We start from the raw sequence: 56,459 nt of genomic DNA on the forward strand, positions 1-56,459 counted from the left end.
CCGCCAAGCCGGCCCGCAAGCGTCCGGCGCCCGCGCGGTCGCGCGAGTACGACGCCCAGATCGAGGAGCGCAACCGCGCCCGGCACGACAAGCCGGCGCCGAAGCTCCCCAAGACCCACGGAGAGCCGGAGGGTGAGCGCCTGCAGAAGGTGCTGGCGCGTGCCGGGCTCGGTTCCCGCCGGGCCTGCGAAGAGCTGATCGACCAGGCCAGGGTGGAGGTCAACGGCAAGATCGTCACCGAGCAGGGCCGCCGGGTCGACCCGGACAAGGACGAGATCAAGGTCGACGGGCTGACCATCGCCTCCCAGTCGTACCTGTTCTTCGCCCTCAACAAGCCGGCCGGCGTCGTGGCCTCCATGGAGGACCCCGAGGGCCGCCAGTGCCTGGGCGACTACGTACAGAACCGGGAGACCCGGCTCTTCCACGTCGGGCGTCTGGACACCGAGACCGAGGGCCTGATCCTGCTCACCAACCACGGCGAGCTGGCGCACCGCCTGACCCACCCCCGCTACGGCGTCAAGAAGAGCTACCTCGCCGCCATCCGCGGGCCCATCCCGCGTGACCTGGGCAAGCGGCTCAAGGACGGCATCAAGCTGGAGGACGGCTACGCCCGCGCCGACCACTTCAAGGTCGTGGAGAACACCGGCAACAACTACCTCGTCGAGGTGAGCCTGCACGAGGGCCGCAAGCACATCGTGCGGCGGATGCTCGCGGAGGCCGGGTTCCCGGTCGACAAGCTGGTCCGCACCCACTTCGGCCCGCTGGCCCTGGGCTCGCAGAAGTCGGGCTGGCTGCGCCGTCTCACCAACACCGAGGTGGGCCAGCTGATGCGGGAGGTCGGTCTGTGACCGTCCGCTGACCCCATTACGCTGGTCGGATGCGCACCGCCCTGGTCATCGGCACCGGTCTGATCGGTACCTCCATCGCTCTCGCGCTCAGCGCGCGCGGCGTACGGGTGCACCTGGAGGACCGGGATCCGGACCAGGTCCGTACCGCCGCCGCACTGGGGGCGGGTACCGAGGAACCGGTGACGGGGCGGGTGGAGCTCGCCGTCGTCGCCGTTCCCCCGGCGTACATCGCCGCCGCGGTGGCGGACGTGCAGCGGCGCGCGGTGGCGGACGGCTGCATCGACGTGGGCAGCGTCAAGGGCGGTCCGCGCCGCGAGCTGGCCGCGCTCGGCGGCGATCCGGCCGGCTACCTGGGCACCCACCCGATGTCCGGCAAGGAGCGGTCGGGGCCGCTGGCGGCCACCGCCGATCTCTTCGAGGGCCGGCCCTGGGTGCTCACCCCCACCCCCGAGACCCGCACCGAGGTGCTCAACCTGGTGCTGGAGCTGGTCGCGCTGTGCCGCGCGGTTCCGGTGGTGATGGAGGCCGACGCCCACGACCGGGCCGTCGCGCTCGTCTCGCACACTCCGCAGCTGATCTCCAGCCTGGTGGCGGCCCGGCTGGAGCACGCCGAGGAGTCCGCGGTACGGCTGTCGGGGCAGGGCATCCGTGATGTGACCCGGATCGCGGCCTCCACGCCTCAGATGTGGCTGGACATCCTGTCCGCCAACCCCGGCCCGGTCGCCGATGTGCTGGCGGCGCTTGCGGGCGATCTGGAGGAGACCGTGCGCTCGCTGCGCGCGATGGAGTCCGGGGACCCGGAACGGCGCGCGGGCGGGGCGGCCCGGATCGAGACGGTGCTGCGGCGCGGCAACGCGGGCCGCGAGCGGGTGCCGGGCAAGCACGGCGCGGCGCCCGCCGTGTACGAGACGGTCGGGGTGCCGATCACCGACCGGCCGGGGGAGTTGGCCCGGATCTTCGCGGACGCGGGCGCGGCGGGCGTCAACATCGAGGACGTCCGCATCGAACACGCCACCGGCCAGCAGGCAGGTCTGGTGCAGCTGATGGTGGACCCGATGGCGGCGCCGCGGCTGATCGCCTCGCTGCGCGAGCGCGGCTGGGCGATACGGCAGTGACCCCGGCTCGTACATCTGTGCGGGAAGTGTGGGCGGGGGCCGGGCGCGGGCCCGGGGGCCGGTACCCTTGGCCGGGGCCGATCGCTGCCTGATCCAGGGAGCGCGCCCCCTCCCGCCCGCCGCTGAGAAAGGTGCGCAGCCACGTGTCCGCACATCCCGTCATCGTCGCCATCGACGGCCCCTCCGGAACGGGCAAGTCCAGCACCTCCAAGGCGGTGGCCGCGCGACTGGGCATGGGCTACCTCGACACCGGGGCGCAGTACCGCGCCATCACCTGGTGGATGCTCAGCAACGGCGTCGACGTGAACGACCCGGCCGCGGTCGCCGCGGTGTCCGGCAAGCCGGACATCGTCTCCGGCACCGACCCGCTGGCCCCCACCATCACGGTGGACGGGACGGACGTGGCGGGCCCGATCCGCACCCCCGAGGTCACCGGCGCGGTCAGCGCGGTCAGCGCGGTCCCCGCGGTGCGCACCCGGATCACGGAGCTGCAGCGCACCATCGCGGCGGACGCCCCCGGCGGGATCGTCGTGGAGGGCCGGGACATCGGCACCACCGTGCTCCCCGACGCCGACGTGAAGATCTTTCTGACCGCGGCCCCCGAGGCGCGCGCGGCGCGGCGCAGCGGTGAGCTGAAGGCCACCGGCCCCGGCGCCCCCGACCTGGCCGCCACCCGGGAGGCGCTGATCAAGCGGGACGCCGCCGACTCGGGGCGCAAGACCTCCCCGCTGGCCAAGGCCGGCGACGCCACCGAGATGGACACCACCGAGCTGACCCTGGAACAGGTCATCTCCTGCGTGATCACCGTCATCGAGGACGCGGAGCGGAAGCAGCGACTGCCGTGACCGTCTCCCGCGCCCCCGTCGCACCCACCGAGCGCGGCGCCGAGGTCGGCCGGCGGATCGGGGTCGGCCTGATGTACGGGCTGTTCCGGCCCCGGGTGCTGGGCGCCTGGCGGGTGCCGGCGGCCGGGCCCGCGATCATCGCCGTCAACCACACGCACAACGTGGACGGCCCGATGGTGATGGGCGTGGCCCCGCGGCCGGTGCACTTCCTCATCAAGAAGGAAGCGTTCATCGGACCGCTCGACCCGTTCCTGCGCCGCATCGGCCAGATCGAGGTGGACCGCGACACCACCGACCGCACCGCGATCACCTCCGCCCTCGGCGTGCTCAAGAACGGCGGGGTGCTGGGCATTTTTCCCGAGGGCAGCCGGGGCGAGGGCGACTTCGCCGCGCTGCGGGCCGGTCTGGCGTACTTCGCGGTGCGCTCCGGCGCCCCGGTGGTGCCGGTGGCGGTGCTGGGCAGCACGGAGCGGCGCGGCCGGCTGATACAGGGGCTGCCACCGTTGCGCGGCCGGCTCGACGTGGTCTTCGGCGACCCGTTCACGGTGGGCGAGGGCGGCCGCCGCACCAGGGCGGCGCTGGACGCCGCCACCGTGCGGCTGCGGGACGGGCTGACCGCGCACCTGGAAAAGGCACGGCGGCTCACCGGCCGCTGAGCGACACTGGAGGATGCGGCGCCGGCTCCACGGGCCGGCCGCCGCCCTCCATCCCTTTCGTTTTCGTTTCTTCGCATTGAGGACCACACCCATGAACGACCAGAACGATCCCGGCGACGCGGGCGGGCACGGTGCGCTGGGCGACGCCGAGTACGCGGAGTTCATGGAGCTGGCCGCGCAGGAGGGCTTCGACGCCGAGGAGATCGACAGCGAGCTGGCGGCGGCCAACGCCGGGCCGCTGCCCGTGCTCGCCGTCGTGGGCCGCCCCAACGTCGGCAAATCGACGTTGGTGAACCGGATCATCGGCCGCCGCGAGGCCGTGGTCGAGGACCGCCCGGGCGTCACCCGCGACCGCGTCACCTACGAGGCCGAGTGGGCGGGCCGCCGCTTCAAGGTGGTGGACACCGGCGGCTGGGAGCAGGACGTCCTCGGTATCGACGCCTCCGTAGCGGCTCAGGCCGAGTACGCCATCGAGGCCGCCGACGCCGTGGTCTTCGTGGTGGACGCCGCCGTGGGCTCCACGGACACCGACGAGGCCGTGGTCAAGCTGCTGCGCAAGGCGGGCAAGCCCGTGGTGCTGTGCGCCAACAAGGTGGACGGCCCCTCCGGCGAGGCCGACGCCGCCTACCTGTGGTCCCTGGGCCTCGGCGAGCCCTACCCCGTCTCCGCGCTGCACGGCCGGGGCACCGGCGACATGCTGGACGCGGTCCTGGAGGCCATGCCGGAGGCGCCCCCGCAGACCTTCGGCAGCGCGCCCGGCGGCCCGCGCCGGATCGCCCTCATCGGGCGCCCCAACGTCGGCAAGTCCTCGCTGCTGAACAAGGTGGCCAAGGAGGACCGGGTGGTCGTCGACGCCACCGCCGGGACCACCCGCGACCCCGTGGACGAGCTCATCGACCTGGGCGGCAAGGTCTGGCGCTTCGTGGACACCGCCGGCATCCGGCGCCGCGTCCACTTGCAGGACGGGGCCGACTACTACGCCTCGCTGCGCACCGCCGCCGCCCTGGAGAAGGCGGAGGCCGCGGTCGTCCTCATCGACGTCACCGAGCCGATCAGCGTGCAGGACACCCGCATCATCACCATGGCGGTGGAGGCCGGCCGGGCGCTGGTGATCGCGTACAACAAGTGGGACCTCATGGACGAGGAGCGCCGCTTCTACCTGGAACGGGAGATCGAGCGCGACCTGGTGCAGGTGCAGTGGGCGCCGCGCGTCAACATCTCCGCCTTCACCGGCCGGCACATGGAGAAGCTGGTGCCGGCCATCGAGACCGCGCTGGACGCCTGGCAGACCCGGGTGCCCACCGGCAAGCTGAACGCCTTCCTCGGTGAGCTGGTGGCCTCCCACCCGCACCCGGTGCGCGGCGGAAAGCAGCCCCGGATTCTGTTCGGCACCCAGGCCGGGACGAAGCCGCCGCGCTTCGTCCTGTTCGCCTCGGGCTTCCTGGAGGCCGGCTACCGGCGCTTCATCGAGCGCCGCCTGCGCGAGGAGTTCGGCTTCGAGGGCACCCCGATCAAGGTGTCGGTGCGGGTGCGCGAGAAGCGCGGCCGGGTCAAGAAGTAGCCGTACGGCCCGGCCGCCCGCTCACCCGCCCGCGTCACGCCGGGCCGGGGGCAGCGCGGCCGGGAAGGACCGGCCGGTGGTGGACACCTCCCCGTAGTACGCGGAGGGGAGGTGCCCCTGCTCCGGCCGCCCGTAGTACCGCCAGCTCGCCGCCCCGCTGCTGGTGCCGGTGCCGCGGATGGTGCCGAATCCCACGAACCGCAGGTCCTCCTCGCCCGAGCGGTCCCCCGGCAGCGCCCGGAACAGCCGCCGGTACTCGTCGTAGAGCGAGTCGAAGATCGGGGTCTCCGAAGCGGTGTGGCCGTGATCGTACGGAGCCCTCCGTGCGTGCGCACCGGATTGGCCGGGGATCGCGGCGTGGGCGGGGGCATGCTGAGGTCGGGTGGATTCGTAAGGGTGCACGCCCGGTCAACGATCATCCGGGGCGGCGGATGCGGGGCGCCGCGCCCGGATACCTGATCGCGTCAGCCGGACGGGCGGCTCAGGTGCCCGCCAGCGGCATCGCGGCGGCCACCAGCAGCCCGCCGGCCGCCGCCTTCTCCAGCGCGTCCCGCAGCAGGTCCTCCCGCGGCTGCTGGCCGATCGAACCGGCCGGGGCCGCGTACACCAGCACCGTCTGCTTCTGGTTGGCGGTCGAGCGCCAGCCGTCGGTGACCGCCAGCGGCTGGTGCGCCTGCCACCAGGCAGCCGTCTGGCCGGTGGCCGCGTCCGCCTGGAGCACCGAGTGCAGCTGTCCCATGGCCAGCAGCACCGACCAGCCGGGAACCTGGGAAGGAGCCTTGGAGACGTCGGTGACCGGCAGGAAGCCGGCCTCGATCAGCAGCGGCAGGAAATCGTCGCCGGGGCCGTCCGAGCCGGGCCGGGCCACCGGACCCGACGGCTCCACGACGAGCGCCGGGTAGAGGTCCTCACCGATCAGGATCTGGCCGCAGGTCACCCCGAGCACCACCTGGCCGGTGGCCTCCTCCAGCTCGGCGGGCAGCGGGGTGCCGGGGGCCGCCGTGGGCTCGGCGACGGTGGACTGGCCGGTGATCGAGGCCACCGCCCCGCGCAGCTGCTCCTCGGAGACCGTCACCACCTGGGAGGGGATGCAGGCGGCGTGGGCGAAGGCGAGCACCGCCGTCTCGCCGCCGACGAAGAGCACGGTGGAGGTGCGCTCCTGGCCGGTGTCGCCCGGGGTGCGGCACGAGGTGCAGTCATAGGTGCCGGGGGCGTTCTCGCCCGCGAGCAGCCGTGCCGCTTCGGCCTCGCCGATCTCGGCGCGAACCTCGTCACTGACGTCGAGCAAGGGGGACATGTGGCTCCTCGGTTGGGTATCGCGGCCCGCTGCCGTCGCGGGCCCCGTGCACAACGGCCGGGGCGGCGCGTGGGTCACGCCGAGGGCGCGTGATTCGCACACACGGGTACGGGGGCGCGCCTGGTTCGCACATCTGCGCGAGTGTCGAGCGTGTCGATGAAGTGGCCGGTTCGGCGCGGTGCCGGGAGTGCGGGAACACGGGCCGGCGGCGGAAAGGCGGACGGGTGTCCGAGGCCATTCCGGAACGCCGTATTCGGTGCCGTTGCGGTGATTTCCACGAACCGGTGGAAGAGAAATGCGGAGGAATTCTCCATTACACGAAGCGCACGAACCACCGGGCGGTGGCCGGCCGGGTCGACCGTGACACAAGCGTGACAGTCCGCTGATCGGGGCGGGACGTCCACCGGCTACTTCCGGGGGCGGCGGGCCCCGGCATACGGTGGGGACATGACCCCATCACAGCCCTGGCGCCCCTCCCGCCCCCAGACGCCGGACGACGACCCCGACGCCTACGTGGGGCTGGCCGCCGACCGGGCCGAGCGGCAGGCCACCGAGCGCGGCTGGGGAACCGTACGCCGGCTCGCACCGGACGCGATCATCACCATGGAGTACATGCCGGGCCGGCTGAACCTCGCGGTCAAGGACGGTGAGGTGGTGCGCTGCTGGCAGGGCTGAACGGGCCGCCCAGCGGCTCGACGGGCCGCACCGGAGGATGCGCTCCGGGCGGCCGGGTCTCCGGTTGGTGCGGCCGGGCCGGGGTGCGGTGGGTGGTGCCGATCCGGGCCGTGACCGCGGTGGGCCTGGCGGGCGCCGTCAGGGCGTCCGGGAGGGCCGCGACCGGAGCCCCGGGTGGCGGCGAAACGCTGTGCCGCGAGCGCACGGGTTGTCCCCGCAGCCGGTCCCGCACCACCATCACCCGGCGCTCCACCTCGCGGATCACCGGCTCGCACCACGGCAGCGCCAGCAGGATCAGCAGCCCCGCCGCCCAGCCGAGCAGGACATCGCTCACCCAGTGCGTGCCCAGGTAGACGGTGGTGGCGCCCACGCCCAGCGCGAAGACCGCGGCGATCACCGACAGGATGCGGCGGGCCTGCGGCGTGGTGGCCAGATACGCGAGAATCCCCCAGGTCACCACGGCATTGGCGGTGTGCCCCGAGGGAAATATATCGCCGTTCAACCACATCTCGTTGGAGCCGATGTCATTCGCGTAGTGCGGGCCCTCCCGGCGCATACCGAACTTCGCGCCACCGACCGTGACGTTCAGCGCCAGCAGCGCCACCGCCATGACCAGCAGCGGACGCAGCGTGCGCTGGCGCCACGAGCGCCAGCCCAGCCAGGCGGCCACCAGCACCGCGGTGGGCCCGCGCTGCCCCAGCACCACGAAGTAGTCGAGGAAGGCGTGCAACTGCGGCCACTGCTTGTAGGGCCGGAACAGCATCACCTGCCAGTCGAGCCTGACCAGCCAGGACGTGCTCAGCACCGCCGCCACGATCGCCGCGTACGAGCCCAGGGTCGCCCACAGGAGTGCGGTCCGGGTGCGGCTCATGCCGGGAGCCGCGACGGCCGGTCGCTGCGGCTCCTGCTCGAGGCGGGCAAAGAATCGGTCGGTACGCACTCCAGCAAGATTACAGCCGGTGATAGGAGAGCTTCGACTCCAGCCTGCTTTCGTGATGCCGATGTGATGTGCCGCGGGGTTTTTCCGGGGGTCATTGGCCCGGAGTTCCCCCGCTGTTCACCCGGCTTTACGGAATAGCTGAAAGCCATGATTTGCCGATCTGGGGATGATGGTACGGCCATTCGGATTGTTTTCCCTTCAGGGCTTTCCGGGTGACATGGAGACCGTGTGCGGGCCCTGCGGGAAGGGACCGCGGTCCCTGGGGGTCCGGCCGGTCCCTGACGTACGCTGTGGCTCGTCCGCCCACCCCGCCCGTCCCCAAGGTGCCCGCGCCCATGGCGAGTCCGCTCCCCGCCGAAGACCGAAACCGCTGGACGGTTCTGGTCGTGCTCTGCGTCAGCCTGCTGCTGGTCGCCATCGACGCGACCGTGCTGCACGTCGCCGTGCCCGCCGTCACCGAGGACCTGCGGCCCGGCGCGGTCGAGCTGCTGTGGATCGTGGACGTCTACCCGCTGGTGTGCGCCTCGCTGCTGATCCTCTTCGGCACCCTCGGTGACCGGATCGGCCGGCGCCGGGTGCTGCTGATCGGCTACGCCACTTTCGGCCTGGCCTCCGCGCTGGCCGCGTACGCCGGCACCCCCGCGGTGCTGGTGCTCGCCCGCGCGCTGCTGGGGGTCGGCGGGGCGATGATCATGCCGGCCACGCTGTCCATCCTGCGGCAGGTCTTCCCCGACCGCCGGGAACGCGCCCTGGCGATCGGCATCTGGAGCGCCGTCGCGGCCGTCGGCGCCGCGATCGGGCCGCTGGTGGGCGGTGTGCTGCTGGAGCACTTCTGGTGGGGCTCGGTCTTCCTCATCAACATCCCCCTGATGGTCCTGTGCCTGCCGGTGGCCCGCTGGCTGCTGCCGGAGTCCACCGGCGAGCGCGAGGGCCCGTGGGACGTGACCGGCGCCCTGCTGGCCGCCGGCGGTCTGTTCACCGTGATCATGGCGCTCAAGCGGGCCGGCGGCGGGGAGCTGTACAGCCCGCTCACCCTGCTCGCCGCGGTGACCGGCGGGCTGCTGCTCTTTCTGTTCGTCCGCCGGCAGCGCGGCCAACGGCATCCGCTGATCGACCTGCGGGCCTTCGCCCGGCCGGCCTTCGGCACCTCGGTCGGGTGCATCGTGCTGACCGTGCTGGCGCTCGTCGGGCTCGCCCTGATCGCCGCCCAGTACCTGCAGCTGGTGCTCGGCCTCTCCCCGTTGCAGACCGGGTTGCGGTTGCTGCCGCTCAGCCTGGCGGCGATCGCCGCGGGCCTGGTGGGCGCCCGGCTGCTGCACCGGCTCGGCCCGCGCCTGATGGTCTCGCTCGGGTTCGTCCTCACCGCCGTCGCCGTCCTGGTGCTGATGTCGCTGGGGGAGCAGGACCGCCCGGCGCTGATGGCCACCGGTTTCGTGCTGCTGGGCTTCGGTCTGGAGACCACCCTGTTCGCCTCCTACGAGTCGATGCTCTCCGACGCCCCGGCCGGCGAGGCCGGCGGTGCGGCGGCGATCGGCGAGACGGCCTACCAGTTCGGCGCGGGCCTGGGCATCGCGCTGCTGGGCAGCATCATGAACGCCGTCTACGGCCCCGCCGTCCGCGGCGCCCAGGGAGTGGGGACCGAGGAGTCGGCGGCGGCGGCGCACTCCCTGGGAGAGGCGTACTCGGTGGCCACCCAACTCGGCGGCGGGCCGGGACTGGCGCTGCGGCAGACCGCCCGGGACGCCTACGTCCACGGCATGCACATGACGCTGATCGCCAGTGCCGTCCTGCTGCTGCTCGGCGCGCTGGCCGCGCTGCGGCTGCCCCGCGACCTCGCGACCGCCCCGGCGGCCGAGGCCTGGCCCGCGGGCGGGGAGCGCACGGGCGCCGGAAGCGGTGCCGCGCCGGTGCCCGGTCCCCGCGCCGCGGAGCCCGGCCCGCGACGCGCCCCGGAGGAGCCGCCGCTCTTGCCCAGCGGGGTTACCCGGCCGTAACGTCGGCCGCTCCGAGCGCACCTGGAGGCCCCGCATGCCCACCGGCTCCCCACCGCCCTTCGACCCGGCCGACCCGCTGGGCCTGGATGACCTGCTGAGCCCCGAGGACCTCGCGGTGCGGCGGGCCACCCGGCAGTGGGCCACCGACCGGGTGCGGCCGCACATCGCCCGCTGGTACGAGGACGGCCGGGCACCGGTCACCGAGCTGGCCAGGGAACTCGGTGAACTGGGCGCGCTGGGCATGTCGCTGGAGGGCTACGGCTGCGCCGGCGCGTCCGCCGTGCAGTACGGGCTGACCTGCCTGGAACTGGAGGCCGCCGACTCCGGCATCCGCTCGCTGGTCTCGGTGCAGGGCTCGCTGGCCATGTACGCCATCCACCGCTACGGCTCGCCCGGGCAGCGCGAACGCTGGCTGCCGCCGATGGCGCGCGGTGAGACCATCGGCTGCTTCGCGCTCACCGAGCCCGACCACGGATCGGATCCGGCCGCGATGCGCACCCGGGCCGAACGGGACGGCGGTGACTGGGTGCTGACGGGCCGCAAGATGTGGATCACCAACGGCTCGGTGGCCGGCGTGGCGGTGGTGTGGGCCCGTACGGAGGACGGAGTCCGGGGCTTCGTGGTGCCCACGGACCGGCCCGGCTTCACGGCGCGGGAGATCCGCCACAAATGGTCACTGCGCGCATCCGTCACCAGTGAACTCGTCCTGGACGGAGTACGGTTGCCGGCCGACGCCGTACTGCCCGGCGCGCGGGGGCTGGGCGCGGCGCTGGGGGCGCTGGGCCACGCCAGGTTCGGCATCGTGTGGGGCGCTCTGGGGGCCGCCAGGGACTGTTTTGAGACAGCCCTGGCCTACGCCGGGGAACGCGAACAGTTCGGGCGGCCGATCGCGGGTTTCCAGCTCACCCAGGCGAAGCTGGCGGACATGGCGCTGGAACTGCACAAGGGGCTGCTGCTGGCACACCACCTGGGCCGCCGGCTGGACGCGGGACGGCTGCGCCCGGAGCAGGTCAGCTTCGGCAAGCTGAACAATGTCCGGGAAGCGCTGGAGATCTGCCGCACCGCGCGCACGATCCTGGGCGCGAACGGGATCTCGCTGGAGTATCCGGTGCTGCGGCACTGCGGGAATCTGGAATCGGTGCTCACCTATGAGGGCACCAGCGAGATGCATCAGCTGGTGCTGGGCAAGGCGCTCACCGGACTTGAGGCATTCCGGGGCTGACGCCCCGAACACGCGCCGCGTGGTGCGCGCCCGGGCGGGCGCGCACCGGCTGTGACGGCTCAGCTCTGGTTGAAGAAGCCGGTGGCGTGCCGGCGGCTGTCGCTGACCACCTTGTAGTCGCCGGGGGTCAGCAGGAAGACACGGTTGGCCACCCGGTCGATGGAGCCGCGCAGGCCGAAGATCAGGCCCGCCGCGAAGTCGACGACGCGTTTGGCGTCGCCGGGCTCCATGGCGGTGAGGTTGATGACCACCGGCACCCCGTCACGGAACAGTTCCCCGATGCGGCGGGCGTCGCGGAAGCTCTCCGGCGTCACCGTCGCGATCCGGCCGCTGTCGCCCTCGGGCTCCGGCTCCTCCACCACCCGCACCGCGGGGTCGGTGGCCCACGGCTCGGTGCTGTCGCCCGGCTCGGGTCCCTCGGCGTACTCGTCGTCGTAGTAGCGCATCTCGCGGTCCTCGACGAGGCCGAGCCAGGCGCTCGCCTTGCGTACCGATCCCATGGATGCCTCCTCTCTAACGCGGCTCGAAACCGCCCACACCCCTATCGTCATCCATGATGCGGATGATGCGCCAAGTGGATTGGCGCCGGAACTGGATTTCGTGACGGTTCTGGTGCAATCGATTATGGCGCCCCATCAGGAGAAGCGGCGCGCCACCCAACTGACGGAGAGTGAGTTTCGGGCACTCGGCCGATCGGGTGGGGAGGTTCCGTGGAGTGGCTGAAACTTGTTCTTGGCAATCGGGGCGCCTGTGGTGAAGATTCGGTGCAGCGCTTGTCAGGGTCATGCCGATGAACACGACGGCACGGCCCCGGCCACGCCTCACGGGCCCACACATCCAGCGGGCCCCAGATTCCCCACGGAGGAAATCGTGAGTTCCGAGCGCCCCAACCCCCACAGACGCCTCGTCAAGCGGCTGCGGCTGATCGCCGCCGCCTCCGGCGTGGCGGCGCTGACAGCCTTCGTGCTGCCCAGCACCGCCGCCGCCGAGCCGGTGCAGACCTTCAGCACCACGCAGCTGGCCACGGCGGACAGCGCCGTGCTCGCCGCCGACATCGCGGGAACCGCGTGGACGGTGGACGAGGAGACCGGCCAGGTCGTCGTCACCGTGGACTCCACCGTCACCCGGGAGGAGATCGCGGAGATCAAGGACAGCGCGGGCTCCCTGGCCGGGGCCATCAGCATCGAGCGCACTCCGGGCACGCTGGAGAACTACCTGTCCGGCGGGGACGCCATCTACGCGAGTGGCTGGCGCTGCTCCGCGGGCTTCAACGCCACCCGCGGCGGTACGACGGTCCTGCTGACCGCCGGCCACTGTACGGACGGAGCGGGCACCTGGTGGGCCAACTCCGCCCGCACCACCGTCATCGGTTCCACGATCGGCTCCAGCTTCCCCGTCAACGACTACGGGCTGATCTCGTACACGAACTCCTCGCTGGCCCGTCCCAGCAACGTCTACCTCTACAACGGCACCTACCGGACCATCACCGGTGCGGCCAACGCCACCAATGGCCTGGCCGTGCAGCGCTCCGGTTCCACCACCGGGCTGCGCTCGGGCTCGGTGACCGGCCTGAACTACACCGTGAACTACGGCGGCGGTGACATCGTCTACGGGATGATCCGTACCAATGTCTGCGCCGAGCCCGGCGACAGCGGCGGCCCGCTGTTCTCCGGCAACACCGCCATCGGTCTGACCTCCGGCGGCAGCGGCAACTGCAGCGTCGGCGGTACCACGTACTTCCAGCCGGTCACGGCGGCGCTGAGCGCCTACGGGGCCAGCATCCCGTAACGGGTCCGGGTCCCTTTGAGGAACCCTCGCCACCACTCGCCGCCCCCGTCCGGGTCACCCGGACGGGGGCGGCCGTATGGGGAGCGTGCGCACGGCGGATGTCACGAAATCCGGACTCCTGCGAACGATGAGCGAACCCCGAGCGATGATTTACAGACAGGTCTAGTCCTTACTCAGGGCGAGCTGACGGGGGCTCAACGCGCGTAGCGTGGCGAAGTGTCGAGGAATATCGGGCGAGTTCGGGACACATCGCCTGGACGTGTGTGCGAGGGACGAACGGCCGTGGCGGGCGTGAAGTCGTTCTTGTGTGGGCCGGGGCAGGATGGGAATACTCGCCATCACCGCTTGGCATGAACGTGGCTGAAGAGTCAGGTTCCTGCTCTCTCCGGAGCCAATGGGCTCCAACCCCCACAGGAGGAAACGAGCGTGACAAACCGACGCATGTCCGCGCGGCGTATCACGATGGCCGCCACCGGCGTTGCCGCACTGCTGGCCGGGACGTTCACCATGTCTCAGGCGAACGCCCAGACCCCCACCTTCACCCCGGATGTCCTGTCCTCGCAGGCGGCCGTCGAACTGGCGACCACCCTGGAGGACACGCTGTCCGCCAACACGGCCGGCACCTTCTACGACGCCCAGACCGAAACCCTCGTGGTGAACGTCACGGACACCGCCGCCGTCTCCGAGGTCCAGGCCACCGGTGCCGAAGCGCGCCTGGTGGACCACACCCTGGCCCAGCTGGAGGCCGCGGCCGACGAGGTCGAGGAACTCGCCGTGCCCGGCACGGCCTGGGGCATCGACCCCGTCTCCAACGCCGTCAAGGTGACGGTGGACTCCACCGTGACCGGCGACGCGCTGGCCGAGCTCCGCAGCGGTGTGGAGGCCCTGGGCGGCCAGGCCGTCCTGGAGCAGGTCGAGGGCGAGTTCTCGCCCTACATCGCGGGTGGTGACGCCATCTACACCTCCGGCGCCCGCTGCTCGCTCGGCTTCAACGTCACCATCGGCGGCCAGCGCGGCTTCCTGACGGCCGGTCACTGCGGCTCGACCGGCAGCAGCTGGTCGGCCACCTCCGGCGGCGCGGCCTTCGGCACCCTGAGCACCAGTGTGTTCCCGGGCTCCGACTACGCGGCCGGCAGGTACAGCTCCAGCATCGCCAGCCCCAGCTCGGTGAACCTGTACAACGGTTCCACCCGCTCGATCACCGGTGCGGCCAACCCGGTCGTCGGCCAGACGGTCGAGCGCTCCGGCTCCACCACCGGTCGGCACAGCGGCACGGTCACCGCGCTGAACGTGTCGGTCACCTACCCGCAGGGCACGGTGCGCGGCACCATCCAGACCACCGTGTGCGCCGAGCCCGGTGACAGCGGCGGCGCCCTCTTCTCGGGCAACACCGCACACGGCCTGACCTCGGGCGGCAGCGGCAACTGCTCCAGCGGCGGTACCACCTTCTTCCAGCCGGTGGTCGCGGCGCTGAACGCGGTGGGCGCCACCATCCCGTAACAGGATCCCCACAGTCCACGGCCTGCCGCCGCGCGCGGCGGGACCCGGTGACACACTGCGAAGCCCCCGGCCCGGGAACGGGCCGGGGGCTTCGGTTGTGTGTGGACCCATGGGGGGACGTGGCGTGTTCGGCATCATCAGGCCCTGTCGGCACCGGCTGCCGGCCGGACTCGGCGAGCAGTGGATGGCGCATTTGTGCGGCCTGTGCCTGGCCCTGCGCGGCACGCACGGTCAGGCGGCCCGGCTGGCGACGAACTACGACGGCCTGCTGATATCCGTGCTGTACGAGGCCCAGGCCGCGCCGGAGTCCGGGCCGGTGCGGCGTACGGCCGGTCCGTGCCCGCTGCGCGGCATGCGCACGGCCTCGGTCGCCAGGGGAGAGGGCGCGGCGCTGGCGGCCGCCGTCTCCCTGGTGCTGGCCTCGGCCAAGCTGCGCGACCACGCGCTGGACGGGGACGGGGCGTTGCGCCGCCGTTCGCTGGCGGTGGCGGCCGGGCGGGTGGCGCGTGGCTGGGAACGGGCCGGAGCCAGGGGCGGGGCGGCGGTGGGGTTCGACGCGACGGGGCTCACGGACGCCATCGGCCGGCAGCAGGAACTGGAGGCGGCGGCGGTGCCGGGCGGGCCGCTGCTGACCGTGACCGAGCCGACCGAGACGGCGACGGCCGCGGCGTTCGCGCACACGGCCACCCTGGCGGGGCGTCCCGGCAACGCCCGGGCACTGGCGGACGCCGGACGGTACTTCGGGCGGCTGGCGCATCTGCTGGACGCGGTGGAGGACCAGGATCAGGACGCGCGCGACGGTGCCTGGAACCCGCTCACCGCGACCGCCACCTCGCGGGCGGAGGCACGGCGGCTGTGCGACGACGCGGTGCTGGGGGTGCGACTGGCCCTGCGGGAGGCGGAGTTCCGCGACGAGCGGCTGGTGCATGTGCTGCTCGTGCACGAGCTGCGGCGGGCGGTGGACCGTACGTTCGCCGGTCCCGGCGGGGCGGCGTGCCGGCACGGTGCCACCGCGCAGGCGACGCCCGATCTCACGGACCCGCCCGATCTCACGGACCCGCCGGACCTCGGGCGCCGTCGGCGGGGCTGGGCGGCCGGCTGTCTGGTCTGGTCGGGCATGTTCTGCACCTGCCAGATCTGCTGCCGCGAGGACTACACGGATCCGTGGACCGGCAAGCAGCGCCACGGCTGCTGTCACTACTGTGACTGCTGCAGCGGGTGCGACTGCTGCTCGTGCTGTTCCTGCGGTGACGACGGCGGGTGCTGCGACTGCAACTGCGGCTGCGACTGCTGACTCGGGATCAGGTACGGGGCCCTGCGGGAGGGCGCCGACGAGCCGCCGGCCCGGGCCGCGGACCCACCTCATCCGGTCGCGGCGGCCGGGGAACGTCCAGAGCCGCCCGCGGGTGCCGGCCGTCGGGCCGGCACCCACGGGCGGTCGGCGCTCAGCCGCGCTCGGCCGCCACCAGCTCCGCGATCTGGACGGCGTTGAGGGCCGCGCCCTTGCGGAGGTTGTCGTTGGCGACGAACAGGGCCAGACCGTGGTCCACCGTCTCGTCACGGCGGATGCGGCCCACGTAGCTGGCGTCGCGGCCGGCCGCCTGCTGCGGGGTGGGCACGTCCGACAGAACCACACCCTCGGCGTCCGCCAGCAGCTCGCGGGCCCGGTCGGGGCTCAGCGGCTGGTCGAAGCGGGCGTTGATCTGGAGGGAGTGGCCGGAGAAGACCGGCACCCGCACACAGGTGCCGGACACCTTCAGGGCCGGGATCTCCAGGATCTTTCGGCTCTCGTTGCGGAGCTTCTGCTCCTCGTCGGTCTCGTCCAGGCCGTCGTCCACGATGGAGCCGGCCATCGGCAGCACATTGAAGGCGATGGGCCGCACATAGTTGTTCGGGGCGGGGAAGTCCACCGCGGTGCCGTCGAAGGTCAGCCGGGTGGCGTCCTGGGCGACGGCCGCCCGCGTCTGCTCGTCCAGCTCGGCGACGCCGGCCAGACCGCTGCCGGAGACCGCCTGATAGGTGGCGACGACCAGGGAGGTGAGCCCGGCGGCGGCGTGCAGCGGACGCAGCACCGGCATCGCGGCCATGGTGGTGCAGTTCGGGTTGGCGATGATGCCCTTGGGGCGGTCGGCGATCGCGTGGGGGTTGACCTCCGAGACCACCAGCGGGACCTCGGGGTCCATGCGCCAGCCGGAGGAGTTGTCGATCACCACGGCACCCGCGGCGGCGACCTTCTCGGCCAGCGCCCTGGAGGTGGTCTTGCCCGCCGAGAACAGCACGATGTCCAGGCCGGAGTAGTCGGCGGTGGCGGCATCCTCGACGGTGACCTCGCCGCCCTGCCACGGCAGCGTACGGCCCGCGGAACGGGCGGAGGCGAACAGCCGCAGCTGATCGGCCGGGAACTTCCGTTCTGCCAGAATCCCGCGCATCACACCGCCGACCTGGCCGGTGGCTCCGACGATCCCGATCTTCATGTGGCTCCTTGCGTCCATGACTGTCCAGCTCACGTCCCGTGCGCCGGGGCTTCTACCCTGCCTTGTCCATTCGACAACAGCTAATTCTTTGATGTCGGTCACGTCCGCCGAGGGAGACCGTGAAGATACTTCTGTATGGAAGTAACGCCCATGAAACGCGGCCGAACTAGCCTCCGGGTGACCGGCGCGTACCGCCCGGTGACGACGGCGAGGTGGAACGACGGATGCGACTGACCCCGCACGAGCAGGAGCGGCTGCTGATCCATGTGGCCGCCGACGTGGCCGCCCGGCGGCGCGACCGGGGACTGCGGCTCAACCACCCGGAGGCGATCGCCCTGATCACCGTCCACCTCCTGGAGGGCGCCCGCGACGGCCGCACCGTGGCCGAACTCATGGCCTCCGGGCGCGAGGTCCTCACCCGCGCCGAGGTGATGGAGGGCGTCCCGGAGATGATCCACGACGTCCAGGTCGAGGCCACCTTCCCGGACGGCACCAAGCTCGTCACCGTCCACGAGCCCATCGTCTGACCTCCGACCCGGCGGGAGTACCCCCTGTGATCCCTGGCGAGATCCGCTACGCCGACACCCCCGTCCCGCTCAACGAGGGCGCGCCGGTCACCCGGCTGACCGTACGGAACACCGCGGACCGGCCCGTGCAGGTCGGCTCGCACTACCACTTCGCCGAGGCCAACCCCGGCCTGGACTTCGACCGCGCCGCCGCGCACGGCAAGCGCCTGGGCATCGCGGCGGGCACCGCCGTCCGCTTCGAGCCCGGCATCCCGGTGGAGGTCGAGCTGGTACCGATCGCCGGCCGCCGGATCGTCCCGGGGCTGCGCGGCGAGACGAACGGACCGCTGTGAACGGCGTACGCGGGGCCGCGGCCGGACCGCCGGTACCCCGCGCGCTCGGGTGCGGGACGGCGGTGGGCGCGGGTGCGCAATCGGCTGCGGAAGCGAACGGAAGGACGGGCGATGGCTGAACTCGGCAGGGCGGCGTACGCGGATCTCTTCGGCCCCACCAGCGGGGACCGGGTGCGGCTGGCCGACACGGATCTGTTCATCGAGATCGAGGAGGACCTGTGCGGCGGCCCCGGCCGGGCCGGTGAGGAAGCCGTCTTCGGCGGCGGCAAGGTCATCCGCGAATCGATGGGCCAGTCCCGGGTCAGCCGCGCCGAGGGCGCTCCGGACACGGTGATCACCGGCGTGATCGTCCTGGACCACGACCGGACCGGCAAGGCCGACGTGGGCATCAGGGACGGCCGGATCACCGCGCTCGGCAAGGCGGGCAACCCCGACACCATGGACGGGGTGCATCCCGAGCTGATCATCGGCCCGGAGACCGAGATCATCGCGGGCAACGGCAAGATCCTCACCGCCGGCGGCGTCGACGCCCACGTCCATCTCATCTGCCCACAGATCGCCCAGGAGTCCCTCGCCTCCGGTGTCACCACCCTCGTCGGCGGCGGCACCGGCCCCGCCGAGGGCTCCAAGGCCACCACCGTCACCCCCGGCGCCTGGCACCTGGCCCGGATCTTCGAAGCCATGGACGGCTACCCCGTCAACCTCGGGCTGCTCGGCAAGGGCAACACCACCGCCCAGGACGCCATGCGCGCCCAGCTGCGGGCGGGCGCCGTCGGCTTCAAGATCCACGAGGACTGGGGCGCCACCCCGGCCGTCATCGACGCCTGTCTGCGGGTGTGCGACGAGTCCGGCGCCCAGCTCGCCCTGCACACCGACACCCTGAACGAGGCCGGGTTCGTCGCCGACACCCTCGCCGCGATCGGCGGGCGGTCCATCCACGCGTACCACACCGAGGGCGCCGGCGGCGGGCACGCGCCCGACATCATCACCGTGGTCTCCGAACCGCACGTGCTGCCGTCCTCCACCAACCCCACCCGGCCGCACACCGTCAACACCGTCGAGGAACACCTCGACATGCTGATGGTCTGCCACCACCTCAACCCGGCCGTCCCCGAGGACCTGGCCTTCGCCGAATCCCGTATCCGGCCCACCACCATCGCGGCCGAGGACATCCTGCACGACCTCGGGGCCATTTCGATCCTGTCCTCCGACTCCCAGGCCATGGGCCGCGCGGGCGAGGTCATCCTGCGCACCTGGCAGACCGCGCACGTGATGAAGCGGCGGCGCGGCGCGCTGCCCGGGGACGGCCCCGCCGACAACCACCGGGCCCGCCGCTACGTGGCCAAGTACACGATCAACCCGGCGATCGCGCAGGGCCTGGACCACGAGATCGGCTCGGTGACCCCCGGCAAGCTCGCCGATCTGGTGCTGTGGCAGCCGGCGTTCTTCGGTGTGAAGCCCGACGTGGTGCTCAAGGGCGGCCAGATCGCGTACGCCCAGATGGGCGATGCCAACGCCTCCATCCCCACACCGCAGCCGGTGCTGCCCCGGCCGATGTTCGGCGGTGTCGGCCGCGCCCCGGCGGCCAATTCCGTCAACTTCGTCACCGAGGCCGCCGTGCACGACGGGCTGCCCGAGCGCCTCGGAGTGGGGAAACGGTTCACCGCGATCCGCGACACCCGGCGGACCGGAAAGGCCGACATGCGCAACAACGACGCGCGGCCCCATGTCACCGTCGACCCCGACACCTTCACCGTCACCATCGACGGCGACCGCGTCGTACCCGAACCCGCCACGGAACTCCCCCTGGCCCAGCGATACTTCCTCTTCTGATGCCGGCCGCCGCACTGCTGCTGCTCGCCGACGGCCGCTTCCCCGCCGGATCCCACGCCCATTCCGGCGGGGCGGAGACCGCCGTACGCTCCGGAGAGCTCACCGGCCCCGAGGACCTCGCCGGCTTCTGTCACGGCCGGCTGCACACCACCGGACTGGTCGCCGCCGCCCTCGCCGCCGCCGGGACCGCCGGCCACGACCCGGGAGAACTCGACGCCGCGGCCGACGCCAGGACCCCCGCGCCCGCCCTGCGCGTCGCCGCACGCCGGCTGGGGCGGCAATTGCTGCGCGCCGCCCGTGCCACCTGGCCCGACCCCGCCCTCGACGCCGTCGCCCGCCGCCACCCCGGCGGCCTCCACCAGCCCGTCGTGCTGGGGCTGGCCGCCCGTGCCGCGGGGCTCACCCCGTACGACGCCGCCCAGGCCGCCGCGTACGAATCCGTCAGCGGCCCGGCCACCGCGGTGGTACGGCTGCTGGGGCTGGACCCCTTCGACGCCACCGCGCTGCTCGCCCGCCTCGGCCCCGGGATCGACGCCGTGGCCGCCCGCGCCGTCCAGGCGGCACTGGCCCTGCCCGCGCACGGCACCGACGCCCTGCCCGCCGCCTCCGCCCCGCTGCTGGACATCGCCGCGCAGCAGCACGCCGTGCGGACCGGCCGGCTGTTCGCCTCCTGACCGCCGCCCCACCGCCTCCCGAGGAGACCGCCCATGCACCTGAACCATCCCGAAACCTTCCCGGAGCGGCACACGCACGGCGCCGGACCTTCCCCAAGCTCTTCGGGCGGGGCACACCTCACGCGCCCGGACGGCCGGCGGCGCGCTTTGCGCATCGGGCTGGGCGGACCGGTCGGCTCCGGCAAGACCGCAACCGTCGCCGCCCTGTGCCGGGCGCTGCGCGCCGACCTGTCCATCGCCGTGGTGACCAACGACATCTACACCCGCGAGGACGCCGACCATCTGCTGCGCGAGGCCGTCCTGCCGCCCGAGCGGATCACGGCGGTGGAGACCGGCGCCTGCCCGCACACCGCGATCCGCGACGACATCTCCGCGAACCTGGAGGCCGTGGAGGAACTGGAGGACGCCAACGGCCCGCTGGATCTGATCCTGGTGGAGTCCGGCGGCGACAATCTCACCGCCACTTTCTCCCGGGGCCTGGTGGACGCCCAGATCTTCGTCATCGACGTGGCGGCGGGGGACGACATCCCGCGCAAGGGCGGTCCCGGGGTGACCGGCGCCGACCTGCTGGTCGTCAACAAGACCGACCTGGCGCCGTACGTCGGCTCCGACCTGGAGGCGATGGCGCGCGACGCGAAGGCGCAGCGCGGGGACCTGCCGGTCGCCTTCACCTCGCTGCGGGCGCCGGACGGGGTGGCGCCGGTGCGGGAGTGGGTACGGGAGCGGCTGGCCGCGTGGGCCGCACCGGACCCGGCGGCCGTATGACCGTCCGGGCGCGGGCCAGGATCACGGCGGCACCCGGTGGCCGGCTGCCGGTGCTGAGCGGTGAGGGGCCGCTGGCGGTACGGCGCACCCGGCCCCGGGAGCGGGCCGCGGGGACGTGGGCGCAGGTCACGACGGTCGGCGGGATGAGCGGGCCGCTGGGCGGCGACCGGCTGCGGATGTCCGTGACGGTGGAGCCCGGCGCGGCGCTGCGGGTGACCTCGGCGGCGTCCATGGTGGCCCTGCCCGGGCCGGGCCGGGACGGCGCTGAGGCGTCCTACGACACCGAGCTGACGGTGGGGGAGGGCGGCGTCCTGCACTGGTGGCCGGAGCCGCTGATCTGTGCGGCGGACAGCGTGCTGCGGATGACCACGCGGGTGGCGCTGGCGCCGGGCGCCCGGCTGTGGCTGCGGGAACAGCAGATCCTGGGGCGCGCGGGTGAACCGGCGGGGCGGCTCAGCACCCGCCTGATCGTGCGCGGGGGTGGGCGGCCCCTGCTGGACCAGGAATTGAGCTTCGGCCCCGGGGTTCCGGGATGGCGCGGCGGTGCGGTGCTCGGATCGCACCGGGCCGTGGGCCAACTGCTGGTGATCGATCCCGACTTCGGGAAACGGCCGGTGGAACCGGAGCTGCTCGGCCCCACCGCCGTCCTGACCCCGCTGGCGGGCCCCGGCGCCCTGGTCACGGCCCTGGCCCCGGACGGCCTGGCGCTCTCCCGCCTGCTGGCGCGCGGCGAGGACCTGATCACCGCCGGGCTGCGGTCGGGGTGAGGACGGGGTGGCCCCTCCCCCCTGGGGGCGGCGGCGCAGGGGTGCGCCGCATGGCGGGCCGCGCGGGTCGGGTCCGCGCCGCCAGGAGCGGGTAGCCGCCGCCGGCGGTCTGGCGACGGGTCCCGGCCAAGGGCGCGCCCCGGTCTCGCGGCCGGGTCAGCGCGGCCCTGTGGGGCGGGCGCCTCTCAGGAACTGTGTCACCGCTGTGTCCACGAGTCCCTCGAGCCGTCCCGGCTCGATCATGCCGCTGTTGACCATGGACGTGATCCCCAGGACGGTGGCGTAGATGATGAGCCCGATGTCCTCCGGGTCGCCCTCCTCCAACGCGCCGCGCTCCTGGCCCTCTTCGATCAGGTCGCCGATCTGCCCGAACGCGGCCGCCGCGGCCTCGGCGACCGCGGTCGCCCCCGGGCGGTGCTTGCTGGAGTTCATCAGCCCCGTCAGCGCGGCGTTCTCGGTCGCGAACCGGGCGTAGGCCCACGCGAAGGCGTGCAGGCGAGCGGGCAGATCGTCCTCGTCGCCGATCTCGTCCACCGCGGCCCGCAGCTCGGCGCCCAGGCGGACGAATCCCGACTCGGCGAGGGCGTCCAGCAGCGCGCGGCGGTCCGCGAAGTGCCGGCGGGGCGCCGCGTGACTGACTCCGATGTCCCGTGCCAGGTCCCGCAGGGAGAGCTGCTCGACCCCGTGCGCCCTCAGACTGCGCTCCGCCGCGTCGAGCAGCACCGTGCGGAGATTCCCGTGGTGATAGGGGCGCTGCTGGCTGGTGTCTGGCATGGAGCCAGCCTACTCAGCACAATGTTGCCATTGACAACAATGTTGCCACTGACTACTCTCGTGCCATGCCCAGATTCTCCCCGGCCGACCTTCCCGACCTGACCGGCCGCACCGCCGTCGTCACCGGCGCGAACAGCGGTATCGGGCTCGTCACCGCCCGCCTGCTCGCCGAGCGCGGTGCGCGGGTGGTCCTGGCCGTACGCGATCCGGACAAGGGGGAAGCGGTGGCGGCCACCATGACGGGCACGGTCCAGGTGCACACCCTCGATCTCGCCGACCTCTCCTCCGTACGGGCGTTCGCCCACAAACTCCCGGGCCCCGTCGATCTGCTGATCAACAACGCTGGTCTCTCCCTGGGGCCGCTCTCCCGGACCGCGGACGGATTCGAGTTGCAGTTCGGGACCAACCACCTGGGGCACTTCGCCCTGACGAACCTGCTCCTTCCGCGCATCAGGGGACGGGTGGTGACGGTGGCCTCACTCGGCCACCGGATCGGCTCCCTGGACTTCTCCGACCTCCAGTGGGAACGCAGGCCGTACCGGCCGAACGCCGCCTACGCGCAGTCCAAACTGGCCAACCTCCTGTTCGCCGCCGAACTCCAGCGCAGACTCACCCGCGCGGGATCACGTGTCATCTCCACAGCCGCGCATCCCGGCATCTCCTCGACGAACCTGATGCGGGCGGAGGAGAAGCCCTCCCTCGGCTTCCGCGCCGAGAAGTTCCTCGTCGGGCTCGTCGCCCACAGCGCCGAGGACGGAGCCCTGCCCACCCTGTACGCCGCCACCGCGGACCTTCCCGGCGACAGCTATGCCGGCCCCGACCGGCTGTGTGGCATGCGCGGTGCGCCGACGCTGGTCGGACGGGCCGCCCGGGCACGTGACGGCTCGGCGGCACGACGGCTGTGGGAGGTGTCGGAGGAACTGACCGGCACGCGCTTCCCCCTCGACACACCCGCGCCCCCCGCCTCGTGAAAGGAACCACCGCTGTGACCCGTCCACGGAAAGACCCGCGGAAGAAACCTCAGAAGAACGAACTCGCCGTCGTCTCCGGGGCATCGTCGGGCATCGGAGCCGCGACGGCGCAGGCCCTCGCCGCCATGGGCTACCACGTCCTCGCCGGGGTACGCACCGACAGCGAGGCCCACGCCGTCCGCGCCGACGGCGTCGAACCGGTCACCCTGGACATCACCGTCCCCGAACACATCGAGGCCCTGGCCCGACGGATCGCCGACGACCCCGAGCGGCGCGTCCTGCGTGTCCTGGTCAACAACGCGGGGATCGAGATCAACGCCCCCGTCGAAGTGCTGCCCCTTTCCCTGTGGCGCGAACAGTTCGAGGTGAACCTCTTCGGGCACATCGCCGTCATCCAGGAACTCCTGCCCTTCCTGCGGCGGAGCCGGGGCAGGATCGTCAACATCAGTTCCGTGGGCGGGGTGGCCGCGCTGCCCGTCTTCGGGGCCTACGCGGGAACCAAGTTCGCCCTGGAGGCGGCCAGCGACTCCCTGCGCCGCGAAGTCGCGGCGCACGGCGTGCAGGTGGTCGTCGTCCAGCCCGGCGGTGTCCGGACCGAGATGGCCGCCCGCAGCGGTGACATCTCCCTCGACCTCGCCGCCGGGATGACCACCGAGCACCAGCGCCTCTACGGCGACCTCATCAACGCGACGGTGTCGTCGAACACAGCCTTCCTGGAACGCGCCCTGCCGGCGGCCACAGCGGGGGCCAGGATCGCCAGGGTGGCGACCACACCCCGCCCACGCACCAGGTACACCCTCGGTACGGACGCCGCCTTCATCATCCCTCTCGCCCGTTTCCTGCCGGCCCGGCTGCTGGACGGCCTCCTCGCGGTGAGCCACCGGTCCCGGAAACCGAAACCCGTATCCACGCCCGCATCCGAGTCCGCAGGAAGTCCTTCATGACCACGCTCGCCGACCGCATCGAACTGATCGAACTGATGGGCCGCTACGCCGACATCGCCGACCTCAAGGAGTTCACCCGCCTCCCCTCCCTCGTCTACGCGGACTCGGTGACCCTCGATTTCTCCTCGGTCATCGGCCTGCCGCCGACGACCGTGCCGCTCGACGCGTACGTCCACGTGCTGGGCCAAGCCTTCGCCCCCTTCTCCGCCACCCACCACACCATCACCGGCCACGTCGTCGACATCGACGGCGATCGCGCGGCCCTCCACGCGCACGTCCGCGCCGAACACTGGGTGCCGAAGGAGCGGGCAGGCGGCGGGCCGGACCGATGGCTGGTCGTCGGCTTCTACGACAACGAAGCCGTCCGGACACCGCGCGGCTGGCGCCTCAACAGCGTCAAGCTCACCGCCACCCACCAGGAGAACAGCCATCTGGCAGGGCCTGTCCCAGGCGCCTGAGCACGCCCCGCAGCTCCTGGCACCGCTTGTACGGCGGGCCTGCCCCGGGGACGGGTGCGACGGGCTTCAGCCGAGGATGCCGCGTTCGTACGCCGTGGCGACGGCCGCCGCGCGGTCCTTGACGCCCAGTTTGGTGTAGAGGTGGGCGAGATGGGTCTTCACGGTGGCCTCGCTGATGAACAGCTCGGCGGCGATCTCCCGGTTGGAGCCGCCCTTGGCGACGAGCCCGAGCACCTGGCGTTCGCGGACGCTCAGCGCTTCGCCGACGGGCTCGCGGACCCGCGAGACCAGCCGTGTCGCCACGGCCGGGGAGAGCACCGTACGGCCCTCCGCCGCCGCCCGGACCGCCGCGAACAGGTCCTCGCGCGGGGTGTCCTTGAGCAGATAGCCGGTGGCGCCCGCCTCGATGGCCGGGAGGGTGTCGGAGTCGGTGTCGTAGGTGGTCAGGACCAGCACCTTGCTGCTCAGGCCGCGACGGCCGAGCTCGCGGATGGCCGCCACTCCGCCGCCGCCCGGCATCCGCAGATCCATCAGCACCACGTCCGGCGTCAGGCGCCGCGCCAGCTCCACGCCCGTGGGCCCGTCCGCCGCCTCGCCGAGGACCTCGAACTCGGGCGCGGTGGCGAACATGCCGCGCAGGCCGTCCCGGACGACGGGGTGGTCGTCAACGATCAGCAGGGTGATGGGGCGTTGCTCAGCCATGGCGCACCAACGGTACGCGAGCGGAGACCGCCGTGCCCTGGCCGGGCTCGGATTCGATGTCCACCGTGCCGGCCAGCCGTGCCGCCCGGGCCCGCATCCCGCCCAGCCCGAAGCCGCCGGGACTCTCCCTCGGGCGCGGCACCCGGAGGTCGAATCCCCGGCCGTCGTCGCGCACGTCCAGGGTCACCTCGTCGTCCATGTAGGACAGCGTGACCCCGACCCGGCCTGCCGCCGCGTGCCGCCCGGCGTTGGCCAGCGCCTCCTGGGCGATGCGCAGCAAGGTGGCCTCCACCTCCTCGTGCAACGGCTCCACGGTGCCGGTGATGGTGAACATCGCCTGCACCCCGAACTCCTCCGTCCACGCGTCCACGGCCTTCTTGAGGGCCTCGGCCAGACTGTGGTGCTCCAGCGCCCCCGGGCCCAGGTTCTGCACCGAGCGGCGGGCCTCGCCCAGGCTCGTCCTGGCCAGCGTCGCGGCGCGGGTCACATGGGCCCGGGATGTGGCCTCGTCGGTGGCGGCGGTGGCGGCCTGGAGCTGGGTGATGATCCCGGTGAGCCCCTGGGCGATGGTGTCGTGGATCTCGGCCGCCAGCCGCTGCCGTTCCTGGGTGGCCCCGGCCTCCCGGGCCTGGACGACCAGCATGTTCTGCAGGGCGGCGTTGTCCCGCAGCGCCTGCTCCAGACGGGTGTTGGCGCGCTCCAGCTCCTCGATGGTGGCGGCCCGGGCCCGGGCGCGCTCCTCCTCGCGGCCGCCGAGATGGCCGAACACCAGGGTGAGGGAGCCGTGCAGCACGAACAGCGCCCCGAACGCGCCCCAGGACACGCCCCCCTGCGGCGGGAAGCCTCCCATGTTGGAGCCGGCCATGATGACCGCGGTGGCCAGCAGTCCGGCCCGGACGGCCCGGCCGGGCAGCAGCCGGGCCGGGTCGAAGTAGCCGAGCACCGCGTAGACACCGAAGAACGGGTTGATCCAGTTGAGGGCGAAGGCGAGCGCGGCCCTCATCCAGTAGTACACCTGGCCGCCGACCGAGCCCGGCGGGTCGCCGAGGCGCAGCGCCCGCCCCCGCCACACCTGGAGGGCGACGGCGGCGGTCACCAGCACACCGCCGACGTACAGACCCCTGGGCGTGGTGATGATCCCGAAAGTGAGCAGGGACAGCAGCACGCTGAGCCCCAGCGCGCCGTAGGGGCCCCAGCGGTAGAACCGCTCCCAGCCCTCCTCGACCGTGATCCGGGTGTCCGTCATGCCCCCCAGCATGCCGTCCGTCTCCCCTTCGCCCGCCCGCACGGTGCTACTCCCAGCGGAACCGGCGGACGGCCACGGCGGTCAGCACCAGCGCCCACAGCGCGGTCAGCGCCAGCGGTGCCCAGCCGGGCCAGCTGCCCGTCGCGGCCTGGTCCAGGGCCTGGGAGGCGGCCCCGAACGGGGTCAGCTGGACGATCTCGCGCAGGGTGTCCGGCATCGTCTGCACCGGCAGCCACACACCGGCGGTGAACATCGCCGGGAAGAAGACGATGGTGCCCACCGTCTGCGCGATCTTGCCGGTACGGGAGACGGCCGCGATGGTGGCCCCCAGCGCCAGAGCGGCCCCCGCCGTGAGGACCACCGCCAGGACGTACCCGGCGAGCTGTCCCGGCAGCGCCACGTCGAACACCACTCTGCCCACCGTCAGGGCCAGCAGCACCGACAGGGCGATCGCCGCCCCGTGCAGCACCAGCTGTGCCGTCAGCAGACTCTGCGGCCGGGCCGGGGTGGCGGACAGCCGGCGCAGGATGCCGCGCTCGCGGTAGCCCACCAGCACCGCCGGCATCGACTGGATACCGGCCACGATCATCGACAGCAGGACGGCCACCGGCACGTACAGGTCGATGACCCGCCGGCCGTCCAGATCCTCGCCCACCTCGCGGAAGGCCGGGATCAGCCCCAGGATCGTGATCAGCGCGGTGGGGAAGACCAGAATCCAGAAGATCGCCCCCGGCTCTCTGCCGAACAGCCGGAACTCGCTCTTCAGCACCGCCCGGGAAGCATGTGTGGTCGACATGTCAGCTCTCCTTCGCGGTCAGGCCGAGATAGGCGTCGTCAAGGGTGGCGTCGGTGACCCGCAACTGCCGGACCGTGATCCGCTGCCGGGCCAGCAGGGCGATGACCGCGTTCGCCGACGCGTCGTCGCCCTCGATCACCAGCCGGTCGTCCTTGCGCCGCTCCCAGCGCACCAGCGGCAGCGCGGCCAGCTCGTCGTCGCTCAGCGGCCGGGACGGGACGAAGGAGATGACCGTGGAACCGGCCGCCCGCTCGATCAGCCCCTGGGGTGTGTCGAGCGCCGCGATCCGCCCGCTGTCGATGACCGCGACCCGGTCGCACAGCCGCTGCGCCTCCTCCATGAAGTGGGTGACCAGCAGCACCGTGACGCCCGAGTTCCGCACCTCCTCGATCAGCTCCCACGTCTCCCGCCGGCCGTGCGGATCGAGCCCCGTCGTCAGCTCGTCCAGCACGACCACCCGCGGACCGCCGATCAGGGCCAGCGCGATGAACAGCCGCTGCTGCTGACCGCCCGACAGCTTCGCGAACCGCGTCTCCAGCTGGTCACCCAGGCCCAGCCGCTCCGCCAGCGGCCGCCAGTCGGCCGGCCGCCGGTAGAACGAGGCGTACAGCTCCAGTGCCTCCCGGACCGTGAGCTTGGGCTGGAGCGCGCTCTGCTGCAGCTGCGCCCCCAGCAGTTCGGTCACCCCCGCGCGGTCCTGCAGCGGGTCGAGCCCCGCCACCCGCACATGCCCCTCGTCCGGCACCCGCAGACCCTCGACGCACTCCACCGTCGTGGTCTTGCCCGCCCCGTTCGGCCCGAGGATGCCGAAGATCTCCCCCTCGTCGACGGAGAAGGACACCCCGTCGACCACGGGCCTGCCCCCGTAACGCTTGCGCAGCCCGCTGACTTCGATGATTGCCATGCCCACCAGCGTTCCGCGGCGGGCACCCCCGCCACATCGCCCACCGGGCCAGACCTCGCATCCCCCGATCGGTGGATGCCGGCATCATCCCTGCCCGGCGCTCCGCAGCAGGTCCGGCAGCTTGCGCATGTCCTCGAACACCACCGTGTCCGCGCCCTCCAGCCACGGCGCCGGGGTCAGCCCGCCCGCGTACCCGAAGGACCGCATCCCGGCCGCCCGCGCCGCCCGCACCCCGTACTGGCTGTCCTCCACCACCGCGCAGCGCCCCGGCTCCACCCCCAGCCGCTGGGCGGCGTGCAGGAACAGGTCCGGCTCCGGCTTGCCCCGCGCCACCTCCGAGGCGCTGAAGATCCGCCCCTCGAACCGGTCCCACAGGCCGGTGCGGCCCAGCGTGCGCCGCATCTTCTCGTGCGAGCCGCTGGAGGCGATGCAGCGCGGCAGCACGATCGCCTCCAGGGCCTCGACGATCCCGGGCACCGGCAGCAGCTCCGCGTCGATCGCCGCCGCCAGCCGGGAGCGGTACAGCGCGTTCCACCGCGCCGCCGCCTCCTCGCCCAGCCGCTCGGCGACCTGCGCGCTCACCGAGCGCTCGGAGCGCCCCAGGAACCGGTCGACGATCTCCCGCTCGGTCAGCGGCCAGCCCAGCTCGGCACCCAGCTCCACACACACGCGCAGCGCCAGGGGCTCGCTGTCCACCAGCACCCCGTCGCAGTCGAAAATCACCAGTTCGATAGCGGAAGACACCCCCGCACCCTACCCCCGCCGCCGGTACGCCCCCCTGGCCCCGCCCGCGTCCGGTAGGTTACGCACCGTGGAGGAACTGGATCGCCGGATCGTGGAGTTGCTCGTCAAGGACGGGCGGATGAGCTATACCGACCTCGGAAAGGCCACCGGGCTTTCCACCTCGGCCGTGCACCAGCGGGTACGCCGCCTGGAACAGCGCGGCGTCATCCGCGGGTACAGCGCCATCGTCGACCCGCAGGCCATCAGTCTGCCGCTGACCGCCTTCATCTCCGTCAAGCCGTTCGACCCCAGCGCCCCCGACGACATCGCGGAGCGGCTCGCCGAGGTGCCCGAGATCGAGGCCTGCCACAGCGTCGCCGGCGACGAGAACTACATCCTGAAGGTCCGGGTCGGCACGCCCATCGAGCTGGAGCACCTGCTGGCCCGGGTCCGTTCGCTGGCCGGGGTCTCCACCCGCACCACCGTCGTCCTGTCCACCCCGTACGAGGCCCGCCCGCCCCGGATCTGAGCCCCGCGCCCGCACCGGGGAGACTGGGCCCATGACCGACAGCTCCACCAGCACCACCCCCGGGCGGCCCCGCACCGTACTGCTGCGCCGCGGCGAGGTGCACAGCCCCGCCGATCCCTTCGCCACCGCGATGGCCGTCGAGGGCGACCGCATCGCCTGGGTCGGCTCCGAGGGCGCCGCCGACTCGCTCGCCGCCACCGCCGACGAGGTGATCGACCTCGACGGGGCCCTCGTCACCCCCGCGTTCACCGACGCGCACGTGCACGCCACCGCGACCGGACTCGCGCTCACCGGGCTCGACCTCACCGGCTCCGCCAGCCCCGGCGAGGCGCTCACCCGGATCCGGGAGTACGTCGCGGGCCGCCCGGCCGGCGCGGCGCTGCTGGGCCACGGCTGGGACGCCTCGGGCTGGCCCGGCGGACGCCCGCCCACCCGCGCCGAACTCGACGAGGCGGCCGGCCACCGCCCGCTCTACCTGACTCGCGTCGACGCCCACTCCGCGCTGGCCACCACCGCCCTGCTCGACCTGGTGCCCGGCATCACCGGCCTGCCCGGCTACCGGGCGGACGGCGCACTCACCGGGGACGCCCACCACGCCGTACGGCACGCCGCCGACGCCGCCCTCACCGATGCCCAGCGCGCCGACGCCCAGCGCGCCACGCTGCGCCGCGCCGCCGCCCTGGGCATCGGCACCCTGCACGAGTGCGCCGGGCCCGACATCTCCAGCGAGGACGACCTCAGGGGGCTGCTCGCGCTCGCCGCCGCCGAACCCGGCCCGCGCGTCGTCGGCTACTGGGGCGAACTGGTCACCGGCCCCAAGGACGCCGCCCGGGTGCGTGACCTCGGCGCGATCGGCGCGGGCGGCGACTTCTTCGCGGACGGCTCCCTGGGCTCCCACACCGCCCACCTGCACGCCCCGTACCACGACGCGGACCACACCGGCACCGCCCACCTGGACGCGGACACCATCGCCGCCCACGTTGCCGCCTGCACCGAGGCGGGGCTCCAGGCCGGCTTCCACGCCATCGGCGACGCCGCCATCGGCTCCGTCACCCAGGGCGTGCGCGCCGCCGCCGAGCAGGTCGGGCTCACCCGGGTACGCGCCATGCGGCACCGCGTCGAACACGCCATGCTGCTCACCGCCGGGCACATCGACGCCTTTGCCGAACTCGCCCTGACCGCCTCCGTACAGCCCGCCTTCGACGCCGCGTGGGGCGGCGAGAGCGGCATGTACGCGCAGCGTCTGGGCGCGGACCGGGCCCGTACGCTCAACCCGTACGCCGCCCTGCTGCGCGCCGGGGTGCCGCTGGCCCTGGGCTCCGACGCCCCCGTCACCCCGCTCGACCCGTGGGGGACGCTGCGCGCCGCCGCCTTCCACCGCACCCCCGGACACCGGATCTCGGTGCGCGCCGCCTTCACCGCGCACACCCGCGGCGGCTGGCGCGCCATCGGCCGGGACGACGCGGGCGCCCTGGTGCCCGGCGCGCCCGCCGACTACGCGCTGTGGAGCACCGGGGAGCTGATCGTCCAGACCCCCGACGACCGCATCGCGCGCTGGTCCACCGACCCGCGGGCCGCCACGCCGGGGCTGCCCGATCTCACCCCGGGCGGTCCGACCCCCGAGTGCCTGCGCACGGTGGTGGCCGGACGGACCGTGTACGACCGGCTGAATGAGTGATCCCCGGACCCGGTGATACCGCCGAACGATGTGTGCTGGGTCTGTCGGTCCGGCGGCGTGGGCTGGCACTGACCTGGAGTTTTGATGAGAATCCCCAGGTCAGAAGAGTGTTGACAGGCGGCGGTCGGCGAGCGGTAGGTTCGGCCGGGTCCACCACAGGACGTCCGGCCGGCGCTCTTTCCGCGCAGTCGTCGAACGCTGCTGGGCCAGAGGGTGGGGCGCCGCTGATCCGGCGCCCCGTCACTGGGAGCCAGGTCCAGCGCCCGCGGCACGGGGGCGGAGGTTTCGTCCGGCCGGCTGGTGCGACCCGGGTGGGGCCCGGATGCTCAGTAGACAACGGCTTTCGGTCGACCCGCAGCCAGCGGGTCCCAGGTCGGCCCGAAGGGCACCCGGGCCCCGATCCCGCAGCGCGATGGTCTCCGCACGGGGCACCCCTGCCGTTGAAGCGGGGGAGGAACCCTGCCGGGCGGTGTATCCGAGGTACCGTCACCTCAGCACCGCTCGACCGAGGAAGGCCACGACTGTGCCATCGGGCCCTGAGACCACCGCCGTGACCGGCCCCCAGGACGGCGACGCCGGCACGCGGCCGGTCATCCCCGCCGCCTCGCTCCCCGCCGACCCGGGCGGCGACGGCCCGGCCGGCGCCGCGCGCGCCGAACGGGACGCGCCGGCCGGCCGGCGTCCGGGCCGGCTGCGCCGGATCGGCGCGGCCGCCCGGCGGCACTGGCCCGCCTCGCTGGCCGCCGCGGGCGCCGGGGTGGCCCTGGCGCTGGCCTTCCCGCCCTACGACGTGTGGCCGCTGTCGGTGCTGGCGGTGGCCGTGCTGTCGCTGGTCACCCGGGGCCGCACCGGCAAGCAGGGCGCCTGGTTCGGCCTCGCGTTCGGCTTTCCGTTCTTCCTGGTGCTGCTGAAGTGGCTGAACACCATCGGCTGGGACGTCGTCGTCGGACTCTCCCTGCTCCAGGCGCTGTTCATGATGGTGATGGGCTCCGCCCTCGCCCTCACCTCCCGGCTCCCGGCCTGGCCGCTGTGGGCCGCCTGTCTGTGGGTGGCCGAGGAACTGGTCCGCGACCGGCAGCCGCTGGGCGGCTTCCCCTGGGGGCGGCTCGCGTTCGCCAACACCCAGACCCCGTACACCCCGCTGGCCGCGCTCGGCGGCGCGCCGCTGGTGACCTTCGCCGTGGCGCTCAGCGGCGCCCTGCTGGCCTGGGCAGCCTGGGCGGGATGGCGGCTTGCCGCCGAGCACCGGGCCCGCCCCGCCGGCGCGCGCGAGGCCGGCTCCCTGGCGCGGCGCGCGCTGCCCGCCGCCGGAGCGGCCTCCCTCGCCGCCGCCGTGGGCCTGTCCGGCTACGCCGTCCCGGTCGGCACGGACGCCGCCGACACCGTGCGGATCGCCGTCGTGCAGGGCAATGTGCAGCAGCCGGGCATGGACTTCCTCGGCCGCCCCATGCTGATCCTCAACAACCACGTCGAGGCCACCGAGCAGCTCGCCGCCGATGTCGCGGCCGGCCGGGTCGAACAGCCCGATCTGGTGATCTGGCCGGAGAATGCCTCCGACCTCGACCCGTACAAGTACCCCGAGGCACGCCGGGCCATCGAGCGCGCGGTCGCCGCGGTCGGGGTGCCGGTCCTGGTGGGCGCGCTGGTCGACCACCCCACCAGGGAGGGGTACGTCGAGAACCAGGGCATCGTGTGGGACCCGGTCACCGGCCCCGGTGCCTCGTACACCAAGCAGCACCCGGTGCCGTTCGGCGAGTACGTGCCGTTCCGGGAGCAGCTGAGCACCTTCATCTCCCGGCTCGACCGGGTGCCGCGCGACTTCTGGCCCGGTGACCACACCGGGGTGCTGGATGTGGGCCCGGCCCGGCTCGGCGATGTCATCTGCTTCGAGGTGGCCTATGACGGCATCGTGCGGGACACCGTCAACGCCGGGGCCCGCGCTCTGGTCATCCAGACCAACAACGCCACCTACGGCAACACCGGGCAGCCCGAGCAGCAGCTCGCCATGTCCTCGCTGCGTGCCGTCGAGCACGGCCGGGCGATCGTCACCGCCGCGCCCAGCGGGCTGAGCGCGATCGTGGCCCCGGACGGCACGGTGGAGCAGGTGACCGAGGAGTTCACCCAGGACGTGCTGGTCGGCGAACTGCCGCTGCGGGACGCCCGGACGGTCGCCGACCGGGTCGGCGCGGCTCCGGAGTGGGCGCTGGCGGGCCTGGGGGCGCTGGCGTGGCTGGCCGTGCCGGTACGGGCGAGATGGGGGCGCCGCGAGGAGAACGCGGCGCGCGGGGACCAAGGGGACGGAGCGGCCGGCGCCGGGGCGACCCCGTGACGCCGGACCCGGCGGCCGGCCGGGTGCTGGTGATCATCCCGACGTACAACGAGGCGCAGAACCTGCCGCCGCTGCTGGAACGGCTGCGGCTGGCCGTCCCGGAGTGCGACATCCTGGTCGCGGACGACAACAGCCCGGACGGCACCGGCCGGATCGCCGAGGAGGCCGCCGCCGCTGACGCGCGGATCCGGGTGCTGCACCGCGCGGGCAAAGAGGGCCTGGGCGCCGCCTATCTGGCCGGTTTCGCGTGGGGCCTGGAGCGCGGGTACGACGTGCTGGTGGAGATGGACGGCGACGGCTCGCACCAGCCGGAGGAACTGCCCCGGCTGCTGTGGGCGGTGCGCGGCGGGGCGGACGTGGTCATCGGTTCGCGCTGGGTCCCGGGCGGCCGGATCGTGCACTGGCCCAAGTACCGGGAGCTGCTGTCCCGGGGCGGCAGCACGTATTCGCGGCTGCTGCTGGGGCTGCCGATCCGGGATGTCACCGGGGGGTTCCGGGCCTTCAGGGCCCATGTGCTGGACGCCGGGATGCTGGCCGACGTGGCCTCGCAGGGGTACTGCTTCCAGGTGGACCTGGCCCATCGGGCGGTGCGGGCCGGGCACCGGGTGGCCGAGGTGCCGATCACGTTCGTGGAGCGTTCGCACGGCGACAGCAAGATGAGCCGGGACATCGTGGTGGAGGCATTGTGGCGGGTGACGGCGTGGGGAGTGGCCTCCCGGTTCAGGAAACTGACCCGGACCGGCACACTGGAATCATGACGAGCGGCATCCCGAACCCGTACGAAGGCGCCCGCGGGCGTCCCCATGGCGCGCACTCGGTCGCGACGCGGCGCCGTTCCCGGCCGCTGCTGCCCCTGGGGGTGGCGATCTGGGCGGTCCTGGAGATCTGGTTGCTGACGCTGGTGGGGCAGGCGTGGGGCGGGCTCACCGTCTTCCTGCTGCTGGCCGGCGGGCTGCTGGTGGGCGCGCTGGTGATCAAGGTGGCGGGGCGGCGGGCCTGGCAGCAGCTGACGGCGAGCGTGCGGGCGGCTCAGCAGCCGGGCGAGCAGAAGCCGGCGGCCGCGCCGGGGCGGCGCCGCAGCAACGCGCTGACCATGCTCGGCGGCCTGATGATCATGGTGCCGGGGCTGCTGTCGGACGTCCTCGGTCTGCTGCTGGTCTTCCCGCCCACCGCCGCGCTGCTCACCCGATTGGGCGGACACTGGCTGCGGCGCAGCACCGGGCCCATCGGCTCGCTCTTCCAGGACGTGCGGAGCGCGAACCAGCAGATGCGGATGCGGCGCCCGGACGGCAAGGTCGTCCAGGGCGAGGTGCTCGACGAGGACGACGACGAGGGCGGGCACGGGGACCGGGGGCCGCGGGACGGCGGCGCCCGCCCGTAGCCGTACGGTCCCGGACAGCGCGAGGGCCCGGATCACCTTTCGGTGACCCGGGCCCTTCCGCGATCCGTGCGCCGCTCCGTCAGGCGGATTTGCGGCTGTCGCGCGGGTGCACGGCGATGTTCATGGCGCCGGAGCGCAGGACGGCCAGCCGTTCGGCCAGCACCTCCTCCAACTCCTCACGCGTGCGCCGTTCCATCAGCATGTCCCAGTGTGTACGCGCGGGCTTGCCCTTCTTCTCCTCGGGGCTCTCGCCGTCCACGAGCAGGGCCTGCGCGCCACAGACCTTGCACTCCCACTCCGGCGGGATCTCTGCCTCGACCGAGAACGGCATCTCGAATTGATGTCCGTTCTGGCATGCGTACTCCACGGCCTGGCGAGGTGCCAGGTCGATGCCGCGGTCGGTCTCGTAGCTGGTCACCACGAGCCGCGTGCCGCGAAGAGCTCGCTCACTCATGAATCGTGCCTCCCGGGCTCATCGCCCACAGGACAGGTGTCGCTGTCGTCATCGGTCAGGTCAACGTCCGGTCGGCGGTAAAGATTCCCGTGTGGGTCATGCGTCGCCCGTCGTGCCGCCTCTTCTTGTACCCACCGACGTCCGGTTTGTCACATCAGGGCTGAGATGTCACCCGGCGTCCGCACAGGATGGCTCGCGGTTACGGTCCGTCCGATGGGATCGAACGCGTAGAATACCCGTCCGCCGCCCCTGCGTCGAAATCCGGTCGGACATCCGCTCGGATGGCGACGGGACCATTGTGCCGAAAAGCCGCAGGAAGAACTGCGCCACCGGGCCGATGGTGAGCGCGAAAACGGCCGTACCGACACCCACCGTGCCCCCCAGCGCGAACCCCACCGCGAGCACCAGCACCTCGATGCCGGTCCGCACCAGCCGCACCGAACGTCCGGTGCGCCGGTGCAGCCCCGTCATCAGGCCGTCCCGCGGGCCCGATCCCATCCGCGCCGTGATGTACAGCCCGGTGGCCGCCCCCAGCAGCACGATGCCGCCCACCATCAGGCCCACCCTGGCCGCCCACGCGTCCGCCGGCACCTCGGGGAAAACGGCCAGCACGGCGTCCAGCGACAGGCCGACCAGCACCACGTTGGCCACCGTTCCCACCCCGGGGCGCTCCCGCAGCGGGATCCACAGCAGGAGCACCAGCGCGCCCACGATGATCGAGACGGTGCCCATGGTGGCGCCCGTCTGCCGGGATATCCCCTGATGGAGTACGTCCCAGGGGTTGGTGCCCAGCTCGGAGCGGACCAGCAGGGCGGCCGCGGTGCCGTAGAGCACCAGCCCGACGAGCAGTTGAAGGAGACGGCGGGCCCGGTGCATCTGGACTCCTGGAGAGTGGCACGAAAACTTTCCCGAACTGGACTGTCGCATGGCATTGTGTGACCCGGTTGGATCGCCGAACCATGGCCAATCGAGAAAGGGTGGCCCGCAAACAATGCCTCAGTGGACCTCAACCGTGGGCGCCGCCCAGCTGGCCCGGCTGCTCGGCTCCCAGCACTCCGCCCCCGCCGCGGCGCCGGGGCGCCGCGCTCCCGCCTACCGGAACCTGGCCGACGGTGTCCGCCTGCTGGTCCTGGAGGGCCGGGTACCGGTCGCCGCCCGGCTGCCCGCCGAACGGGAACTCGCCGCCGCCCTGTCGGTCAGCCGCACCACCGTGGCCGCCGCCTTCGACGCGCTGCGCGCCGACGGCTTCCTGCAGTCCCGGCGCGGCGCCGGCAGCTGGACGGCGGTTCCGCCGGGCAAGCCGCTGCCCACCCGTTCGCTCGACCCGCTGCCGCCCGAATCGGCCGCCGGGATCATCGACCTGGGCTGCGCCGCGCTGACCGCCCCCGAACCCTGGCTGACCCAGGGCTTCCACAGCGCGCTGGGCGCCCTGGGCCCCGCCGCCGGCACGCACGGCGACTTCCCGGCCGGGCTGCCCGCGCTGCGCCGGGCGCTGGCCGACCGGTACACGGCGCGCGGCGTACCCACCATGCCCGAGCAGATCATGGTGACCACCGGGGCGATGGGCGCGGTGGCCGCCATCTGCCGGATGTTCACCCCGGCTGGCGAACGGGTGGCGGTGGAGCACCCCAGCTACGCCAACGTGCTCCAGCTGATGCGGGAGGCCGGGGTGCGGCTGGTGCCGGTGCCCATGCTCGACAACGGGCTCGGCGGCTGGGACCTGGCCGGCTGGCGCCGGGTGCTGCGCGAGGCGGCACCGCGCATGGCGTACGTGGTCGCCGACTTCCACAACCCGACCGGAGCGCTGGCCGGTGACGAGCAGCGCCGCGAACTGGTCGCCGCGGCACGGGCGGCCGGCACCGTCCTGGTGGTCGACGAGACCATGGCGGACCTCGCGCTGGACCGGGCGCCCGGTGAGGCGGCGCCGCGACCGGTGAGCGGCTTCGATCCCGGCGGCTCGACCGTCATCACGGTGGGCTCGGCCAGCAAGTCGTTCTGGGCCGGTATGCGGATCGGATGGGTGCGGGCCACCCCGGACGTGATCCGCGAACTGGTGGCGCGGCGCGCCTACGCCGACCTGGGCACCCCGGTGGTGGAACAGCTGGCGGTCGCCGCGCTGATGACGGAGGGTGGCTGGGAGGCGGCCGTCGAGGAGCGCAGGGAGCGGATCCGCGAGCACCGCGCGGCGATCGTCCCGGCCCTGCGGGCCCACCTGCCCGAGTGGGAGTTCTCGGTGCCCAGCGGCGGGCTGACGCTGTGGGTGCGCACCGGAGGGCTGTCCGGTTCGCGGATCGCGGACGCCGGTGAGCGGTTCGGCGTACGGGTGCCGTCCGGGCCGAGGTTCGGGGTGGACGGGGCGTTCGAGGGCTATGTGCGGATCCCGTTCACCATCGGGGAACCCGCCGCCTCCGAGGCGGCGGCCCGGCTGGCGGCGGCGGCCCGGTTCGTGGCCGAGGGGGCGCGGTACGGAACACAGACACCGAGGGGGTACACCACATGACGGGCGAGGGCCGGATCAGGGCTGCCGACGCGGGGGAGCTGGAGCGGCTGCGGGAGATCGAACGGGCGGCGGGCGAACCCTTCCGCGCCCTGGGTATGGCGGCGATCGCCGACGACGAACCGCCCTCGCACGCGGTGCTGGACGGCTACCGGCGGCGCGGGCGGCTGTGGGTGTGGGACACGGGAGCCGGTGAGGTGGGCGGCTATCTGCTGGCGGACGAGGTGGACGGGGCCGTGCACATCGAGCAGGTGTCGGTCCACCCCGACCGGGCGCGGCGCGGCATCGGCCGGGCCCTGATCGACGCGGCGGCCGAGCCCGGTGTGCCGCAGACCCTGACCACCTTCACACAGGTGCCGTGGAACGCCCCGTACTACGCCCGGCTGGGCTTCCGGGAGGTGCCGGCACAGGAGCTGACCCCGGGGCTGCGCGCGATCCGCGCCCACGAGGCGGAAGCGGGCCTGGACCGCTGGCCCCGGATCTGCATGCGCAGGCCCGGCGGGCTGGCCGCGCCCGCCGGGGGCGGGCCGGGGGAGGAGTGAGGAGTAGCCGTACGCCGCCGACGCCGCGACGTGCGCCGGCGGGTGCGCGTCCGCGGGGGACCGGGCGGCGGTCCCGTGGCCCGGTGGATCACTTGGCGTCCGCGTAGCACTCGGCCACCGCCGTCGTGAACGGGAAGCGGACCGGGCCGGGGCCGAAGACGGTGGTCGCCGCGGTCTCCGCCGCGTGCACCAGGGCGGCGCGCACCCGGTCCGTCTCCTCCCGCGGGCAGTGCACGATCACCTCGTCGTGCTGGAAGAACACCAGCTCGGCCCGCATCCCGCGCAGTGCCGAGCGCAGCGCGGCGAGCAGCAGCAGCGCCCATTCGGCGGCGCTGCCCTGCACCACGAAGTTGCGGGTGAAGCGGCCCCGGGCGCGGGCCGCGGGAGAGGTGTCCGACCAGTCGTCGGTGTTCAGCTCCGGCGGGCAGGTGCGGCCCAGCCAGGTGCGGACCAGGGCGGCGCGCTCCCCGGCCCGCGCCGCCTCGTCCACGTAGGCCACGGCCGCCGGGAAGCGGCGGCGCAGGTCGGCCAGGTGCTTCAGGCCGTCCCCCGAGGTCTGCCCGTAGATCGCGCCGAGCAGCGCCAGCTTGGCCTGTTCCCGGTCGCCGGAGAACGCCCGGTGCGACAGCGCCGTGTACAGGTCGCCCGCCCCGCCGGCCACCTCCATCAGTCCGCTGTCGCCGGAGATCGCCGCCAGCACCCGCGGCTCCAGCTGGTCCGCGTCCGCCACCACCAGCCGCCATCCCGGGTCGGCGACCACCGCGCGCCGTACCACCCGGGGGATCTGGAGCGCTCCGCCGCCGTTGGAGGTCCAGCGGCCCGAGGGAGCGCCGCCGGGGATGTACTCGCTGCGGAAGCGGCCCTCCCGCACCCAGGTGCGCAGCCAGGACCAGCCGTGCGCGGTGTGGATGCGGTACAGCTTCTTGTACTCCAGCAGCGGTTCCACCGCCGGGTGGTCGATCTCGCGCAGCTCCCAGGCCCGGGTGGAGGTGAGCTTGATGCCTGCCTGCCCGAAGGCGCGGATGATGTCGGCGGGCAGGTCAGGACGTACCCGCCGGCTGTGTCCGAAGGCGCGGGAGATCTCCTCGGCCAGTTCGGCCAGCCGCCGCGTCTCCTGACCGCCGGGGTAGCGCTCGCCGAGCATCTCGTCGAGCATCGCGCGGTGGATGTCGGCCCGCCACGGGAGCCCGGCCCGGGTCAGCTCGGCGGCGACGAGGGTGCCGGCCGATTCGGCGGCCAGCAGCAGCCGCATCCGGCCCGGGTGCTCGGTCCGCGCGGTGCGCGCGAGCTGGTCCGCGTACACCTCCACGAGCGCGGTCAGCGGATCGGTGCCGGCGGGCGGCGGTGGCGGGCCGGTGTCGAAGAGGGAGGGCTGCCCGGAGTCGGCGGCGGCCGGCCGGGGGTCCTCGGGGACCGGCCTCCCGTGCAGCCGCGCCCAGGCGGCCGGCAGCGAACGGGGGAGTCCGAACCCGCCGTCGTACCCGAGCAGCAGCGCCTCGGCCGCCTCCACGTCGTAGCACCGCTCCACCCGTACGCCCGCCGCCAGCAGCCGCGGGTACAGCGCGGCGGTGGAGCGCCACACCCAGCGGGCGACTCCGGGCCGTGCGGTGATCGCGGTGGCCGCGTCCGGCGCGTGCGCCACCGGCCCGCCCGGCCGGCCCCGCTCGTCCAGGGCGCACACCAGGGCCGAACCGTCCGGTTGCTCCGCCAGGGCCCAGCGGCCCCCGTATTCGTACACATTCTCGATTCTTGCAGGTGTCACCGACCGGCACGCCGCACGCCGCACCGCGGGGCCGGTCGCACACCTGAGCGACCTGGCGCACCGCCCGCGGCGCCCGCCCCTCCTCGGGCGAGGACGGCGCGGCCTATGATCGCCGCGTGAACAGCAGTGAGCAGCAGGCCCGCCCGCCGGTCGTGGCCACCGGGGACACCGACCGCAGCGACCCCGCGTACCGGGCCTGGCTCAAGGACGCGGTGCGCAAGGTCCAGGCCGACGCCAACCGCAGCGCCGACACCCATCTGCTGCGCTTCCCGCTGCCGGAGTCCTGGGGCATCGACCTCTACCTCAAGGACGAGTCCACCCACCCCACCGGCTCCCTCAAGCACCGCCTGGCCCGCTCACTGTTCCTGTACGGCCTGTGCAACGGCTGGATCCGCCCCGGGCGGCCGGTGATCGAGGCGTCCAGCGGCTCGACCGCCGTCTCCGAGGCGTACTTCGCCGGCCTGATCGGCGTCCCGTTCATCGCCGTCATGCCGCGCACCACCTCCAGCGCCAAGACCCGGCTGATCGAGTTCCACGGCGGGCGCTGCCACCTGGTGGACGACCCGGCCACGGTGTACGAGGTCTCCGTCGCGCTCGCCGCCGAGCAGGGCGGGCACTACATGGACCAGTTCACCTATGCCGAGCGCGCCACCGACTGGCGCGGCAACAACAACATCGCCGAGTCGATCTACCAGCAGCTGCGCCTGGAGCGCTACCCCGAACCGGCCTGGATCGTGGCCACCGCGGGCACCGGCGGCACCTCGGCGACCCTGGCCCGCTACGTCCACTACATGCAGTACGACACCCGCATCTGCGTCGCCGACCCGGAGAACTCCTGCTTCTACGACGGCTGGCTGGCCGGCGACCCGGGCGCGGTGAGCGACTGCGCCTCGCGCATCGAGGGCATCGGCCGGCCCCGGATGGAGCCCAGCTTCATGCCCGGTGCCATCGACCGGATGATGAAGGTGCCCGACGCCGCCAGCGTGGCCGCCGTACGGGCACTGGAGGGCGCCATCGGCCGCAAGGCCGGCGGCTCCACCGGCACCGGGCTGTGGAGCGCGCTGAAGATCGTCGCCGAGATGGTGGAGCAGGGGCGTACCGGCTCGGTGGTCACGCTGATCTGCGACCCCGGCGACCGCTACCTCGACAAGTACTACTCGGACGACTGGCTGGCGCGGCAGGGCCTTGACGTGGACCCCTACCGCCGCGCCATCGACGGCTTCCTGCGCACCGGGCGGTGGAGCTGCTGACGGCGCGCCGCGGCGGCGCCCGGGTCAGCCGCCGTTGCCGCCGGTGTCCGGGCCCGCGATGATCAGCTCGGCGAACTGCTCCGCGATCTCCTCCCGGTCGGCCGCCGCGAGCCCGGCGTCCATCACCAGGGTGTCCACCTCGTCCAGTGAGGCGAACGAACTCAGCCCCGTGGTGCCCCACTTGGTGTGATCCGCGACCACCACCACCCGGCGCGCCGAGCGGATGAAGTGCCGGTTGGTCTCCGCCTCGGCGAGGTTGGGCGTCGAGCACCCGGCCTCCACCGAGATGCCGTGCGTGCCGAGGAAGAGCACATCGAAGTGGAGCGAGCTGATCGCCGCGTCCGCCACCGGGCCGACCAATGTCTCGGAGGGCGTGCGCACTCCGCCGGTCAGCACCACCGTGGCCGCCCCGCTCTCCGCGCCGCGCCCCTCCGCCGGGCGGCGTGCCGCGTGGAAGACGTCCGCGACCCGCACCGAGTTGGTGACCACGGTGAGGTCCGGGATGTCCACCAGCTGCTGGGCGACGGCGAAGGTGGTGGTGCCGCCCGCGAGCGCCACCGCGGTGCCGGGCACGACCAGGGCCGCCGCCGCGCGGGCGATGTCGCTCTTGGCGGTCAGCTCCAGCTCCGACTTCGCCTCGAAGCCCGGCTCATGGGTACGCGCCTGATCGACCGGCACCGCTCCGCCGTGCACCTTCTCCAAGGTGCCCTGCCGGGCGAGTACGTCCAGGTCCCGCCGGACCGTCATGTCCGAGACCTGGAGCATCCGCGTCAACTCGCTGACCCGGATTCCACCTCGGCGGCGAACCTCCTCCAGGATCAGGGCGCGTCGCTGCCCCGCCAGCAGGTTCTGGTTGTCGGCCACGGGATCCTCTCCGGGGTGCCGGGGGACGTCCGCGCGTGCGCGGGGGGCGCTTGACCGGCGTTCGCCCCATTGGCTGATGAAGGAGTCATCTTCGCATGTTCGAACCACCACTGACGCGGAGAAGCCTCTAGTCATGAGCACCTCACCGGAACCCGGGGTGGAGCTGCTGGTACACGGGGTCGGCGGAACCACGCCGCAGAAGATGCTCGAGGACCCCCGTACCACCCGCATCACCGGCGACAACACGGCCTCCGTCCACCGGCGTACCGACGACGCGGCCGACCGGCCCTGGGACGACGGCACTCCGCTGCGCGAGGCGTACTCCTGGTCCAACCTGACCTCGGGCAACGGCGCCCGCGCCCTGTGGCTGCTGTTACTCCCCTTCATGGTCGTCAACCTCGCGCACTGGATGCGGCCCGACGTCCGCGGCACCCGCCGCACCCAGCGGCTGTATGACCTGCTGGTACGCCTGCTCGCCCTCTCCCTCACCGTGCTGCTGGTCGCCGGGGCCTGCTCGGCGGCGCTCGACCTGCTCGCCTGGCAGTGCGGCGCCTCGGCGGCCTGCACCGCCGACGTCTCCTGGCTGGCCTTCTGGGGCCCCGACGGCGGCTGGTGGGCCCAGCCCGGGCGCCGCCTGGCGCTGGCCACCGTGCTGCCACTGGCCCTGACCGCGCTGCTGTGGTGGCTCTCGCACCGCACCTGGAGCGCGTACGAGTCGGCCTCACCGCCGGTGCGCACCCTGGCGGACGGCCCCGAGCGGCCGCTGCTGAGCCTGCCCGGCTTCTGGTACGGGCGCACCCTGGTCAGCCGGCTGCGGGCCGCGCACACCGCGGTCGGGCTGCTGACCATCACCGCGGTCCTGCTGACCGCGACGGGAACCTTTGAGCGCACGGTGTGGTGGTGGGCGCTGACCGTACTGACCGCGAGCGGCTGGGTGGCGGTGGCGGCCATGGAGGCGGGGCACGGCCGCAGCGAGGAGGAACCGGACGAGTCGGGGGCGCCCGCGGTGGTCAGCGCCCTGCCGTGGGCCTCGCTGGCGCTGCTGGCGGTGACGCTGGTGCACACCGGCTGGAACCGGCCGCAGTGGACCGCCGAGGGCGCGCTCCCGGCGGGCGACGCCTTCTATCCGGTGCTCGCCATCGTCCAGGGGGTGCTGGTGCTCGGCCTGGCCCTGACCGCCTTCCATCTGCACCGGCACGCGCCGAGCACCGACCGGGGCGCGCTGCTGGGGATCGGCGGGGCCTCGGTGGCGATGATCGCCTGCGCGCTGGGCGGCATGCTCACCGGCGCGGTGGTGCAGTGGCTGGGCGCCTGGCTGGAACCGGAGTCGGCGGCCACCGGCGGCCCGGAGGCGGTGATCGCGGGCCCGCCGGTGCAGCTGAGCTGGCAGTCCAGCGCCATTCCCGCGCTGCTGGTGGTGCTGGTGGTGCTGCTGGTGGTGGCGCTGCGGACGGTGGCGCGGCATCGCGCCGCGCTGGAACCGGGGATCGTGCATCGCTACGCCCACGAGAACTGCCCGCCGGACCAGGACCGCAGCCGCACCATCGCCTCCGCCGTCGCCCGGGCCCGCCTCACCGACGCGGCGCCGAAGCTGATAGGGGTGCTGACGGCGGCCTCGGTGGTGCTGGGGATCGCGGTGGTGGCCGGAACGCTGACCGGCAAGCCGCCGGCGGTGGCGGCGGTGGACGCCCCCGCGCCGGTGAGGGGGTTCGCCGAGTTCTCGCAGACGCTGGGGTCCTGGCTGGCCGGGTTCATGGTGGTGGCGCTGCTGGCGGTGGGCCGGCGCGCGTACCGGGACGCGGCGGCGCGGCGCACCATCGGCATCCTGTGGGACGTCGGCACCTTCTGGCCGCGCGCGGCCCACCCGTTCGCGCCGCCGTGCTACGCGGAGCGTGCGGTGCCCGATCTGTCGTGGCGGATGGGCACCTGGATCGACTCGACCGGCGGCCGGGTGATCATCTCCGGTCACTCGCAGGGCAGCGTGCTGGCGGCGGCGGCCGTGTGGCAGCTGGATCCGGCCACCCGCAGCCGGGTGGCCCTGCTGACGTACGGCTCCCCGCTGGAACGGCTGTACAGCCGGTGGTTCCCCGCGTACTTCGGGGCCCGCCGGCTGGACGCGCTGCGCGCGGAGCTGCCGTGCTGGAGCAATCTGTGGCGCGACACCGATCCGATCGGCGGCCCGGTGGGGCAGGAGCCGGTGGATGTGGGACCGCTGCCCGACCCCCTGTACTACGGGCGCAACCTGCGCCGCCCGCTGCCCGAGCCGATCCTGGGGCACGCCGACTACGCGGAGGACCCGGCCTTCGGACGGGCACGGGCGGATCTCTTCGAGCGGCTGGCGGGCGGCGGGGCGGGTGTGGCGCTGCCGCGCCAGCAGCCGGGGGAGGGGGCCGCGGAGAAGGCACCGTGAGGTGGCGGGACGCGCGGTGCACCCGGGCGCACCGCCCGCGCCGGGCGACGCCGGCCGAGGCCGTGTCAGTGGCCCGGCAGGTCCTCCGGGTACAGCAGCGTCAGATCCTCGGTGCTGGGGTCGGAGAGCTGGGCCACGCGGCCGGCGTGCCGTTCGACCATCGCCTCGAAGGTCTGGCGCGCGGTCCGGCCGTTGCCGAAGGTGGGCCCCTTGGGAAGGTCGGTGAAGTGCTTCAGCAGCGCCTCCTCGGTGCCTTCGCCCAGCGCGTACTCCTGGTCGCCGGCCTGCCGGCGGACGATGCTCAGCAGTTCCTCCGCGTTGTAGTCACCGAAGGTGATGGTGCGTGAGAAGCGGGAGGCGACCCCGGGGTTGACGGCCAGGAAGCGCTCCATCTCCGCCGTGTAGCCGGCGACGATGACGACGACCGCCTCGCGGTGGTCCTCCATCAGCTTCACCAGGGTGTCGATCGCCTCCTTGCCGAAGTCGCGCCCGGCGTCCTCGGGGGACAGGGCGTACGCCTCGTCGATGAACAGCACCCCGCCGCGCGAGCGGTCGAACGCCTCCTGGGTGCGGATCGCGGTGGAGCCGATGTGCTCGCCCACCAGATCGACCCGGGAGACCTCCACGAGGTGGCCGCGCTCCAACACCCCGAGGGAGTGCAGGATCTCGCCGTACAGCCGGGCCACCGTGGTCTTGCCGGTACCGGGGGAGCCGGTGAACACCAGGTGGCGGCGGACCGAGGCGGCCTTGAGACCGGCGGCCTGGCGGCGCCGGCCCACCTCGATCATGTCGATGAGCGCCTTGACCTCCTGCTTGACGCTGTCCAGGCCAACCAGGGACTCCAGTTCGGCCAGTACTTCGTCCGAGGGACGGTTCGCGGCGGGCTCCTCGGCGGGCGCGGCGGTCGCCGGGTCCGCGGCGGCCGGCGGCTGCTTCGCCTTCGCGGTGGCCTTGACCTGCGTCACCGGCGGGGCCACCGGCTCGGGCGTGACACTCTCGCCCGGCGCGACCGCCTCGTCGCTGTGGCAGTCCGTCAGCACCGGGCTCTGCTCGGAGAACACGTAGCCGCCGCGCGCGCAGCGCTCCGTGCGGCAGCGGACGAGTTCGCTGCGGCAGCCGTCGATGATGTGGAAGCCGTAGCCGCGCGAGCCCGTCACCCGGCACCGGGTGAAGGTGCCCTTGCCGCGCGCCGAGACGTAGAAACCGGCCTCGGCGGGCGCGGTGATCACACAGTCCTCGACGGCGGGGTCGGCGTCCTTGCTGACGATGACGCCCGTGGTGGCCTGGTCGATGGTGCAGCCGGTGACCGTTCCCCCGCTGCCCCGGTCGCGGAACCAGGCGCCGGTGCCCACCCGGTGCATCCGGGTCGCGTCCACCCGGGCGGTGGCACCGTCGCTCACCGAGATCGCCGAGCCGCGCACGTGCTCGATCTCGCTGTCCACCACATCGGCGCGCGAACCCGCGTCGAGGACGAACAGCGCGTCGGGCACATGGTCGACGGTGCAGGACTCCAGTACGGTCGTCGCGCCGTCACTGACCCACACCGCCGGGTAGTCACCGGTCGACTCGTGGATGCGGGTGTGGTGGGCGTCCACATGGGTGCCCGGGTCCCACACCGACACCCCGTTGCGGCCGAACCGCCGCACGGTGGAGCGCACCAGGGTCAGTACCGAACGCGACCGCAGGTCCAGCGCGTTCTCCGGGATGTCGTGGATCTCGGAGTCGGTCAGGGTCAGGACGGCCTCCGACTCCAGCGTGACGCCGTCCCCGGTGGTGGCGCTCACCCGGCAGTCGGTCAGGTGGGCGGTGGCGCGCTCGGCCAGCCGCACCCCGGCGCCCTTGATGTCGTGGATGTCGCAGTCCACCGCGTCCACCGCGCTGTCCGCGCCCACCACGGCGAGCCCGGCGCCCTGGCCGCGCCGCACCCGGCAGCGTTCGAGCCGCAGGTGGGCCGGGCCGCGCACCGAGATGCCGGTCTGTCCCGACTCGGCGATCTCGCACTCCTCGAACAGGCCGCCGGCACTGTCCAGGACGCTGATCCCGGTGCCGGTGGCGTTGCTGACCGCGCAGCGCCGCACGGTGGGCCGTGCGCCGCCGCGCACCTCTATGCCGGAGGCGGAGGAGGTACGGACGAGCAGCTCGGTCAGCTCCGGCGTGCTGTTCTCGATGAGGACGGCGGGGACCGCCATGTCCTGGCCCTCGATGCGCAGGCGCTGCACGATGGCGGAGCCGCGTACGGTCAGCGGTACGCCGTCGGCGGGCGCGATCCGGGCCGAGCCCTCTTTCTCCTCGGGGCCGCGTACGGTGACGGACTGCTCGATCACCAGGTTCTCGCGGTAGGTGCCGGGGCCCAGCACGAGGATGTCACCGTCCGCGGCGGCGGCCAGGGCTTCGGTGACGGTGCCATAGACGGCGGTCCGGCGCCGCCAGCGGGAAGTTCCGGTGTGCGTGACCTGGACCGAGCCTTCTGCCATGGACTTGTGTGCCCCAACCTGATGCGATGACGGAGCGCGCTGACACGCGTACGAGAACCCACCGTAGCGTGCTGCGGGCTGATGGGATGACCGCAGCGGCCTGCGCAAACACTATCTCGCACATCCGCTCGTGCTCACCCCAAAGAGTCACCGATGGTGGGGAGTTGGGAACGCTCCGTGGTGGCGCGGGGAGAAAAGGCGCTCGGATACCCCTGATGATTTTACGAGAATCCTCAAATGGTCGTCTCTTTTGAGTGATTGCCGCACGTCTTTCCTTCCTCCTACCGTCTCGCACCATGACGACTTCGACGGAACCGTCCTCCGGCGGCAACCCTTCCCACGCCCAGTTGAGCCTGGCCACCGCGGCCGCCCGCAATCTCGCCACCACCACCAAAACGCCCCCGCAGATGCAGGGCATCACCTCCCGGTGGCTGCTCAAAGTCCTGCCCTGGGTGCAGGTTTCCGGCGGTACGTTCCGGGTGAACCGGCGGCTCAGCCACACTCTCGGAAACGGCCGGATCGAATTCGTGTCCACCGGCGCCGAGGTGCGGGTCATCCCCGCGGAACTCGGCGAACTCCCGGCCCTGTCCGGATTCACCGACGAGGAGGTCCTCGCGGAACTCGCCGCCTCCTGCGTGCAGCGGGACTTCACCCCCGGCGAGACGATCCTCGAACCCGGCGCGCCCGCCGACACGGTGATCCTGATCGCCCACGGCAAGCTCAGCGAACGCGGCGCCGGACTCTACGACGCCGAGACCGAGTTCCGGGTCCTCGCGGACGGCGACTTCTACGGGGACGCCGCCCTCACCGGCCCCGACGCCGAGCCCGGCCGCCTCGAACACGGACTGACGGCCCTGACCAGCGGCACCGTCCTCACCTTGAGCCGGGCCGCCTTCGACCGGGTGCGCGAGCGATCCGAGACGCTGAGCGCCCACCTCGCCCGGGCCGGCGGCCGGGACGCCTCCGCCCGGTCCCACAACGCCCACGGCGAATCCGCCATCGAACTCGCCTCCGGGCACGCCGGGGAACCCGACCTCCCCGGTACTTTCGCCGACTACGACCTCAGCCCCCGCGAGTACGAGCTGAGCGTCGCGCAGACCGTGCTGCGCGTCCACACCCGGGTCGCCGACCTCTACAACGAGCCGATGAACCAGGTCGAGGAGCAGCTGCGGCTGACCATCGAGGCGTTGCGCGAACGCCAGGAGCACGAGCTGGTCAACAACCGCGACTTCGGCCTGCTGCACAACGCCGACCTGCGGCAGCGCATCCACACCCGCTCCGGCCCGCCCACCCCCGACGACCTCGACGAACTCCTGGCCTCCGTCTGGAAGGAGCCCAGCGTCATCCTGGCCCACCCCAAGGCCATCGCCGCCTTCGGCCGGGAACTCAGCCGCCGCGGCCTCTACCCCGCCAACGCCGACCTCGACGGCCACGCCGTCCCGGCCTGGCGCGGCGTCCCCGTCCTGCCCTGCGACAAGATCCCGGTCACCGACCGCGGCACCACCTCGATCCTGGCCCTGCGCACCGGCGAGAAGGCCCAAGGCGTCGTCGGACTCCACCGCACCGGAATTCCCGACGAATACCAGCCCAGCCTTTCCGTGCGCTTCATGGGTATCAATGAGAAGGCCGTCATCTCCTATCTGGTGAGCGCCTATTACTCGGTGGCCGTTCTGGTGCCGGACGCGCTCGGCATTCTCGAGGACGTGGAGATCGGGCACTGATCATGACGACTTCCCTCGATCCGGCGGCCTCCGTACCGCCCGCCGCCTCCAGCCTCGACACCGCGGCAGCGCGTAATCTCGCGAGCACCACCAAGACGCCCCCGCAGATGCAGGGAATCTCTTCGCGGTGGCTGCTGAAAATCCTTCCCTGGGTGCAGGTCTCGGCCGGCACCTTCCGCGTCAACCGGCGGCTCACCCACACGGTCGGGAACGGCCGGGTGGAATTCGTCAGCTCCGGCGCGCAGGTCCGGGTCATCCCGGCCCAGCTCACCGAACTGCCCGCGCTGCACGGCATCACCGACCACGAGCTGCTCACCACCCTCGCCGGCCACTGCGAACAGCGCGAGTACGGGCCGGGCGACGTCATCGCCGCCCTCGGCCGTCCGGTCGAGGAGATCCTGCTGATCGCCCACGGCAAGATCAGGAAGCTCGGCCCCGCCGCCTACGACGAGGCCGCGGAGCTCGGCACCCTCGCCGACGGCGACTTCACCGGCGACGACGCCCTGGCCGCTTCCGAACCCGGCACCTGGCCGCACACCCTCAAGGCCGTCACCCGCTCCACCGTCCTGGCCCTGCCGCTCGCCCGGGTCCGCGCCGTCGCCGACGTGGCACCCGCCCTGCGCGCCCATCTGGAGGAGGTGGCCGCCGCCGCCCGCAGCGCCCCCGCCCGCAACAAGCGCGGCGAGGCCGACATCGCGCTGGCCGCCGGGCACACCGGCGAGCCCGACCTGCCCGGCACCTTCGCCGAGTACGACCTGCACCCGCGCGAGTACGAGCTGAGCGTCGCCCAGACCGTGCTGCGCGTCCACACCCGGGTCGCCGATCTCTACAGCGAACCCATGGACCAGGTCGAGGAGCAGCTGCGGCTCACCGTGCAGGCGTTGCGCGAACGCCAGGAGCACGAGCTGGTCAACAACCGCGAGTTCGGCCTGCTGCACAACGCCGACCTGCGGCAGCGCATCCACACCCGCACCGGGCCGCCCACCCCCGAGGACCTCGACGAGCTCATCTCACGGCGCCGCAAGACCCAGTACCTGCTGGCCCATCCGCGCACCATCGCCGCCTTCGGACGCCAGTGCAGCGCCCGCGGGATCTATCCGCAGGACACCGAGATCGAGGGCGTACGGCTGCGCTCGTGGCGCGGCATCCCGCTGCTGCCCTGCGACAAGATCCCGGTGACCGCCGCCGGCACCAGCTCCGTCCTCGCCCTGCGCACCGGTCAGGAGAACCAGGGAGTCGTCGGGCTGCACCAGACGGGAATTCCCGATGAATACGAACCCAGTCTGAACGTCCGCTTCATGGGCATCAACGACAAGGCGGTGATCTCCTACCTCGTCAGTGCCTACTACTCGGCGGCCGTTCTGGTGCCCGACGCCCTCGGCATTCTGGAGGACGTCGAAATCTGACCGTAATCCACCGCCGCTTTTCGGACAGCACGAACGCCGGCCACCGCGGGGGTTTCGCCCGGAGCCCCCGCGGGCCGGTTGACCGCAACCGGTGACGAACCCGCCCGCGCCGCCCTACTGCTCGCTCCAGTAGCCGCCCTGATGACCCTGACCCTGACCCTGCTGAGCCGCACCGGGGTACGGGTGCTGCTGATGCTGCTGCGCCGCCGGGTACTGACCCTGGTACCCCTGCGCCTGTCCCTGTCCCTGTCCCTGTCCCGGGCCCTGCCCCGGTCCGTGGCCCTGCTGGGCGGCCTGTGCGTAGTTCTGGCCCTGCCCCTGGCTGTGTCCCTGGTTCGGGTAGCCGTACCCGCCGGGCTGCGCCGGTCGCGGCGCCGCCGGACGGGGCGCGGCGGCCGGCCGCATCTGCTGCGGGGCCGGGGCGGGCGCCCCCTGCTGGCCCGGGTAGGGCCGCTGCACCGGGGCCTGCTGGGGTATGTAGGCGGCCGGGGCCTGCGGCGCGGGCGCCGGAAGCTGCTGGCGGGCCGGCATCGCCGACTGGTACTCGGGATAGCCGTTCGGCTGGTAGCCGTGCTGCTGCGGGGCCGGGGCCGGCGAGGCCGCCGAAGGCAGGGCCGGCAGCGCGGGCAGGGCCGGCTGGGAGCTGGGCACGGGGTTGGCGGACGGGAAGCCGTGCAGCTGATCGTAGGGCAGCGAGACCCGGATGGGGGCGATCTGCGGGGTTCCCCGCTCGGCCACCAACCTGTCGTAGATGGGCGTGTCAGGGAATGACGGTGAGGAGTAGCCACCGCCGTAGGGGCGAGGGGAGGTCATGCTCCATAAGTTAAGCCCACCGTGTGGTGGTTGGGGAGAGCGATTAGCGGGTCTTTTGCCGTCCCTGGAGGGCCCCCGAGCACGCGATACCCGTGAATATCGGGAAAACCGGAGAAAAGTGTCCGATGAGTGATCACATACCGCCGCCGCGCCCCGGCCGACGGGGGCGTACCCGAGGGTAGTTGGACCGGTGGTGCATAGTTGATGACGCGCCCCAGGACAGCGGCGCGCCGGCCCGGCCACCCGACGCGGAGGAAGCGAAGATGCTCAAAGGTGCCAATGTTCCGGTGACGGCACGCTCGGTCCGTGTCGAGATCGGCTGGCAGGCCGCCCCCGGCGCACCCGACGTGGACGCATCGGCGCTGCTGCTCTCCGACCGCAAGGTCCGCTCGGACGACGACTTCATCTTCTACAACCAGCCCCGGCACGCCTCGGGCGCCGTGCGGCACGAGGGCAAGCAGCCCGCCGGCGGCACCGTCACCGACCGGCTCGGCGTCGACCTCGGCTCCGTGGAGCCCGGCATCGAGACCGTGGTGCTGGCCGCCTCCGCCGACGGCGGCGCCTTCGGCGCGGTCCCCGGACTGCACATCCGGCTGCTGGACGGCGACAGCGGCGCCGAACTGGCCCGCTTCGACAGCGAGGACGCCTCCACCGAGACCGCGTTCGTCCTGGGCGAGCTGTACCGGCGCGGCGGTGGCTGGAAGTTCCGCGCCGTGGGCCAGGGTTACGACAGCGGGCTGAGCGGCCTCGCCACCGACTTCGGCATCTCGGTGGACGACACCCCGGCGCCGCCCACCGCCCCGCCCGTACCGGCCCAGGCGCCGCCCGTGGCCGCCACCCCGCCCGTACCGGCGCAGGCGCCCGCCCAGCCCGCTGCCGCGCCCGCCGCCCCGGTCCGGCTGAGCAAGGTCACGCTCACCAAGAGCGCCCCCAGCATCTCGCTGGCCAAGCAGGGCGCCACCAGCGGCACCATCCGCGTCAACCTCAACTGGCAGGAACGCGCCCAGGAGCAGCAGAGCTGGAAGCAGAAGTTCAGCAAGGCCATGGGCGGGGCCCTCGACCTCGACCTGTGCGCCCTGTTCGAGCTGGCCGACGGCCGCAAGGGTGTCGTCCAGGCCCTGGGCAACGCGTTCGGCGCCCTGCACCAGCCCCCGTACATCCACCTCGACGGCGATGACCGCACGGGCGCGGTGGCCGCCGGCGAGAACCTCACCATCAACCTCGATCACGTCCGCGATCTGCGTCGCATCGTGATCTTCGTGACCGTCTACTCCGGCGCCGCGAGCCTCAAGGACATCGCGGCCACCGTCACGCTCACCCCGCAGCACGGCGCCCCCGTCGAGTTCACCCTCGACGAGTGCACCGTCGACTCCCCGGTGTGTGTCCTGGCCCTGCTCACCAACACCAACGGCGAGCTGATCGTCCAGCGCGAGGCCCGCTACCTGGTGCCCGAGCCCCGGGTCAGCCCGCAGCGCACCGTCGACTACGCCTACGGCTGGGGCATGCAGTGGACCCCCGGCAGCAAGTGAACGGATCCCCGCGCACGTAGGCTGGCGGGTGTGAAGATCGCACTCGTCGACTCCGGTCTTGGGCTGCTGGCCGCCGCTGCCGCCGTACGCCGGCAGCGGCCCGACGCCACCCTGCTGCTCTCCGGCGACCCCGAGGGCATGCCCTGGGGCCCCAGGACCCCGCAGGACATCACCGCCCGGGCGCTGGAGTGCGCCCGGGCGGCCGCCCGGCACCGCCCCGACGCGCTGATCGTCGCCTGCAACACCGCCTCGGTCCACGCCCTGGAGGCGCTGCGGGCCGAGCTGGAACCGGGCATCCCGGTCATCGGCACGGTGCCCGCCATCAAGCCGGCCGCCGCCGCGGGCCGCCCCTTCGCCATCTGGGCCACCCCCGCCACCACCGGCAGCCCCTACCAGCGCCGGCTCATCGCGGACTTCGCCGGGGGCGCCACCGCCACCGAGGTGCCCTGCCACGGGCTCGCCGACGCCGTGGAACGCGCCGACCGCGACGCCGTCGACGCCGCCGTGACGGCCGCCGCCGCACTCACCCCGGCCGGCACCACGGCCGTCGTGCTCGGCTGCACCCACTACGAACTCGTCACCGGCCCCATCCGGGAGCACCTGGCGCACCTGGGTCCCGTGCCGCTGTACGGCTCGGCGGACGCCGTCGCCGCGCAGGCGCTGCGCCGGATCGGTGCCGCGCCCGCGCCGGACGCGCCCGCCACCGGCGCTCTGCTGGTGCTGGCGGGCGGCCGGGAGGCACCGCTGCCGGCCGCCGCCCTCGCCTACCCGGAGACGCGCGGACTGAGCGGCGGGCCGAACCAGGCAGCCGCGTCCGCGACCCGGGCCCGCGCGATCCGGGCCAGCTGACGGTCGGCGAGCGGTGGCAGGGCGTCCGGTGCGAACCAGCCGACCTCCAAGGACTCGTCGTCGTTGACCCGCGCCGTGCCCCCGACGGGGCGGCAGCGGAAGCAGATGTCCATGTACTGGCACCGGTCGCCGTTCGGGTACTCCACGACGTCGGTCGGCCCGACCGACACCACCCGTTCCACCTCGACCTCGACGGCGGTCTCCTCGTACACCTCGCGCACCGCCGTCAGGGCCGGCTCCTCGCCGGGCTCCGGGATCCCGCCGATGACGGTCCACGCGCCGCTGTCCGCCCTGCGTACCAGCAGCACCCGCTCCCGGTCATCGATGACGACGGCGCTGACGCCCGGCAGCCACAGCAACTGGTGCCCTGCGGACCGCCGGAGGTCGCGAATGAAGTCTGGGGTAGCCATGGCCCGACCCTAGCCGTACCGGAGGGGCCGGAGCAGGGCGTGACCGGGGGCGGAACGGTCAGTCGCGCGGCCCGCGGACTCCGCCCTCCAGCGTCCTGATGACGCGCTCCAGGGCGATGTGCCGAGGCGTGCCGTTCTCGTCCGTCAGCTCCCAGCCGGCGGAGATCAGGTACCACAGCGTGCGGATGAACCAGTCGAGCTCCAGCTCGCGGTCGAAGTAACGCTCCCGCTGGCCCCGTTGGAAGAGCATGGCGACCGGCATGTGCGCCCGTTCCCACACGGTGTCGTCCCAGTCGCCCGCGCCGACCTCGTTGAACAGGAAGTTGACCCGGAATCCGAGGTCGAACATCGTCCGCACCAGTCGGCGGAAGGCCTCGTCCACCGGGCCGTCGTCGAGCCTGGCCTCCGCCAGCCGGTGCTGGGTGGTGTCCGCGCAGTCGATCAGCAGGGCCCGGACCAGCGCCGACCGGTCGGGAAAGTAGCGGTGCAGAGTGCTGCGGCCGACCTCGGCCGCCTGGGCGATCTCGCCCATGGAGGCCGTCGCGTCACGCGCGAACACCTCGATCGCCGCGTCGAGGATCGCCCGCCGCGTGCGGGCCAGCGTTCCGGGGGAGGGGGCCGTCGCTGCCATGGCCTCCATAGTAGATGTGCCCCTCACCTGGGACGATATGGCCCAACTGAGAGCAAGAAGTTTTATTGTAGAGATATACGTTCAACGGTGGGACACTCTGTCCCATGGTGAATTCTTCCACGTCACCGGGAGCGCCGCCGGTTCCGTCTCCCGCGCCCCCGGCCCCGCCGTCATCCGCGTCCCTGCCCGATCCTCCTCCATCTCCCCCGCCCACCTCCCGTTCCGCTCCGCCCCTACCGCCGGACGGGAACCGGGTGCTGCTGCGCCCCCCGGCGCACCGGGTGGAGCGGCGGGCGATCGCGCTGTGGACGGCGCGGGCGCTCGCCCTCGTCCTGCCCGCGGCCGGTGTGCCGGCGCTGCTGCACGGGCTCTGGCCGGCGGCCCGGCCGTGGACCGGGCCGGTCCTGATCGCCGCCACCGTGCTGCTCCCGCTCTACGTTCTGCTGATGCCCGCCCTGCGCTACCGCGTCCACCGCTGGGAGAGCACCGAGGACGCGGTCTTCGCGGCGGAGGGCTGGATCGTCCGGCAGTGGCGGATCGCGCCGATCTCCCGCATACAGACGGTGGACACCGTACGGGGCCCGGTGGAGCAACTGCTCGGGCTGGCCACGCTGGTGGTCACCACGGCCTCCTCCAGCGGCGCCATCACCATCCGTGGTCTGGACCCGGCCACCGCCGAACGCGAGGCCGAGCGACTCACCCTGATCACCCGCCGCACCCCGGGTGACGCCACATGAGTCCCGCCGTGCCGGCCGGCGGTCCGCCCTGGCGCCGGCTCGACCCGAGGCTGATCTGGGCGGACGGGCTGCGCGCGGTGCTGTCGATGCTGCCCGGCGTCATCACCCTGGTCTTCCTCGACGCCGGGGGCACCATGACGACGGGACCGCTGCTAGCGCTCGCCGGCTGGGGCCTGTGGGGCGCGCTGCGCGACCTGGTGCGCTGGCTGACCACCAGGTACCGGCTCACCGCCACCCATGTGGAGTGCCACACCGGGCTGCTCGTCCGCAGTTTCCGGTCGGTCGCCCGTGAGCGGATCCGGACGGTGGACCTCGACGCCCGGCTGATCCACCGGGCCGCCCGGGTGTGCCGGGTCACCATCGGCGCGGGTCAGACGAACACGGCGCAGGAGGCGGCGCTCGTCCTGGACGCGCTCTCCCGGGACGCGGCCGAGCGGCTGCGCCGTGAACTGACCGGCGCTCCGCGGGAGGAGGCGGCGGCGGAGGTCCGGGATCCCGCGCTGGCCGAGTTCGACCGACGGTGGGTCGTGTACAACCTGTTCGGGATCTGGGCACTGCTGTCCGGGGCCGGCCTGCTGTTCGGGGCGACGTTCGCCCTGGGTGCCCTCGGGCTCGACCTGGTCGGCCTGTTCCGTTCCGGGGCGGACGCGCTGGACCTGGGCACGGCGGGCACGATCGGCTTCGGCTACGTGCTGCTGGTGGTGGCGGGGGCGGTCGGTATGGGGACCCAGTTCTTCACCGGCCAGGCCTTCTTCCGGCTCACCCGGGAGCGGGGAGAGCACGGCGGCAGCGTACTGCGCACCCGGCGCGGCCTGTTCCGGACCCGGGAGGCCGTGCGGGACGAGGCGAGGACGCGCGGGGT

53 protein-coding genes and 1 pseudogene (2 of these 54 cut by a window edge) are annotated in these 56,459 nt (G+C 73.0%); 35 read left to right on the plus strand and 19 right to left on the minus strand.

What is annotated here, in order from left to right; genetic code table 11:
• The 5 genes from H7827_RS24960 to der form a co-directional block, all read left to right on the plus strand.
• On the plus strand, positions 1-848 hold the 3' portion of the coding sequence (locus tag H7827_RS24960) for a pseudouridine synthase (protein ID WP_030728167.1). 136 nt of this gene lie to the left of the window's left edge; the window shows 848 of its 984 coding nt (coding positions 137-984); its start codon lies off the left edge, out of view; its stop codon occupies positions 846-848.
• 29 nt (positions 849-877) lie between these two features.
• A complete protein-coding gene (locus H7827_RS24965) occupies positions 878-1,963 on the plus strand; it encodes a prephenate dehydrogenase (RefSeq protein WP_386538260.1) in 1,086 nt (361 codons plus the stop codon).
• 143 nt (positions 1,964-2,106) lie between these two features.
• Positions 2,107-2,808, plus strand: coding sequence for a (d)CMP kinase (gene cmk, locus H7827_RS24970; RefSeq protein WP_432747410.1), 702 nt, complete (start codon positions 2,107-2,109; stop codon positions 2,806-2,808).
• Positions 2,757-3,464: a lysophospholipid acyltransferase family protein gene (locus tag H7827_RS24975; protein WP_386538307.1), complete on the plus strand. Its 708-nt coding sequence runs from the start codon at positions 2,757-2,759 to the stop codon at positions 3,462-3,464. Before cmk ends, H7827_RS24975 begins: the two co-directional genes overlap by 52 nt.
• 91 nt (positions 3,465-3,555) lie before the next feature.
• Positions 3,556-5,025 (plus strand): ribosome biogenesis GTPase Der, encoded by a 1,470-nt coding sequence (gene der / locus H7827_RS24980; RefSeq protein WP_386538263.1) that lies wholly within the window; start codon positions 3,556-3,558, stop codon positions 5,023-5,025.
• A gap of 21 nt (positions 5,026-5,046) precedes the next feature.
• Here the strand turns inward: der and H7827_RS24985 are convergent, their stop codons facing one another.
• Both H7827_RS24985 and H7827_RS24990 read right to left on the minus strand, forming a co-directional pair.
• Positions 5,047-5,427, minus strand: a complete 381-nt coding sequence (locus tag H7827_RS24985; RefSeq protein ID WP_386538264.1) for a hypothetical protein — start codon at positions 5,425-5,427, stop codon at positions 5,047-5,049.
• A 79-nt stretch (positions 5,428-5,506) separates the two neighbouring features.
• On the minus strand, positions 5,507-6,322 hold the full coding sequence (locus H7827_RS24990) for a hypothetical protein (RefSeq protein WP_386538266.1): 816 nt from the start codon (positions 6,320-6,322) through the stop codon (positions 5,507-5,509).
• A gap of 447 nt (positions 6,323-6,769) precedes the next feature.
• Here H7827_RS24990 and H7827_RS24995 point away from each other — a divergent pair, with 447 nt between their 5' ends.
• A complete protein-coding gene (locus H7827_RS24995; protein ID WP_200368102.1) occupies positions 6,770-6,997 on the plus strand; it encodes an I78 family peptidase inhibitor in 228 nt (75 codons plus the stop codon).
• Here H7827_RS24995 and H7827_RS25000 read toward each other — a convergent pair.
• Entirely contained in the window at positions 6,960-7,868 is a 909-nt protein-coding gene (locus tag H7827_RS25000; protein ID WP_432747411.1) for a phosphatase PAP2 family protein, read from the minus strand. The two genes, H7827_RS24995 and H7827_RS25000, sit on opposite strands and share 38 nt — an antisense overlap.
• Positions 7,869-8,272: 404 nt before the next feature.
• Here H7827_RS25000 and H7827_RS25005 point away from each other — a divergent pair, with 404 nt between their 5' ends.
• Entirely contained in the window at positions 8,273-9,931 is a 1,659-nt protein-coding gene (locus tag H7827_RS25005) for an MFS transporter (RefSeq protein WP_432747412.1), read from the plus strand.
• A gap of 34 nt (positions 9,932-9,965) precedes the next feature.
• A complete protein-coding gene (locus H7827_RS25010) occupies positions 9,966-11,153 on the plus strand; it encodes an acyl-CoA dehydrogenase family protein (RefSeq protein ID WP_432747413.1) in 1,188 nt (395 codons plus the stop codon).
• 59 nt (positions 11,154-11,212) lie between these two features.
• Here H7827_RS25010 and H7827_RS25015 read toward each other — a convergent pair whose 3' ends face one another.
• The gene (locus H7827_RS25015; protein WP_386538273.1) at positions 11,213-11,653 is read right to left on the minus strand and encodes a cell division protein SepF; all 441 of its coding nucleotides are present in this window, start codon (positions 11,651-11,653) and stop codon (positions 11,213-11,215) included.
• A 370-nt stretch (positions 11,654-12,023) separates the two neighbouring features.
• Between H7827_RS25015 and H7827_RS25020 the strand changes: the two genes are divergently transcribed.
• The 3 genes from H7827_RS25020 (at position 12,024) to H7827_RS25030 (ending at position 15,735) form a co-directional block, all read left to right on the plus strand.
• Positions 12,024-12,941, plus strand: coding sequence for a S1 family peptidase (locus H7827_RS25020; protein ID WP_386538274.1), 918 nt, complete (start codon positions 12,024-12,026; stop codon positions 12,939-12,941).
• A 426-nt stretch (positions 12,942-13,367) separates the two neighbouring features.
• The gene (locus H7827_RS25025; RefSeq protein ID WP_030728132.1) at positions 13,368-14,441 is read left to right on the plus strand and encodes a S1 family peptidase; all 1,074 of its coding nucleotides are present in this window, start codon (positions 13,368-13,370) and stop codon (positions 14,439-14,441) included.
• 124 nt (positions 14,442-14,565) lie between these two features.
• Positions 14,566-15,735, plus strand: a complete 1,170-nt coding sequence (locus tag H7827_RS25030) for a DUF5685 family protein (RefSeq protein WP_432747414.1) — start codon at positions 14,566-14,568, stop codon at positions 15,733-15,735.
• Positions 15,736-15,886: 151 nt separating this feature from the next.
• Here the strand turns inward: H7827_RS25030 and H7827_RS25035 are convergent, their stop codons facing one another.
• The gene (locus tag H7827_RS25035; protein ID WP_200368107.1) at positions 15,887-16,915 is read right to left on the minus strand and encodes an aspartate-semialdehyde dehydrogenase; all 1,029 of its coding nucleotides are present in this window, start codon (positions 16,913-16,915) and stop codon (positions 15,887-15,889) included.
• Positions 16,916-17,139: 224 nt separating this feature from the next.
• Here H7827_RS25035 and H7827_RS25040 point away from each other — a divergent pair, with 224 nt between their 5' ends.
• The 6 genes from H7827_RS25040 (at position 17,140) to H7827_RS25065 (ending at position 21,813) form a co-directional block, all read left to right on the plus strand.
• Complete coding sequence (locus H7827_RS25040) at positions 17,140-17,442, plus strand: urease subunit gamma (RefSeq protein ID WP_200368108.1); 303 nt, start codon at positions 17,140-17,142, stop codon at positions 17,440-17,442.
• Positions 17,443-17,468: 26 nt separating this feature from the next.
• The gene (locus tag H7827_RS25045; protein WP_030728120.1) at positions 17,469-17,774 is read left to right on the plus strand and encodes an urease subunit beta; all 306 of its coding nucleotides are present in this window, start codon (positions 17,469-17,471) and stop codon (positions 17,772-17,774) included.
• A gap of 111 nt (positions 17,775-17,885) precedes the next feature.
• Entirely contained in the window at positions 17,886-19,607 is a 1,722-nt protein-coding gene (locus tag H7827_RS25050) for an urease subunit alpha (protein ID WP_432747415.1), read from the plus strand.
• The gene (locus tag H7827_RS25055; protein ID WP_432747416.1) at positions 19,607-20,281 is read left to right on the plus strand and encodes an urease accessory protein UreF; all 675 of its coding nucleotides are present in this window, start codon (positions 19,607-19,609) and stop codon (positions 20,279-20,281) included. Before H7827_RS25050 ends, H7827_RS25055 begins: the two co-directional genes overlap by 1 nt.
• A gap of 33 nt (positions 20,282-20,314) precedes the next feature.
• Positions 20,315-21,046, plus strand: coding sequence for an urease accessory protein UreG (gene ureG, locus H7827_RS25060; protein WP_432747417.1), 732 nt, complete (start codon positions 20,315-20,317; stop codon positions 21,044-21,046).
• The gene (locus H7827_RS25065) at positions 21,043-21,813 is read left to right on the plus strand and encodes an urease accessory protein UreD (protein ID WP_386538309.1); all 771 of its coding nucleotides are present in this window, start codon (positions 21,043-21,045) and stop codon (positions 21,811-21,813) included. The genes ureG and H7827_RS25065 overlap by 4 nt, the downstream gene beginning before the upstream one ends.
• Before the next feature lie 156 nt (positions 21,814-21,969).
• Here the strand turns inward: H7827_RS25065 and H7827_RS25070 are convergent, their stop codons facing one another.
• The gene (locus tag H7827_RS25070; protein WP_386538286.1) at positions 21,970-22,587 is read right to left on the minus strand and encodes a TetR/AcrR family transcriptional regulator; all 618 of its coding nucleotides are present in this window, start codon (positions 22,585-22,587) and stop codon (positions 21,970-21,972) included.
• A 65-nt stretch (positions 22,588-22,652) separates the two neighbouring features.
• Between H7827_RS25070 and H7827_RS25075 the strand changes: the two genes are divergently transcribed.
• Genes H7827_RS25075 through H7827_RS25085 form a run of 3 tightly spaced genes read left to right on the plus strand, consistent with a single transcriptional unit; the run spans position 22,653 to position 24,960 of the window.
• The gene (locus H7827_RS25075) at positions 22,653-23,558 is read left to right on the plus strand and encodes an oxidoreductase (RefSeq protein ID WP_432747419.1); all 906 of its coding nucleotides are present in this window, start codon (positions 22,653-22,655) and stop codon (positions 23,556-23,558) included.
• A gap of 14 nt (positions 23,559-23,572) precedes the next feature.
• A complete protein-coding gene (locus H7827_RS25080; RefSeq protein WP_432747420.1) occupies positions 23,573-24,502 on the plus strand; it encodes an SDR family NAD(P)-dependent oxidoreductase in 930 nt (309 codons plus the stop codon).
• Positions 24,499-24,960: a nuclear transport factor 2 family protein gene (locus tag H7827_RS25085; RefSeq protein WP_432747422.1), complete on the plus strand. Its 462-nt coding sequence runs from the start codon at positions 24,499-24,501 to the stop codon at positions 24,958-24,960. Before H7827_RS25080 ends, H7827_RS25085 begins: the two co-directional genes overlap by 4 nt.
• A 66-nt stretch (positions 24,961-25,026) precedes the next feature.
• Here the strand turns inward: H7827_RS25085 and H7827_RS25090 are convergent, their stop codons facing one another.
• From H7827_RS25090 to H7827_RS25110, 5 genes are all read right to left on the minus strand, one after another.
• Complete coding sequence (locus H7827_RS25090) at positions 25,027-25,662, minus strand: response regulator (RefSeq protein ID WP_030728094.1); 636 nt, start codon at positions 25,660-25,662, stop codon at positions 25,027-25,029.
• Positions 25,655-26,908, minus strand: coding sequence for a sensor histidine kinase (locus H7827_RS25095; RefSeq protein ID WP_432747423.1), 1,254 nt, complete (start codon positions 26,906-26,908; stop codon positions 25,655-25,657). The genes H7827_RS25090 and H7827_RS25095 overlap by 8 nt, the downstream gene beginning before the upstream one ends.
• Positions 26,909-26,954: 46 nt before the next feature.
• Entirely contained in the window at positions 26,955-27,704 is a 750-nt protein-coding gene (locus H7827_RS25100; protein WP_432747425.1) for an ABC transporter permease, read from the minus strand.
• Between the two features lies 1 nt (position 27,705).
• Positions 27,706-28,608: an ABC transporter ATP-binding protein gene (locus H7827_RS25105; protein WP_432747426.1), complete on the minus strand. Its 903-nt coding sequence runs from the start codon at positions 28,606-28,608 to the stop codon at positions 27,706-27,708.
• An 84-nt stretch (positions 28,609-28,692) separates the two neighbouring features.
• The gene (locus H7827_RS25110) at positions 28,693-29,352 is read right to left on the minus strand and encodes an HAD family hydrolase (protein WP_432747427.1); all 660 of its coding nucleotides are present in this window, start codon (positions 29,350-29,352) and stop codon (positions 28,693-28,695) included.
• Positions 29,353-29,419: 67 nt separating this feature from the next.
• Here H7827_RS25110 and H7827_RS25115 point away from each other — a divergent pair, with 67 nt between their 5' ends.
• The 5 genes from H7827_RS25115 (at position 29,420) to fxsA (ending at position 35,248) form a co-directional block, all read left to right on the plus strand.
• Positions 29,420-29,860: an Lrp/AsnC family transcriptional regulator gene (locus tag H7827_RS25115; protein ID WP_030728082.1), complete on the plus strand. Its 441-nt coding sequence runs from the start codon at positions 29,420-29,422 to the stop codon at positions 29,858-29,860.
• A 31-nt stretch (positions 29,861-29,891) separates the two neighbouring features.
• Positions 29,892-31,538, plus strand: coding sequence for an amidohydrolase (locus H7827_RS25120; RefSeq protein ID WP_432747428.1), 1,647 nt, complete (start codon positions 29,892-29,894; stop codon positions 31,536-31,538).
• A 523-nt stretch (positions 31,539-32,061) separates the two neighbouring features.
• Positions 32,062-33,867 carry an apolipoprotein N-acyltransferase gene (lnt, locus tag H7827_RS25125; protein WP_432747429.1) on the plus strand — a complete coding sequence of 602 codons (1,806 nt, stop codon included), beginning with the start codon at positions 32,062-32,064 and terminating at the stop codon, positions 33,865-33,867.
• Positions 33,792-34,625 (plus strand): polyprenol monophosphomannose synthase, encoded by an 834-nt coding sequence (locus H7827_RS25130; RefSeq protein ID WP_432747431.1) that lies wholly within the window; start codon positions 33,792-33,794, stop codon positions 34,623-34,625. Before lnt ends, H7827_RS25130 begins: the two co-directional genes overlap by 76 nt.
• On the plus strand, positions 34,622-35,248 hold the full coding sequence (gene fxsA, locus H7827_RS25135; protein ID WP_386541743.1) for an FxsA family membrane protein: 627 nt from the start codon (positions 34,622-34,624) through the stop codon (positions 35,246-35,248). Before H7827_RS25130 ends, fxsA begins: the two co-directional genes overlap by 4 nt.
• Before the next feature lie 79 nt (positions 35,249-35,327).
• On the opposite strand, the gene H7827_RS25140 is transcribed toward fxsA, so the two are convergent.
• Entirely contained in the window at positions 35,328-35,702 is a 375-nt protein-coding gene (locus H7827_RS25140; protein ID WP_026047558.1) for an RNA polymerase-binding protein RbpA, read from the minus strand.
• Between the two features lie 168 nt (positions 35,703-35,870).
• Complete coding sequence (locus H7827_RS25145; protein ID WP_432747432.1) at positions 35,871-36,578, minus strand: YczE/YyaS/YitT family protein; 708 nt, start codon at positions 36,576-36,578, stop codon at positions 35,871-35,873.
• 115 nt (positions 36,579-36,693) lie between these two features.
• Here H7827_RS25145 and H7827_RS25150 point away from each other — a divergent pair, with 115 nt between their 5' ends.
• Together H7827_RS25150 and H7827_RS25155 are read left to right on the plus strand one after the other, a co-directional pair.
• A complete protein-coding gene (locus tag H7827_RS25150) occupies positions 36,694-38,202 on the plus strand; it encodes a PLP-dependent aminotransferase family protein (RefSeq protein ID WP_386541745.1) in 1,509 nt (502 codons plus the stop codon).
• A complete protein-coding gene (locus tag H7827_RS25155) occupies positions 38,199-38,741 on the plus strand; it encodes a GNAT family N-acetyltransferase (protein ID WP_432747433.1) in 543 nt (180 codons plus the stop codon). The genes H7827_RS25150 and H7827_RS25155 overlap by 4 nt, the downstream gene beginning before the upstream one ends.
• Before the next feature lie 88 nt (positions 38,742-38,829).
• Here the strand turns inward: H7827_RS25155 and H7827_RS25160 are convergent, their stop codons facing one another.
• The gene (locus tag H7827_RS25160; protein WP_432747434.1) at positions 38,830-40,479 is read right to left on the minus strand and encodes a bifunctional 3'-5' exonuclease/DNA polymerase; all 1,650 of its coding nucleotides are present in this window, start codon (positions 40,477-40,479) and stop codon (positions 38,830-38,832) included.
• A 140-nt stretch (positions 40,480-40,619) separates the two neighbouring features.
• Between H7827_RS25160 and H7827_RS25165 the strand changes: the two genes are divergently transcribed.
• A complete protein-coding gene (locus tag H7827_RS25165) occupies positions 40,620-41,753 on the plus strand; it encodes a PLP-dependent cysteine synthase family protein (protein ID WP_432747436.1) in 1,134 nt (377 codons plus the stop codon).
• A gap of 24 nt (positions 41,754-41,777) precedes the next feature.
• Here H7827_RS25165 and H7827_RS25170 read toward each other — a convergent pair whose 3' ends face one another.
• Complete coding sequence (locus tag H7827_RS25170; protein WP_030728049.1) at positions 41,778-42,617, minus strand: DeoR/GlpR family DNA-binding transcription regulator; 840 nt, start codon at positions 42,615-42,617, stop codon at positions 41,778-41,780.
• 133 nt (positions 42,618-42,750) lie between these two features.
• Here H7827_RS25170 and H7827_RS25175 point away from each other — a divergent pair, with 133 nt between their 5' ends.
• The gene (locus tag H7827_RS25175) at positions 42,751-45,027 is read left to right on the plus strand and encodes a hypothetical protein (RefSeq protein ID WP_432747438.1); all 2,277 of its coding nucleotides are present in this window, start codon (positions 42,751-42,753) and stop codon (positions 45,025-45,027) included.
• Positions 45,028-45,092: 65 nt separating this feature from the next.
• Here H7827_RS25175 and H7827_RS25180 read toward each other — a convergent pair whose 3' ends face one another.
• Positions 45,093-47,501 carry a right-handed parallel beta-helix repeat-containing protein gene (locus H7827_RS25180; protein WP_432747439.1) on the minus strand — a complete coding sequence of 803 codons (2,409 nt, stop codon included), beginning with the start codon at positions 47,499-47,501 and terminating at the stop codon, positions 45,093-45,095.
• Between the two features lie 296 nt (positions 47,502-47,797).
• Between H7827_RS25180 and H7827_RS25185 the strand changes: the two genes are divergently transcribed.
• A complete protein-coding gene (locus tag H7827_RS25185; protein WP_432747440.1) occupies positions 47,798-49,222 on the plus strand; it encodes a family 2B encapsulin nanocompartment shell protein in 1,425 nt (474 codons plus the stop codon).
• 2 nt (positions 49,223-49,224) lie between these two features.
• The gene (locus tag H7827_RS25190; protein WP_432747441.1) at positions 49,225-50,628 is read left to right on the plus strand and encodes a family 2B encapsulin nanocompartment shell protein; all 1,404 of its coding nucleotides are present in this window, start codon (positions 49,225-49,227) and stop codon (positions 50,626-50,628) included.
• 315 nt (positions 50,629-50,943) lie between these two features.
• Here the strand turns inward: H7827_RS25190 and H7827_RS25195 are convergent.
• Positions 50,944-51,441 (minus strand): annotated as a pseudogene (locus tag H7827_RS25195) (DUF6643 family protein); the annotation flags it as partial.
• Between the two features lie 263 nt (positions 51,442-51,704).
• Between H7827_RS25195 and H7827_RS25200 the strand changes: the two are divergent.
• Entirely contained in the window at positions 51,705-52,970 is a 1,266-nt protein-coding gene (locus H7827_RS25200) for a TerD family protein (RefSeq protein ID WP_432747442.1), read from the plus strand.
• Between the two features lie 30 nt (positions 52,971-53,000).
• Complete coding sequence (locus tag H7827_RS25205) at positions 53,001-53,819, plus strand: glutamate racemase (RefSeq protein ID WP_432747443.1); 819 nt, start codon at positions 53,001-53,003, stop codon at positions 53,817-53,819.
• Here H7827_RS25205 and H7827_RS25210 read toward each other — a convergent pair.
• Positions 53,735-54,229 carry an NUDIX hydrolase gene (locus tag H7827_RS25210; RefSeq protein ID WP_432747444.1) on the minus strand — a complete coding sequence of 165 codons (495 nt, stop codon included), beginning with the start codon at positions 54,227-54,229 and terminating at the stop codon, positions 53,735-53,737. The two genes, H7827_RS25205 and H7827_RS25210, sit on opposite strands and share 85 nt — an antisense overlap.
• A 58-nt stretch (positions 54,230-54,287) precedes the next feature.
• A complete protein-coding gene (locus H7827_RS25215; protein ID WP_432747445.1) occupies positions 54,288-54,860 on the minus strand; it encodes a TetR/AcrR family transcriptional regulator in 573 nt (190 codons plus the stop codon).
• Between the two features lie 254 nt (positions 54,861-55,114).
• Here H7827_RS25215 and H7827_RS25220 point away from each other — a divergent pair, with 254 nt between their 5' ends.
• Positions 55,115-55,597, plus strand: coding sequence for a PH domain-containing protein (locus tag H7827_RS25220; protein WP_432747446.1), 483 nt, complete (start codon positions 55,115-55,117; stop codon positions 55,595-55,597).
• Positions 55,594-56,459: the 5' portion of a PH domain-containing protein gene (locus tag H7827_RS25225; protein WP_432747447.1), read on the plus strand. It continues 625 nt past the right edge of the window; the window shows 866 of its 1,491 coding nt (coding positions 1-866); it begins with the start codon at positions 55,594-55,596; its stop codon lies off the right edge, out of view. Before H7827_RS25220 ends, H7827_RS25225 begins: the two co-directional genes overlap by 4 nt.

Origin of the sequence: Streptomyces sp. JH002 (genome assembly GCF_050916115.1) — a bacterium.
GTDB lineage: Bacteria > Actinomycetota > Actinomycetes > Streptomycetales > Streptomycetaceae > Streptomyces > Streptomyces xiamenensis.

Coding starts and splice junctions, on each gene's coding strand:
- H7827_RS25050 (WP_432747415.1), top strand. CDS start 17,886: ATGGCTGAACTCGGCAGGGCGGCGTACGCGGATCTCTTCGGCCCCACC.
- H7827_RS25200 (WP_432747442.1), top strand. CDS start 51,705: ATGCTCAAAGGTGCCAATGTTCCGGTGACGGCACGCTCGGTCCGTGTC.
- H7827_RS25090 (WP_030728094.1), bottom strand. CDS start 25,662: ATGGCTGAGCAACGCCCCATCACCCTGCTGATCGTTGACGACCACCCC.
- H7827_RS25130 (WP_432747431.1), top strand. CDS start 33,792: ATGGGGGCGCCGCGAGGAGAACGCGGCGCGCGGGGACCAAGGGGACGG.
- H7827_RS25065 (WP_386538309.1), top strand. CDS start 21,043: ATGACCGTCCGGGCGCGGGCCAGGATCACGGCGGCACCCGGTGGCCGG.
- H7827_RS25075 (WP_432747419.1), top strand. CDS start 22,653: ATGCCCAGATTCTCCCCGGCCGACCTTCCCGACCTGACCGGCCGCACC.
- H7827_RS25180 (WP_432747439.1), bottom strand. CDS start 47,501: ATGGCAGAAGGCTCGGTCCAGGTCACGCACACCGGAACTTCCCGCTGG.
- ureG (WP_432747417.1), top strand. CDS start 20,315: ATGCACCTGAACCATCCCGAAACCTTCCCGGAGCGGCACACGCACGGC.
- der (WP_386538263.1), top strand. CDS start 3,556: ATGAACGACCAGAACGATCCCGGCGACGCGGGCGGGCACGGTGCGCTG.
- H7827_RS25210 (WP_432747444.1), bottom strand. CDS start 54,229: ATGGCTACCCCAGACTTCATTCGCGACCTCCGGCGGTCCGCAGGGCAC.
- H7827_RS25035 (WP_200368107.1), bottom strand. CDS start 16,915: ATGAAGATCGGGATCGTCGGAGCCACCGGCCAGGTCGGCGGTGTGATG.
- H7827_RS25070 (WP_386538286.1), bottom strand. CDS start 22,587: ATGCCAGACACCAGCCAGCAGCGCCCCTATCACCACGGGAATCTCCGC.
- H7827_RS25010 (WP_432747413.1), top strand. CDS start 9,966: ATGCCCACCGGCTCCCCACCGCCCTTCGACCCGGCCGACCCGCTGGGC.
- H7827_RS25140 (WP_026047558.1), bottom strand. CDS start 35,702: ATGAGTGAGCGAGCTCTTCGCGGCACGCGGCTCGTGGTGACCAGCTAC.
- H7827_RS24965 (WP_386538260.1), top strand. CDS start 878: ATGCGCACCGCCCTGGTCATCGGCACCGGTCTGATCGGTACCTCCATC.
- H7827_RS25145 (WP_432747432.1), bottom strand. CDS start 36,578: ATGCACCGGGCCCGCCGTCTCCTTCAACTGCTCGTCGGGCTGGTGCTC.
- H7827_RS25055 (WP_432747416.1), top strand. CDS start 19,607: ATGCCGGCCGCCGCACTGCTGCTGCTCGCCGACGGCCGCTTCCCCGCC.
- H7827_RS25085 (WP_432747422.1), top strand. CDS start 24,499: ATGACCACGCTCGCCGACCGCATCGAACTGATCGAACTGATGGGCCGC.
- H7827_RS25175 (WP_432747438.1), top strand. CDS start 42,751: ATGAGCACCTCACCGGAACCCGGGGTGGAGCTGCTGGTACACGGGGTC.
- H7827_RS25100 (WP_432747425.1), bottom strand. CDS start 27,704: ATGTCGACCACACATGCTTCCCGGGCGGTGCTGAAGAGCGAGTTCCGG.
- H7827_RS25215 (WP_432747445.1), bottom strand. CDS start 54,860: ATGGCAGCGACGGCCCCCTCCCCCGGAACGCTGGCCCGCACGCGGCGG.
- H7827_RS25185 (WP_432747440.1), top strand. CDS start 47,798: ATGACGACTTCGACGGAACCGTCCTCCGGCGGCAACCCTTCCCACGCC.
- H7827_RS25150 (WP_386541745.1), top strand. CDS start 36,694: ATGCCTCAGTGGACCTCAACCGTGGGCGCCGCCCAGCTGGCCCGGCTG.
- H7827_RS24990 (WP_386538266.1), bottom strand. CDS start 6,322: ATGTCCCCCTTGCTCGACGTCAGTGACGAGGTTCGCGCCGAGATCGGC.
- H7827_RS25000 (WP_432747411.1), bottom strand. CDS start 7,868: ATGAGCCGCACCCGGACCGCACTCCTGTGGGCGACCCTGGGCTCGTAC.
- fxsA (WP_386541743.1), top strand. CDS start 34,622: ATGACGAGCGGCATCCCGAACCCGTACGAAGGCGCCCGCGGGCGTCCC.
- H7827_RS25005 (WP_432747412.1), top strand. CDS start 8,273: ATGGCGAGTCCGCTCCCCGCCGAAGACCGAAACCGCTGGACGGTTCTG.
- H7827_RS25015 (WP_386538273.1), bottom strand. CDS start 11,653: ATGGGATCGGTACGCAAGGCGAGCGCCTGGCTCGGCCTCGTCGAGGAC.
- H7827_RS25155 (WP_432747433.1), top strand. CDS start 38,199: ATGACGGGCGAGGGCCGGATCAGGGCTGCCGACGCGGGGGAGCTGGAG.
- H7827_RS25095 (WP_432747423.1), bottom strand. CDS start 26,908: ATGACGGACACCCGGATCACGGTCGAGGAGGGCTGGGAGCGGTTCTAC.
- H7827_RS24995 (WP_200368102.1), top strand. CDS start 6,770: ATGACCCCATCACAGCCCTGGCGCCCCTCCCGCCCCCAGACGCCGGAC.
- H7827_RS25190 (WP_432747441.1), top strand. CDS start 49,225: ATGACGACTTCCCTCGATCCGGCGGCCTCCGTACCGCCCGCCGCCTCC.
- H7827_RS25120 (WP_432747428.1), top strand. CDS start 29,892: ATGACCGACAGCTCCACCAGCACCACCCCCGGGCGGCCCCGCACCGTA.
- H7827_RS25105 (WP_432747426.1), bottom strand. CDS start 28,608: ATGGCAATCATCGAAGTCAGCGGGCTGCGCAAGCGTTACGGGGGCAGG.
- H7827_RS25040 (WP_200368108.1), top strand. CDS start 17,140: ATGCGACTGACCCCGCACGAGCAGGAGCGGCTGCTGATCCATGTGGCC.